55 protein-coding genes and 1 pseudogene (1 of these 56 running past the window's edge) are annotated in these 57671 nt (G+C 56.4%); 26 read left to right on the forward strand and 30 right to left on the reverse strand.

Annotated features, from left to right (window positions below; all coding sequences use genetic code 11):
* Positions 1 to 372: 372 nt before the first annotated feature.
* On the reverse strand, positions 373 to 747 hold the full coding sequence (locus V7787_RS21835) for a hypothetical protein (protein ID WP_336089536.1): 375 nt from the start codon (positions 745 to 747) through the stop codon (positions 373 to 375).
* Positions 748 to 1098: 351 nt separating this feature from the next.
* On the opposite strand from V7787_RS21835, the gene V7787_RS21840 reads away from it, so the two are divergent.
* The 3 genes from V7787_RS21840 to V7787_RS21850 all read left to right on the forward strand — a co-directional run bounded on the left by V7787_RS21840 (position 1099) and on the right by V7787_RS21850 (position 3962).
* On the forward strand, positions 1099 to 2337 hold the full coding sequence (locus V7787_RS21840) for an RES family NAD+ phosphorylase (RefSeq protein ID WP_336089537.1): 1239 nt from the start codon (positions 1099 to 1101) through the stop codon (positions 2335 to 2337).
* 113 nt (positions 2338 to 2450) lie between these two features.
* Positions 2451 to 3029, forward strand: a complete 579-nt coding sequence (locus V7787_RS21845) for a DUF6037 family protein (protein WP_336089538.1) — start codon at positions 2451 to 2453, stop codon at positions 3027 to 3029.
* 123 nt (positions 3030 to 3152) lie between these two features.
* Complete coding sequence (locus tag V7787_RS21850; protein WP_336089539.1) at positions 3153 to 3962, forward strand: hypothetical protein; 810 nt, start codon at positions 3153 to 3155, stop codon at positions 3960 to 3962.
* 105 nt (positions 3963 to 4067) lie between these two features.
* On the opposite strand, the gene V7787_RS21855 is transcribed toward V7787_RS21850, so the two are convergent.
* Entirely contained in the window at positions 4068 to 5030 is a 963-nt protein-coding gene (locus V7787_RS21855; protein WP_336089540.1) for a tyrosine-type recombinase/integrase, read from the reverse strand.
* 183 nt (positions 5031 to 5213) lie between these two features.
* Here V7787_RS21855 and V7787_RS21860 point away from each other — a divergent pair, with 183 nt between their 5' ends.
* The 6 genes from V7787_RS21860 (at position 5214) to V7787_RS21885 (ending at position 10122) form a co-directional block, all read left to right on the forward strand.
* On the forward strand, positions 5214 to 6230 hold the full coding sequence (locus tag V7787_RS21860) for a DNA-binding protein (RefSeq protein WP_336089541.1): 1017 nt from the start codon (positions 5214 to 5216) through the stop codon (positions 6228 to 6230).
* A gap of 312 nt (positions 6231 to 6542) precedes the next feature.
* Complete coding sequence (locus V7787_RS21865) at positions 6543 to 6950, forward strand: hypothetical protein (protein ID WP_336089542.1); 408 nt, start codon at positions 6543 to 6545, stop codon at positions 6948 to 6950.
* A gap of 89 nt (positions 6951 to 7039) precedes the next feature.
* Positions 7040 to 9124: a hybrid sensor histidine kinase/response regulator gene (locus tag V7787_RS21870; RefSeq protein ID WP_336089543.1), complete on the forward strand. Its 2085-nt coding sequence runs from the start codon at positions 7040 to 7042 to the stop codon at positions 9122 to 9124.
* A gap of 154 nt (positions 9125 to 9278) precedes the next feature.
* The gene (locus V7787_RS21875) at positions 9279 to 9437 is read left to right on the forward strand and encodes a hypothetical protein (RefSeq protein ID WP_336089544.1); all 159 of its coding nucleotides are present in this window, start codon (positions 9279 to 9281) and stop codon (positions 9435 to 9437) included.
* Positions 9438 to 9454: 17 nt separating this feature from the next.
* The gene (locus V7787_RS21880) at positions 9455 to 9679 is read left to right on the forward strand and encodes a DUF2188 domain-containing protein (RefSeq protein WP_336089545.1); all 225 of its coding nucleotides are present in this window, start codon (positions 9455 to 9457) and stop codon (positions 9677 to 9679) included.
* The gene (locus tag V7787_RS21885; protein WP_336089546.1) at positions 9676 to 10122 is read left to right on the forward strand and encodes a DNA methylase; all 447 of its coding nucleotides are present in this window, start codon (positions 9676 to 9678) and stop codon (positions 10120 to 10122) included. Before V7787_RS21880 ends, V7787_RS21885 begins: the two co-directional genes overlap by 4 nt.
* 40 nt (positions 10123 to 10162) lie before the next feature.
* Here V7787_RS21885 and V7787_RS21890 read toward each other — a convergent pair.
* Positions 10163 to 10407, reverse strand: a pseudogene (locus tag V7787_RS21890) (hypothetical protein).
* Between the two features lie 108 nt (positions 10408 to 10515).
* Positions 10516 to 10896, reverse strand: a complete 381-nt coding sequence (locus tag V7787_RS21895) for an NUDIX domain-containing protein (protein ID WP_336089547.1) — start codon at positions 10894 to 10896, stop codon at positions 10516 to 10518.
* Between the two features lie 197 nt (positions 10897 to 11093).
* On the opposite strand from V7787_RS21895, the gene V7787_RS21900 reads away from it, so the two are divergent.
* Positions 11094 to 11384: a hypothetical protein gene (locus V7787_RS21900; protein ID WP_336089548.1), complete on the forward strand. Its 291-nt coding sequence runs from the start codon at positions 11094 to 11096 to the stop codon at positions 11382 to 11384.
* Positions 11385 to 11667: 283 nt separating this feature from the next.
* Here the strand turns inward: V7787_RS21900 and V7787_RS21905 are convergent, their stop codons facing one another.
* Together V7787_RS21905 and V7787_RS21910 are read right to left on the reverse strand one after the other, a co-directional pair.
* Complete coding sequence (locus tag V7787_RS21905; RefSeq protein ID WP_336089549.1) at positions 11668 to 11970, reverse strand: hypothetical protein; 303 nt, start codon at positions 11968 to 11970, stop codon at positions 11668 to 11670.
* Between the two features lie 122 nt (positions 11971 to 12092).
* Positions 12093 to 12551: a GFA family protein gene (locus tag V7787_RS21910; protein ID WP_336089550.1), complete on the reverse strand. Its 459-nt coding sequence runs from the start codon at positions 12549 to 12551 to the stop codon at positions 12093 to 12095.
* 248 nt (positions 12552 to 12799) lie between these two features.
* Here V7787_RS21910 and V7787_RS21915 point away from each other — a divergent pair, with 248 nt between their 5' ends.
* Entirely contained in the window at positions 12800 to 13072 is a 273-nt protein-coding gene (locus V7787_RS21915) for a PepSY domain-containing protein (protein WP_336089551.1), read from the forward strand.
* A 56-nt stretch (positions 13073 to 13128) separates the two neighbouring features.
* On the opposite strand, the gene V7787_RS21920 is transcribed toward V7787_RS21915, so the two are convergent.
* From V7787_RS21920 to V7787_RS21935, 4 genes are all read right to left on the reverse strand, one after another.
* Positions 13129 to 14136: a zinc-binding alcohol dehydrogenase family protein gene (locus V7787_RS21920; protein WP_336089552.1), complete on the reverse strand. Its 1008-nt coding sequence runs from the start codon at positions 14134 to 14136 to the stop codon at positions 13129 to 13131.
* A 145-nt stretch (positions 14137 to 14281) separates the two neighbouring features.
* Positions 14282 to 14800 carry a carboxymuconolactone decarboxylase family protein gene (locus tag V7787_RS21925; protein WP_336089553.1) on the reverse strand — a complete coding sequence of 173 codons (519 nt, stop codon included), beginning with the start codon at positions 14798 to 14800 and terminating at the stop codon, positions 14282 to 14284.
* Positions 14801 to 14838: 38 nt separating this feature from the next.
* Positions 14839 to 15603: an SDR family oxidoreductase gene (locus V7787_RS21930; protein ID WP_336089554.1), complete on the reverse strand. Its 765-nt coding sequence runs from the start codon at positions 15601 to 15603 to the stop codon at positions 14839 to 14841.
* Positions 15604 to 15625: 22 nt separating this feature from the next.
* Complete coding sequence (locus V7787_RS21935) at positions 15626 to 16423, reverse strand: SDR family NAD(P)-dependent oxidoreductase (RefSeq protein WP_336089555.1); 798 nt, start codon at positions 16421 to 16423, stop codon at positions 15626 to 15628.
* A gap of 108 nt (positions 16424 to 16531) precedes the next feature.
* Between V7787_RS21935 and V7787_RS21940 the strand changes: the two genes are divergently transcribed.
* Positions 16532 to 17482, forward strand: a complete 951-nt coding sequence (locus V7787_RS21940; RefSeq protein ID WP_336089582.1) for a GlxA family transcriptional regulator — start codon at positions 16532 to 16534, stop codon at positions 17480 to 17482.
* A 33-nt stretch (positions 17483 to 17515) separates the two neighbouring features.
* On the opposite strand, the gene V7787_RS21945 is transcribed toward V7787_RS21940, so the two are convergent.
* The 3 genes from V7787_RS21945 to V7787_RS21955 all read right to left on the reverse strand — a co-directional run bounded on the left by V7787_RS21945 (position 17516) and on the right by V7787_RS21955 (position 23796).
* Entirely contained in the window at positions 17516 to 18151 is a 636-nt protein-coding gene (locus V7787_RS21945; RefSeq protein WP_336089556.1) for an HAD family hydrolase, read from the reverse strand.
* Positions 18152 to 18250: 99 nt separating this feature from the next.
* Entirely contained in the window at positions 18251 to 22516 is a 4266-nt protein-coding gene (locus V7787_RS21950; RefSeq protein ID WP_336089557.1) for a PIN domain-containing protein, read from the reverse strand.
* 575 nt (positions 22517 to 23091) lie between these two features.
* Positions 23092 to 23796, reverse strand: a complete 705-nt coding sequence (locus V7787_RS21955; RefSeq protein ID WP_336089558.1) for an HAD family hydrolase — start codon at positions 23794 to 23796, stop codon at positions 23092 to 23094.
* 83 nt (positions 23797 to 23879) lie between these two features.
* Here V7787_RS21955 and V7787_RS21960 point away from each other — a divergent pair, with 83 nt between their 5' ends.
* A complete protein-coding gene (locus V7787_RS21960) occupies positions 23880 to 24089 on the forward strand; it encodes a hypothetical protein (RefSeq protein WP_336089559.1) in 210 nt (69 codons plus the stop codon).
* Positions 24090 to 24200: 111 nt separating this feature from the next.
* Here V7787_RS21960 and V7787_RS21965 read toward each other — a convergent pair whose 3' ends face one another.
* Positions 24201 to 24611: a helix-turn-helix domain-containing protein gene (locus tag V7787_RS21965; RefSeq protein ID WP_336089560.1), complete on the reverse strand. Its 411-nt coding sequence runs from the start codon at positions 24609 to 24611 to the stop codon at positions 24201 to 24203.
* A 279-nt stretch (positions 24612 to 24890) separates the two neighbouring features.
* Between V7787_RS21965 and V7787_RS21970 the strand changes: the two genes are divergently transcribed.
* Entirely contained in the window at positions 24891 to 25100 is a 210-nt protein-coding gene (locus V7787_RS21970) for a hypothetical protein (RefSeq protein WP_336089561.1), read from the forward strand.
* 9 nt (positions 25101 to 25109) lie between these two features.
* Here the strand turns inward: V7787_RS21970 and V7787_RS21975 are convergent, their stop codons facing one another.
* On the reverse strand, positions 25110 to 25637 hold the full coding sequence (locus tag V7787_RS21975; protein ID WP_336089562.1) for an SH3 domain-containing protein: 528 nt from the start codon (positions 25635 to 25637) through the stop codon (positions 25110 to 25112).
* A 416-nt stretch (positions 25638 to 26053) separates the two neighbouring features.
* Here V7787_RS21975 and V7787_RS21980 point away from each other — a divergent pair, with 416 nt between their 5' ends.
* Positions 26054 to 26299, forward strand: a complete 246-nt coding sequence (locus V7787_RS21980) for a hypothetical protein (protein WP_336089563.1) — start codon at positions 26054 to 26056, stop codon at positions 26297 to 26299.
* A gap of 24 nt (positions 26300 to 26323) precedes the next feature.
* Positions 26324 to 27007: a metallophosphoesterase family protein gene (locus V7787_RS21985; protein ID WP_336089564.1), complete on the forward strand. Its 684-nt coding sequence runs from the start codon at positions 26324 to 26326 to the stop codon at positions 27005 to 27007.
* A 130-nt stretch (positions 27008 to 27137) separates the two neighbouring features.
* Here V7787_RS21985 and V7787_RS21990 read toward each other — a convergent pair whose 3' ends face one another.
* On the reverse strand, positions 27138 to 27470 hold the full coding sequence (locus tag V7787_RS21990) for a DUF7693 family protein (RefSeq protein WP_336089565.1): 333 nt from the start codon (positions 27468 to 27470) through the stop codon (positions 27138 to 27140).
* Between the two features lie 601 nt (positions 27471 to 28071).
* On the opposite strand from V7787_RS21990, the gene V7787_RS21995 reads away from it, so the two are divergent.
* The gene (locus V7787_RS21995; RefSeq protein ID WP_336089566.1) at positions 28072 to 28392 is read left to right on the forward strand and encodes a hypothetical protein; all 321 of its coding nucleotides are present in this window, start codon (positions 28072 to 28074) and stop codon (positions 28390 to 28392) included.
* A gap of 118 nt (positions 28393 to 28510) precedes the next feature.
* Here the strand turns inward: V7787_RS21995 and V7787_RS22000 are convergent, their stop codons facing one another.
* From V7787_RS22000 to V7787_RS22015, 4 genes are all read right to left on the reverse strand, one after another.
* A complete protein-coding gene (locus tag V7787_RS22000; protein ID WP_336089567.1) occupies positions 28511 to 29761 on the reverse strand; it encodes a hypothetical protein in 1251 nt (416 codons plus the stop codon).
* The gene (locus V7787_RS22005) at positions 29754 to 31001 is read right to left on the reverse strand and encodes a tyrosine-type recombinase/integrase (protein ID WP_336089568.1); all 1248 of its coding nucleotides are present in this window, start codon (positions 30999 to 31001) and stop codon (positions 29754 to 29756) included. Before V7787_RS22005 ends, V7787_RS22000 begins: the two co-directional genes overlap by 8 nt.
* Before the next feature lie 1160 nt (positions 31002 to 32161).
* Complete coding sequence (locus V7787_RS22010; RefSeq protein WP_104887651.1) at positions 32162 to 33070, reverse strand: carbohydrate kinase family protein; 909 nt, start codon at positions 33068 to 33070, stop codon at positions 32162 to 32164.
* A 161-nt stretch (positions 33071 to 33231) separates the two neighbouring features.
* Positions 33232 to 34800, reverse strand: a complete 1569-nt coding sequence (locus V7787_RS22015) for a carbohydrate porin (RefSeq protein ID WP_104887652.1) — start codon at positions 34798 to 34800, stop codon at positions 33232 to 33234.
* 168 nt (positions 34801 to 34968) lie between these two features.
* Here V7787_RS22015 and V7787_RS22020 point away from each other — a divergent pair, with 168 nt between their 5' ends.
* From V7787_RS22020 to V7787_RS22050, 7 genes are all read left to right on the forward strand, one after another.
* Positions 34969 to 36243, forward strand: coding sequence for an ABC transporter substrate-binding protein (locus V7787_RS22020; protein WP_104887653.1), 1275 nt, complete (start codon positions 34969 to 34971; stop codon positions 36241 to 36243).
* A 21-nt stretch (positions 36244 to 36264) separates the two neighbouring features.
* Positions 36265 to 37227, forward strand: coding sequence for a carbohydrate ABC transporter permease (locus V7787_RS22025; protein ID WP_104887654.1), 963 nt, complete (start codon positions 36265 to 36267; stop codon positions 37225 to 37227).
* Positions 37224 to 38066, forward strand: coding sequence for a carbohydrate ABC transporter permease (locus V7787_RS22030; protein ID WP_104887655.1), 843 nt, complete (start codon positions 37224 to 37226; stop codon positions 38064 to 38066). The genes V7787_RS22025 and V7787_RS22030 overlap by 4 nt, the downstream gene beginning before the upstream one ends.
* Before the next feature lie 27 nt (positions 38067 to 38093).
* Positions 38094 to 39239, forward strand: coding sequence for an ABC transporter ATP-binding protein (locus tag V7787_RS22035; RefSeq protein WP_336089569.1), 1146 nt, complete (start codon positions 38094 to 38096; stop codon positions 39237 to 39239).
* Complete coding sequence (locus V7787_RS22040; protein ID WP_081273227.1) at positions 39236 to 40738, forward strand: glycoside hydrolase family 32 protein; 1503 nt, start codon at positions 39236 to 39238, stop codon at positions 40736 to 40738. The genes V7787_RS22035 and V7787_RS22040 overlap by 4 nt, the downstream gene beginning before the upstream one ends.
* 76 nt (positions 40739 to 40814) lie before the next feature.
* A complete protein-coding gene (locus tag V7787_RS22045) occupies positions 40815 to 41807 on the forward strand; it encodes a LacI family DNA-binding transcriptional regulator (RefSeq protein ID WP_020191092.1) in 993 nt (330 codons plus the stop codon).
* A 214-nt stretch (positions 41808 to 42021) separates the two neighbouring features.
* A complete protein-coding gene (locus tag V7787_RS22050; RefSeq protein ID WP_020191090.1) occupies positions 42022 to 42525 on the forward strand; it encodes a CinA family protein in 504 nt (167 codons plus the stop codon).
* A 100-nt stretch (positions 42526 to 42625) separates the two neighbouring features.
* On the opposite strand, the gene V7787_RS22055 is transcribed toward V7787_RS22050, so the two are convergent.
* From V7787_RS22055 to V7787_RS22065, 3 genes are all read right to left on the reverse strand, one after another.
* Positions 42626 to 43333 carry an IclR family transcriptional regulator gene (locus tag V7787_RS22055; RefSeq protein ID WP_020191089.1) on the reverse strand — a complete coding sequence of 236 codons (708 nt, stop codon included), beginning with the start codon at positions 43331 to 43333 and terminating at the stop codon, positions 42626 to 42628.
* 163 nt (positions 43334 to 43496) lie between these two features.
* Entirely contained in the window at positions 43497 to 44723 is a 1227-nt protein-coding gene (locus tag V7787_RS22060) for an MFS transporter (RefSeq protein ID WP_231114285.1), read from the reverse strand.
* An 86-nt stretch (positions 44724 to 44809) separates the two neighbouring features.
* A complete protein-coding gene (locus tag V7787_RS22065) occupies positions 44810 to 45487 on the reverse strand; it encodes an RraA family protein (protein ID WP_020191087.1) in 678 nt (225 codons plus the stop codon).
* A gap of 233 nt (positions 45488 to 45720) precedes the next feature.
* Between V7787_RS22065 and V7787_RS22070 the strand changes: the two genes are divergently transcribed.
* Both V7787_RS22070 and V7787_RS22075 read left to right on the forward strand, forming a co-directional pair.
* Positions 45721 to 46698: a hydroxyacid dehydrogenase gene (locus tag V7787_RS22070; RefSeq protein ID WP_064492076.1), complete on the forward strand. Its 978-nt coding sequence runs from the start codon at positions 45721 to 45723 to the stop codon at positions 46696 to 46698.
* A gap of 82 nt (positions 46699 to 46780) precedes the next feature.
* On the forward strand, positions 46781 to 48109 hold the full coding sequence (locus V7787_RS22075; RefSeq protein ID WP_020191085.1) for an MFS transporter: 1329 nt from the start codon (positions 46781 to 46783) through the stop codon (positions 48107 to 48109).
* A 90-nt stretch (positions 48110 to 48199) separates the two neighbouring features.
* Here the strand turns inward: V7787_RS22075 and atzF are convergent, their stop codons facing one another.
* The 7 genes from atzF to V7787_RS22110 all read right to left on the reverse strand — a co-directional run.
* Positions 48200 to 49963 (reverse strand): allophanate hydrolase, encoded by a 1764-nt coding sequence (atzF, locus tag V7787_RS22080; RefSeq protein ID WP_104887659.1) that lies wholly within the window; start codon positions 49961 to 49963, stop codon positions 48200 to 48202.
* Positions 49960 to 53568 carry an urea carboxylase gene (gene uca, locus V7787_RS22085; RefSeq protein WP_336089574.1) on the reverse strand — a complete coding sequence of 1203 codons (3609 nt, stop codon included), beginning with the start codon at positions 53566 to 53568 and terminating at the stop codon, positions 49960 to 49962. The genes atzF and uca overlap by 4 nt, the downstream gene beginning before the upstream one ends.
* Before the next feature lie 202 nt (positions 53569 to 53770).
* Complete coding sequence (locus V7787_RS22090) at positions 53771 to 54397, reverse strand: urea amidolyase associated protein UAAP2 (protein WP_064492079.1); 627 nt, start codon at positions 54395 to 54397, stop codon at positions 53771 to 53773.
* A gap of 9 nt (positions 54398 to 54406) precedes the next feature.
* Positions 54407 to 55120, reverse strand: coding sequence for an urea amidolyase associated protein UAAP1 (locus tag V7787_RS22095; RefSeq protein WP_064492080.1), 714 nt, complete (start codon positions 55118 to 55120; stop codon positions 54407 to 54409).
* The gene (locus V7787_RS22100) at positions 55117 to 55911 is read right to left on the reverse strand and encodes an ABC transporter ATP-binding protein (RefSeq protein ID WP_020193057.1); all 795 of its coding nucleotides are present in this window, start codon (positions 55909 to 55911) and stop codon (positions 55117 to 55119) included. The genes V7787_RS22095 and V7787_RS22100 overlap by 4 nt, the downstream gene beginning before the upstream one ends.
* Positions 55908 to 56723: an ABC transporter permease gene (locus tag V7787_RS22105; protein WP_064492081.1), complete on the reverse strand. Its 816-nt coding sequence runs from the start codon at positions 56721 to 56723 to the stop codon at positions 55908 to 55910. Before V7787_RS22105 ends, V7787_RS22100 begins: the two co-directional genes overlap by 4 nt.
* A 14-nt stretch (positions 56724 to 56737) precedes the next feature.
* Positions 56738 to 57671, reverse strand: the 3' portion of a protein-coding gene (locus V7787_RS22110) for a putative urea ABC transporter substrate-binding protein (protein ID WP_064492082.1). 134 nt of this gene lie beyond the right edge of the window; the window shows 934 of its 1068 coding nt (coding positions 135-1068); its start codon lies off the right edge, out of view; its stop codon occupies positions 56738 to 56740.

A 57671-nucleotide genomic window follows, 5' to 3' on the forward strand; every position in this document is an offset into this window, starting at 1 on the left:
GACGGTACACCGTGATCTACCAATGCAACCACTGTCATCGCTCAACCTTTGAAACCTTTTGCTCTCAATCTGCCGCTACACGGTGGGCAGCGCCTGGTACATCACCTCAAAGAGGCACGGCGAGCCGTGAAGAGCGCGAAGGCCTCGGATGATGCAAGCAGCTTCAAGCTGCTCGATTGCAAGTAGGTGCAGTTGAAGTGGCTTTAGTGGAGAGGCGCCCGGTATGGTGGAGCGATGGTTACCCGGGCTACAACCGCCACAGCCAACCAATACGCCTTACGCTGACAATCCCCACTAGGTGCGCGATGAACCGATGGGGTCTGCATCAGGGCTAATCATTCTCAGAGGCTGCGCCTTTTCCGAGAGCGGCACTTAGGCTGCTGGAGAGACTAAGCCGAGCTCAGTCAGCGCCCTCAGTCCTTCAGTCTCTACAACCCTGGCGATATCCGAAGGTGCCCATGTGGATATCTCTTTCCTGAGAATTTCGCTCGAGCGAAAAGGCATTGTCGACATCGCATCGAGCATTCCAACTCTCGAGTTTTGATAGCGATCGATGTCGTCTAGCTGCAGAAAATAGCAGTCGGCGTGCTCGGAGAAGATCAGCTTAGCTGATGCACGGAGGCGCAGGTGCTCGCGCAGCAACTCTAGGGCAAAGCCCGAACCCCGTACTGCATCAACAGCGACAATCAGGCGATTCGGGCACAAGGGCAGGTCATGCGGAGCTGCTTCTTTAGGTAGTTCACTCATGACTCATGCTCGCCTCGACCATTCACATTCACCTGATTCATGATTGCCCATGTCCTTTCCATATTTCTCTGTCTACAAAATGAGCAATCTTGTGATCTTTCCCGGCTTGCAGGGTACATGGGATGCCGCTACATCGCCTATCCCCAAAGGGGGCTTAGGGGGACGATGGGAAGACGTGGCGTCTCCGCGCACGGTTGTCCACCTCAAGCCCCCCTCGGCACCATGCCCAAAAGCTGCGGCATCAGCTTCCCCAGGTTTGGTACCGAGCGCTTTTTCGGCGATCATGGCCAGCATCTGAAGAGGCTGGCATCCCGTTGTCGCGACGGGGCATATGGACAAGAGAGGAACCGCGTGGCGTCGAATACTTATGGGGAACAGGTCTGCTACAAGTGTGTTCAGGATGCCTATCTAGCCGGCAAGATCAAGCGTACCGGGAAGCCCGCCGTCTGCCACCTCTGCAGCGGCACTCGAAAATGCATACCGTTGTCCACCGTCGTTTCCCTCGTCGAGGGCATCCTTGATAGCTACGTCATAGAGGGCGAGTATCATCGTAGATGGGCTGATTGGGGCGATAGTCAGGAGGGTGACAGCCTTGACACTTGGGTTAGCGCGATCTTTGGCTGCGACAATGTTGAGCCGATCGTGGAAGCCGTATGTAATGGTCTAGACGGCTACCATATGGACACCAACTACTCCAAGCGAGCTTATAGACTGGATGACATCGGACTCCAGTGGTTCGAGTTCCAGGAGGGGATGAAGCATGGGCAACGATTCTTCAACGATCGCGCCAAGACGTTCTTAGATTGGATTTTCAAAGGTCTGGACAAGTACTCAGCCTCTTCCGACGAACATGCTGTGGTGCGGTTGCTTACACCTCAAGAGTCACCAACCATCTACCGTGCTCGCACCTGTATGACGTCTGAGGAGGTTGGTGGGATCACAGCCAATCCTGCGCGAAATCTAGGGGTTCCTCCGAAAGAGAGAGCCGGAGACGGGAGGATGAACCCAGCTGGCGTTCCGGCATTCTACGGGGCATTTGAACGTAAAACGTGCATCGCTGAATTGCGCCCCCCTGTTGGCGGAACTGTTGTCAGCGGTGAATTCAGGCTGAAGAGGATGGTGAGGGTGCTGGATTTCGGACGCTTCGAGAAGGCAGATCTTGGCCCAGTCCCGAGCTTCTTTGATCCGAAGCATCACGCCAAGACCGGACGCCGGGAGTTCCTTAAGTATCTGCACAATGAGATCACTGTGCCGGTGCTGCCTGGCGCTGAACGTGATTATCTTGTCACCCAGGTGATAGCTGAATACTTGGCAACCTGCTGCAAGCCAAGAATTGATGGAGTGATCTTCAAGTCGGTGCAACAGAGTGCGGGAAGTAACATCGTCCTGTTCTCGCATGTAGCCTGCGCCCCTACGGCTTCCTGGGGACGATTACAGGAGAGCTACGGCATCAAAGGAGTAGAGGAGCCCGGCATCGAATATGTCCGCAACACTTTGGTGTATCACGCGATTCGTGAGGTCAGATACCAGGTGGATGATGAGCCTATGCCGGAAGGGAAGCCGTCCTTCATCTTGGAGACCGATTTCTGACCGGCAACCGTCATCCAGAGGTGAGGACATGTCGAGCGAGAATGCCTGCAACTACTTGTCCATCTCGTCACGCCTCTCCATCATCATGGGCTCTTGATCAAGGAGCTCATCACATGGAAATGACATCACTTAAACTGCTTCACCGCAGCATGATCTCGATCGGCAGTGATATGCAGCAGTTTTTGGTGAAAACAGGAGCAGCGAGTTTCGATTGCCTGTTCTCGACGCGGGACACGCCCTTCGTGCTTACGCTTACCGCCAGAGGGAAGGCCCGGGGCTTCTTCCGTTTCGATGTCCTTGCAGGCTATCGGATTCGAGATTATCTAGGTGATATGTACGGCGATCTCTTAGAGGTTCTCAAGGAGGACGGTGGTAGCGGCCAGCGTCTGATTCCCAAGGAGTTTCTGGCCCAACTGAACGATGCCATTCCCACCCGAGCCACGGAAAGGGCCCATCCCACCCCTTCGGATATCGTGCGCTTGCGACCTGATATCGTCGAGGATAGAGAAAAGCCTTACTTCAATTGCTGGTCATATTGGACGCAAGGTCAGAAACCCAGCGCTGAGAATCAACACAAGACCTTGCTTCTTTTGGGCCCTGATGCCTTACGCCACAGCCTGGAGCGGAGCGCCTCATCACGCTGGAGCGCTACCGACACTGGCGGCTCATGGACTAAAGATATCTCAAAATAACCAGTCGAACTGGTATTCACTGGGCACGTACCTATTGGTGATTGAAAGAATTTCCAATAGGTACCGAGCGCTTTCGCTGGAATCGATAGCCTAGGTGCACTTTCTACAAACAGGTGAACCCGAATGTCCTACACATCCACTGAGGCTGTCGAACACTGCGAAACCCTTCTTCGCGGGATGATGGAAGACCTCCAGGCCAAAAGCATTTGGCCTAATGTCCAGACCATCATCCATAGCATGCTCAAGCGTCGTATCGAGCTGGTTGAGGTGTATGAAGAGGTGTTTACCTCGCTGGCCACAAAGCCACGAGCGCTTTATGTCTTCTGGGATGCTTTCGTCCATGCCGCTGACGGCTGGAATCCTGCGAAGAATCGTGCAGCCCGGCAGGCGCGTGAAGAACTGATAGGAGTCAATGCGCGGATCAGTGAGCTCGCCGATCAACTGGCTACGCTGCTGGAGCGGCGTGATGAGCTTCATAACTACTCAGGCTTCGGCTCCAACACTCATCACCATATCTTGGATATCGTGCACGAAGCGTCGGTGCACAATTACCTCTACGAGAGCTATGTGAAGGAAGACCTGGAGCGCATTCATTACCAGTACGATTTCAAATACTGGCCACCTTTGTGCGATGTGATCAGTGCTATTGGTAGCGATGCAGATGTGGCAGAGGTGACTGCCAACGATCCGGCTACCGAAGCCGCCACAGCGAGCAGGAAGTCGGGCCGCTCAGATTTTGTGAGAGCTTTTCTGGCTCGTATCGATGACAACCGGGTGCGGGAGTGTGGGTTTATACCTAACAGCTTCGCGCTCTCTGACAGCAGCCTGGCGTCGCTTGTGAACTGTGGACTTGATTTGGCTGTGGACGAGCTGGTGGATGCTGATTTCATCAAGCGGTTTCGGCAGCGTCAGCGGCAAGCGAAACAGGCCTGATGGAAGTCCAACCTCATCCGTACAGCATGGGATTTATGAGAAGCGGAGCAGCGCTGGAACGGTCAAGGTATGGGCAGCACTTCACGGTATGGCGAGCTTTACTGCTCATCCCTCCAGCTTCCTGATGAGTCCACCAAACTGCTGAGCCGGCTCCACATAGCGAAGTGCTGATTTCATGTCGCTCCATCCCACGTACTCCATGAGCGTCTTGATGTCCCATCCTGAGCTTGCTGCCCACGTAGCAAACCCGCGTCGGATCGAGTGAGCACTGTAGATCTGGGAGGGTAGGCCACAGCGCTCAAGTGTGTCGCGAAGCAGAGGTATCAGGCTATGGGCTGCAAGCGGTCTCTCGCTGATGTTGCCCCAGCGATCAATACCTCTGAACACACTTCCGCGGGTAAGGCCAGCAGCCTCGATCCAGTTCAGATAAGCCTCGACCGGGCAAAGCTTGCTCAGCGATGGGGTTTTGTACTCGCGCCCGATGTTCTGCCGATCTCCCTTGCTAGACCCCAGGTAAAATCTAATCCCGACGTAGCGCTCAACATGCGTGTTTTCGATCGTTAGCCTGGCAAGTTCATCCCCGCGGAAACCTCTCCAGAACCCGACGGTAAGCAGGGCTGTGTCGCGGCTCGCCCTGAGGAGAGCGGCCATGTTGCCGGTGGCTCTTGCCTGAGCAGCCTCATCCTCAAGATGCGCGACTGCCTTCTCAAGATGTAGCAACGCTAGCGGGGCGGCTTGCTTTTGCTGAACGGGGTGAAGCGCCCTGATGCCTTTGAGCAACTGCCTGACCTTCGGTGCCTTGGTCGGATCTGGGAACCCGTTGCTCTGATGCCAGCTGGCGAGAGCAGCCAGACGCTGCTTAAGGGTACTGAGCGCCAGCTGGTCAGCGTATTCAGCGATGTACCTCACAACTGACTCGGTGGTGGTGGGCAGATAGCCGCCCCATGTCACCTCAAAGTGGGAGAGAGCAGCTGCATAGCTCTTCGAGGTGTTCTCTCGAACGCTCGCCTCCAAGTACTTATCTGCCTTGCTGGCCCGCTCAACCACGTAATCCTCCAATTCCAGCACTCGGTGGCTCTGTTTTGCCGTTTGTATCGGCTTTCGGCTCATTTTACCCACGACCATGGCCTTGACAAGCGATAATCCTCAATTATGTCTTGCGAATAATGAAGGGGTTCAGACCTATAAATTGTGATAATGTGGCACGCAATTACATGAAACGTAAAACAGTACGAAATCGTAGGAGCTGACATGGCTAGAGGCGGCATTAACCTGGCATTGGTGCGCAAGGCGCGAGATGCACTGCTGTCCAGAGGGCAAAACCCTAGCATTGACGCTATACGCATCGAGCTCGGAAATACCGGCTCAAAGACAACAATTCAGCGCTATTTGAAGGAAATTGAGTCGTACGACCCCCGACCATCGGCTTCGCCTTCACGACTAAGTGATGAGCTCACGGAGATGGTGGGCAAGATGCTTGAACGCTTGATGGAGGAGGGGAACGAAGCGTTGGCGCATGAACGAGCCGCATTTGAGCTTGATCGCAAAGCGATGAAAGCTGAGAGCAGTACACTTCAAAACAAGCTTGAGCAATCGCAGTTGGAGATCGCCAAGCTGCAGTCAGCCCTGCAGGCTCAGAACGAAGAATTCAAAATCGTTCAGTCCAGCCTTCAAACTGAGATCACTCGAAACGCTCGGATTAGTCAGAACTGCAGCGACCTTGAGATTCGCGTGCAAGAGAAGGACGCTCAGATCGAATCTCTGGAGGAGAAGCACACGCATGCCAGAGAAGCACTCGAGCACTACCGGATGGCAGTGAAAGAACAGCGCGACCAGGATCTAAACCGTCACGAGACTCAGATCTACCAGATGCAGCAAGAGGTGACCCTTCTCCAGCAGACGCTGATGGTTAAGCAGGAGGAGGCCACCCGAATGATCCGGGACAACGAGCGCTTAATCGCTGAGAACCGCCAGCACGCCAAGGAGACCAACCAACACCGTGATGCGATTGAGCATCTGAGGGGTGACCTGGGCATTGCCAACGCGGCGACTGCGCGAGCAGAAGGTGCCAAAGAGTTGCTCGCACAACAGCTCGAGACCAAGAGCAAAGAGGCTACTGAGGCCCAGCAGGCTGAGACAGCAGCACAGCAAAGGGCAGAGGAACTGAAGGCCCAACTCGCACAGTCTGACGCAGAGCTAGAAGCACTCCGCGCCGCAATTGAAACCAATGATCAGGCAAAAGCCGGTAAGCCCGAAGTCGAGATGTAGCAAAAGAGTACAAATGTACTCCTGCCGTATTTTCAAGCAAACGACTTTATCTGCGCTGCTCCGAAGGGATGATCAACTACGATTTTCTTCCATAGATGAACCGGGCCAGGCAACCGGATGTACCAACCCCGGAGAGACGCGTGTCGAGGAAGAAGCCGGCGCCCTCTGCAATGATGCAGTCATTCCCTTGCATCCCTGCCTGCAGCACCATCGGTTCAGTTTCCGATCTGCGCTGGCGAAGAGGCTTTGCTTACCATGTGAAACTGCTGGCGCTATCATCGATGTACTGATTGCACTCGGATGACTCACCAAATGTTTTACCTGTACGTAGATGGCAGCGATAACGATGCCGTGGAGGCCGAGCTCGTAACTGCGTTCCTTGGTCTCGCCAGCGAGTGGTCTGAACAGGGCGCGTTCCTTGTCAACCAAAAACACGGACGTGACGAGGGCCAATCGGAGAGTGATCTGCCCGGTTGGGACATAGGGCTGAACCTACCCTTGGAAGGCTATGGCATCGGGCAGGCTAACCGCCTGATACGCTTTGCGCAGGAGCTTGCTGTAAGCACAGGCTGTGAGTTCGTATTTGGGGTTTCCAGTGATCACGGGAGTTGCCAGGATCTGGTTTTTCTTGATTCGCACTCTGGGCCGCGCGAGCAAGACATCCTCAACAGTCTGCTCAAGGATCTGAGCAGTTCCCCAGACTGCATAAGCGGTCACTAAGCAAGCTGACACCTAAGCTGGCGACGTGGAATTTGTTCCCCTCGCAGTTTCGCCGCAGCGCTCAATCAGCCGGATGCAAGAGGCAATTTATGGATCGCGAAGGCCCTGGCAACCCAGGCACCTTTGATGCTCTGGCATCACCCAATCAGGAGCAGGTGTTTCCGACGACCGCTTCTGAGCGACTGCAATTGGCGCTCGACGCTGGCGCTATCATCGGCACGTGGGTGTGGGATATTCCAGATAACCGTGTGACCGCTGATGAGCGATTCTCGAGATCTTTCGGTTTGCCGGCGGATAAATGCATGACTGGCATTCCTATCGAAGAAGCGTTCTCCTCCATACACCCTGATGACCGTGATCGAGTCTCTGCTGACATCCAGGAGGCCATGCGTCGTGGTGGCGCTTATCGGTGTGAGTACCGGGTGCGGCAACACAACGGCGACTACAGGTGGGTCGAGGCCAATGGCCGTGCCGAGCTCAATTCGGAAGGCCTTGCTGTGCGCTTTCCTGGAGTGCTCATGGACATCGAGTCACGGCGCACTGCCGAGGCCGAGCGTGACAGAATGTCAGCCTTACTCCGCACTTTTGCCGCGGCAGTACCTGGCGTTGTCTATGCCAAAGACCTGGAAGGAAGACTGCTGGTCGCGAACCATGGAGCCACGCAGCTAATTGGTAAGCCACCTGAGTTTTACCTTGGCAAGACCGACCTGGAAGTTCTGGAAGACAAGGCCCAGGCCCGTCAGATCATGGAAACCGATCAGCGCATCATGCAGAGCGGAAAGGCTGTTCAGATTGAAGAACGCGTCGACATGCCGGATGGCAGCGCCACTTACTGGCTTTCGCTCAAAGCGCCTCTTTGCGACGACTCCGGCCAAGTAATGGGGTTGATCGGCTCGTCTATTGATGTGACCGCGCGAAAAAATGCTGAGTCAGAGCTTTTGGAGCTCAATCGTACGTTGGAAGCACGAATTGAGGAAGCCGTTGCCGAACGGGAAGCTGTGCAAGCAGCGCTCCGCCAATCGCAGAAGATGGAGGCGGTTGGGCAACTGACTGGAGGCATCGCCCACGACTTCAACAACCTGCTGGCTGGGATCACAGGAAGCTTGGATTTGATCAAGCTTCGTATGAAGCAGGGGCGCATTGCTGACGTAGAACGCTACCTGACGGTAGCTCACGGGGCCGCCCAACGAGCGGCATCCCTCACTCACCGACTCTTGGCCTTCTCTCGTCGCCAAACGCTGATGCCTGTTCATACCAATGTGAACAATCTCATCAGCGATATGGAGGAGCTGATTAGTCGAACAGTAGGGCCGACAATCCAGCTCAGAGTAGAGCTGAATGCGACATTGAGTACCTGCCTGGTTGACCCAGCCCAGGTGGAGAATTCACTGCTCAACCTTTGTATCAACGCTCGCGACGCATTGGAACGCGAGGGGTCGATCTCCATTAAGACGTACAACCAAATTCTGGAGCAGGGCTCGGAACTGGATCCTGAGCTGGCGCCTGGAACGTACTTCACAATCTGTGTCGCCGATGACGGAGTCGGCATGAGCACTGAGACGCTTGCACGAGCATTTGAACCTTTCTTCACGACAAAACCTGTCGGAGCGGGCACTGGGCTCGGTCTTTCCATGATCTATGGCTTCGCCAAACAATCGGGAGGCCAGGCTAGGATCGAGTCAGAAGAGGGGTGTGGCGCCCGGGTGTTCCTTCAACTGCCCACCCAGTCGAATGAGGTCGAAGCTGGAGCTCGAGCCGAGCCACTCCCTGAATTGGCAGTGATCTCGTCAGGCGAGACCGTGCTGGTCGTCGATGACGAACCTACAGTCCGTATGTTCGTGAGCGAGGCGCTAGGTAATTGCGGGTACATCGTCATTGAGGCAGCCGATAGCCTTGCTGGCCTTCAATTACTCCGGTCGGATACTCCCATTGATCTACTTGTGACAGATATCGGTCTTCCAGGAGGGATCGACGGGAGGCAAATGGCCGATGCCGGCCGGGGCACCAGGCCTGGTCTTCCGGTCTTGTTCATGACTGGGTACGCGCAGCCGAATGTTTTGGATAACGCCCAGCTGGAGCCCAACACGGCAGTCCTGACTAAACCTTTCGCACTTGAGGCATTGACGATGAGCGTCAATGAGTTGCTCCGCAGGCGCTTGGGTGAGGCTGATTGATACAGTTCATGGTCAAAATGACTCCGGGTGGCAAAGGAGCGTCTCGAAGGCAAGTCTTGCCGCACCAGATTCTGTTTCAGCGTAACGAGCACTCCAAAAGGGAACATGGTCACCGAGATGAACTCTAACCTACATGTCGTTAGGAGGATCCATCATGCAGCCAAAATCCGAAGGACTTGAAGAGCAGGGCCCTAGCGGCGTGCCCTACATCAACGACCCTGAAAAACCTACCTCGCCGCCTTTGAATGACGCCGATGCCACGGACTCAGCGGAGGCCGAGGAAGACATCGAGGACGACGGTGAAGCCATTTAGGCAAGAGGAGAAAGGCAATGGATAGCTACCACCTGAGCCAAACCGCTGATGGCTGGAAACTCAAAAAAGCCGGCGCGGAGAGCGCCTCGAAACTGGACGCGACGAAGCATGAATTGGTGAGCTCGCTGGCCGACTTATTTGATGGCAAAACCGCATCTGTGAAGATTCACAAGGCCGATGGCACCATTGAAGAAGAACGTACCTACCCGCGTTCTGCTGCCCCAAGGCGTTCCAAAGGGTGACACCTATCACCGCTGTTGACCTTGGAATTGAGGTCGGGGATGCGAGCGGTCACGGGTTGTACAAGTGGTTGCTCGCGAGCTTTTTGATCGGGAAGAGGATTCGATCCTCAGTCGCAGTGGAGGCGTATCGGAACCTGGTTGATCGGTACGGCCTGGATACGCCAGAAAAGCTGGCTAGCTGCTCCCATCATGACCTGGTCAGGTATCTGGGTCAGGCGGGCTATGCGCGGTACGACGAATCTACCGCCAGGCGCCTGCACGTTCTTGGGATGAGGCTCTCCGAAGAGCTGCCTCGACAACTTACGATCTTGAGGGCGGGTATTGTGGACGCATCCGCAGTCGAGCAGTGGCTTCTGGGGTTCGAAGGCATAGGCCCAAAGACTGTAGAGATTTTTATGCGGGAGGCCGCTTTCTTGTTCCCCCAGCGGCTACCGAAGCTCTGAAAGCCAGTTCCTGCTAGGTCGGCTCTAAACGACCACGGGGTCAGGAGTTGACCTCAAGCGCTGTGTTCTTTTTCCAGCCCCTCAGGTTCATAAGACAGAGGATTACCTGCAGTACGATCAGGCCCCAGGCCCCTGCGTGCCACCCCACACCGACCACAGGTTGCTGGCTATGAAGCAGCAGAAGCCAAGCTTTCTTCTTCCTGGCCGGCGCGAGCCTATGCACCACGCCGCCAGTACCGTGACAGCCATGGCTCGCCATTCCAAAAGATTGATCCACATCTCCACCGATTGCCCTCCCGCACTACTTTTTGAACAAGCCCGATCCGGTTTCACGGAGCTCGCCAACCAGGTCGCGTTTCGCGCCGAAGGCAAAGATGCTCCCCGGCTATGGGTTCAATCCTCCGAGATCAGTCCAACATTCTTTAGCAACGCAATGTTGGTGGGTTTGACATCGACCTTGAGCATTTCCTGTGGCCAGAACCATTGGCATTCCAAAATTTCACTGGCTGCATGCGGCACCACTGAATCTGGAACTGGCATCTGATACAGGTAGTGCTCTTCCGTCTCGAAAACGTAGTGCTGGACGAATTCCGCGTTCGTGAAGGGCAGGGTGGTTTCCTCCCTGAGCTCTCGCTGGGCTGCCTCAAGGTGATCTTCGCCTGGGTCTATTTTTCCGCCTGGCAGAGACCATTGCGGTGCTTCCTTGCGCACCATCAAGACCTTTCCATCCTGTAGACAAATGACGGTGGAATGGCGTTCTCGGATCTGATTCATCATTTTTCCTCCCATATGAATGGAGGGCCGTTTAAGCCTGCGGAAGTTCATTCGGAGGCCGCTTGTGCTCGTCCTCCCGAGCCACACATCTCGTCATAATCAATAGCCATAATCCGCCCGCCGGGGATTGCGTTACCGCTTCGCTGCGCTATGGTGAGAGCACCCCACAAATAAGACTAAAGTCGTAGGAGGTCGGCATGCGGATTCGCGGTGATGTGTTTTGGAAATGGGCAGATCCAACGCTCCACCACAGGTCTCACGACGAGACACTGGACGACGGCACGACCATGGACATCCAGGTGCGGCTGTCGCGCACTGGCGCTACCCAATTGTTCATCGGTGTGTATGCCGGGACGGGGATGGCACTTCATGAAGAGGCATTTGACTCGCGGCCTGGCGAGTCGATGACCAGGGCATTGGCTTGGGGTGTAGGGCGCGCCAGGTGCCTCGCCACCAATCAAATGCCTGTTGAACGGCGAGTAGCGTAAGAGGCCTACGCAAGCAGTATGGTGGCGGCAACCTACTGGCCGCCTTCTAGATGAGCCCACTCACTGTATGCCCATTTCAATATCTGGGGCAGGCGAGGCAGTTCACGCCTGATTTCGCCCAGAGCATCAGGACTTCGAATCCACTCCGTCAGCCACGCGATCATCATGGGTCGAGTAGTGGGGCAAGTCCCAACCTGCTTTTCAAGCTCGTCGGCTATGTGGTCGAGTAGTTCGAGGTACGCATCCAGCTCGGCAATTTGATTTGCCATGGTGTTCAGCCTCTTCAAGTGCGGACAAGCACTTGCTTCTCCGCTTTTCCCGCTCCCATTTCAGCAAGTGCGCGTCCTCTGCCGACTCCCCATGCCATTGCCCGCGTAGTCGTTTCACCGGGCCGCTTCGCGTAAGCCTCCTCAATTCGGGCCAAACCTGACTGTTCATAGACCCCTAAGAACAGCTGCGTGTCGCCGGTGCGGGAAAGTCTGACCTGGACATCAAGCCGTGCTCCATCTGCCAGTTGCTCTTGGTGAGAATGGTGCTTCAGGGTCGGGTCTGCCCAAGCCCAAAAAACTGCTCCGCGATGTCGCATCCTTGCCTCCTGATTACATCTCCATCAGGACAGCCTAGACCGTTTCGCTTGCGGCACGGGAGCTAATCATTTCAGGACATTCCAAGCCGAAGACCGTCACTACAGTGTGCGGGGTCATCTACTTACTCGAGGTCAGCCGTATCATCCGAGCTGTCGTATCGCAGCCATCCCGCAACCTCTAAGCCTCCGCCTACGCGGTCTTTAGGGTGAGTCCGGCCTTCATAAACAGGCAGCTCGGGGAAGTCAAAGGGGCTCATGCCTTCGACGCAGGCCACGTTGACTCCGTACTGGTCTGGCTTAGAGCGGCGCTGGTGAAAGGTGTAGATGCCACATTTGGAGCAGAAGTAGTGTTTAGCTTCGCGTGTGTTGAACTGATAGAGGGTGAGCGCCTCTTCCCCCTGAGTGACAGTGATGTCACTCAGGTTGGCCGATACCGCCACGGCACCACGCATGCGGCAGAGCGAGCAATTGCACCTACGCGCGGTACGCAAGCCATCGGTCAATCGCAAGGTGAAGCGCACCGCCCCGCAGTGGCAGGCTGCTTGGTGAACAGGGCGATCATCGTTCTTTTCATCAGTCATAGCATTCTCTGATCCAGTCTGAGGAGGCAAAGTGGATTTGGCGAAGAGCCCGGTCTCGGCTAGGTAATTCTAACGAGATAACTGGTTCCTGTCGGTGGCCCAGCAATCAATATCATCCCTCGCTACCTCCTGCGAACTGGGAACTGGGAACGGGTATATGCGGACACAGTGTTGGCCACGACACAAACTGAACGGTGAGATCAGGGTGCTGGTCAGACCGTTAACTGTCACGGAAAAGGACGTTAGCGATGAAAGCGATGACTCGAGTGTTCACTGGCCTCGCCATGGTTGGCGCACTGGCAAGCTCTGCAGCATTGGCTGACCAGCCTGGCGCTGATTGGAAGGTTACCAAAGATCAGGCTGAAGCCACTTTGAAGGGCGCCGGATACACCCAAATCACCAAGATCGAGGCCGATGACGGACATTGGGAAGGGGAAGGCATGAAATCTGACGGCAAGCTGTATGAATTCCAGGTCGACCCACACGATGGCAAGATCATCAAAGACGAATTGGATAACTGATCATCCCTCATGGGGAAAAGCCCGCGCTATCGCGCGGGCTTTTGTTTGAGCCGTGATCAGAAACCTTCCAGGACAATCTTGCCTCGGGCCTTGCCGCTTTCGATCAAGGCGTGGGCACGCTTGAGATTGCCGGCACAAATGCTCCCGAAGTGCTCCCCAACAGTTGTTTTCACAATCCCCTCATCGACCAGCTGCGAAACACGTTCGAGGAGCTGGTGCTGCTTGATCATGTCCTCGGTTTTGTACAACGAGCGGGTGAACATTAGCTCCCAGTGCAGTGACAGCGATTTGCGCTTGAGCGGCATGACATCCAGTTGCGCCGGATCATCGATCAGTGCGAGCTTACCTTGCGGGCGAAGCACCTCCACCAATTGAGGAAGGTAGGTGTCGGTGTGGGTCAGGCTGACCACGTAATCAATCGGGTTCAACTTGAGCTCTTGCAGCTGAAGCGGAATCGACTCAGAGTGATCGATTACATGATGAGCTCCCAGCTCTTTCACCCAAGCTTGAGTCTCAGGCCTTGAGGCCGTGCCTATGACTGTAAGCTGCGTCAGCTTCCTTGCCAGCTGTACCAGGATCGAGCCCACTCCGCCCGCAGCCCCGACCACCAGCAGGCTCTGACCTTTGCCGCCATCTTCTTCTATGGCTAAACGGTCGAACAGCAACTCCCAGGCAGTGATGGACGTGAGGGGCAGGGCGGAGGCACTGGCGTTGTCCACGCTCTTAGGCTTGTGGCCGACGATTCGCTCATCCACCACGTGGAGCTCGCTATAGCTGCCTGGTCGATCAATGGCACCGGCGTAGAACACTTCATCCCCTGGCCTGAACAGGGTTACCTCTGGGCCAGTTTCACGGACGACACCGACAGCATCCCAGCCGAGAACTTGTGGGTGCTCACCACCACGGCTAGCCCGAACTTTGGTATCGACCGGGTTGACGGCAATTGCCCGGACTTCGACAAGCAGGTCACGAGCGCCGATTTTTGGCTCGGGGAGCTCCGCGTCATATAGAGACTGAGCGTCCTGAATAGGTAATCCGGGTTGTGCGTAAACGACAGCCTTCATGGCGCTACCTCTATGAGATTCAAAAGTGGGGATAGGCTATTCGCTTCGATTGACTCTAAAAACAGCCTAAAAGCAGTAAGACTTTCTCGCTTGCAATGAAAATAGCGAGAGGCGCTGATGACTAGACCAAGCGCCCCACAGTCCATCACTTACCGGCAGGTGGGAAGTCGATATCCGTCATCGCCACGTTGTTGAGGTAGTTGGTTAGCGTCAGCAGGGAAACCTGAGCAATCACATCGACGATTTTCGCGTCATCCAGCCCTGCTTCCCGTGCAGCTGCTAGCTGGGCATCGCTGACCTGTCCTCGACTAATTGTCACCGCCCTGGCGAATGCAGCAACGCCATCGAGCGTGCCTGCCCGTGCCGCCAGCAGCGCATCGGCATCCAGCCCTACTTTGCCCCCAAAAAAGCTGTGCGCAGCGATGCAGTAGTCACATCCATTTACTTCAGATGCAGCCAGCGCCGCCACTTCACGCTCGGCGGGGCTGAGGCTGTTCTTGTTCAGCGCTTGGGACAACGCGAGGTATCCGCCCAATGCTGCAGGCGAGTGGGCGAGGGTGGCGAACGCACTCGGGATAAAGCCCAAACCTTTCTCTACACCTCGCAGGGCCGCCTGGGCTGCCGCGGGCGCCTGTTCCAAAGGCAAAGCATTGATACGCGTCATGACTGGACTCCTTCAAAAAAATTTGTACCGGTGTCAGGTCAAGCAACCGGGATCGGGTTCTCGACCACGGACTGATTGAACTGGTTGATCAGCTCATGCTCGTTAGCCCCTTGATTCGCACGCAGCGGCAGCACGCGGTCTACCAAGACTTCGGTCGTAGCAGTTTCGAGCTTGGCCAGCGTTTCTTGGATGAAGTCATCCAACGGCATTGCACGGTCGTCACCGCTTTTGTGGATCAAATCGGTATCGACCCATGGCGGTGCGATTTCCAGTACTTTGACGCTCGTGTCACGTAGGGTGAAGCGCTGCGACAGGGAGTAGGAGTGAATAGCTGCCTTGGTCGCCGAATAAAGTGCGGTGGCTGCCAGTGGTAGATAGGCCAGTACCGAGCTGTTATTGATGATGTAGGCGTCCGGCTGGCGCTTGAGATGCTCAACGAAGGCAGCACTGACTCGTACTGGGCCGAGTAGGTTAGTCTCCAGCAGGCTTATCGCCTGGGCATCGTCATAATCACCGGATGCTGGATTGTCGAACGGCATGATGCCGGCGTTGTTGATGATCACATTCAGCGAGGGGTGGCGCTGGATAACCTCCTGGGCCACCCGTGCAATTTGCTGAGGATCGTTGATATCCAGTCTTACCGTGTCGATGCCAGGGTTCGCATGAGCGATCTCGTCCAGCAGTGCCTGCCGGCGGCCTGCTACGATCACCTTATTGCCACGCTGATGAAAGGCTTCGGCAAGGGCACGGCCAATGCCTGAGGTACCACCCGTGATAAAGATGGTGTTGGCGGTCAGTTTCATGATTGGTGTCCTTCGAGGGTAGTCAGTTGGCGCTGTAACGCGGGGCGAGTTGGCTCGTGGAAAGCTGGCCGAACAGGGCTTGTCGGCTGGCTTCGTAACGCTGAAACGCTTGCAGGTCATGTAACGACGGTAGGGAGATCAATACGTCCCGGTCGAAGTCCTGCAAGGCGCCAGTCACCAGATCCTGGGCCGACATCACGATGCCGGGGTCAAGGTGCTCGAGGGGTAAGCCGCCAATCTTCCAGAGGTCGGTTGCAGTGGCGCCCGGCAGTACCGCCTGGATTTTGATGCCCTTGTCCGCAAGTTCTTTATGCAGAGAGTGGGTAAAGGCGGTGACATACGCCTTGCTGGCGCCGTAAACGCCATTGAGCATCTCTGGCGCGAGGCTCACGACGGACGAAATGTTGATGACCGCGCCATGCTGGCGAGCAACGAACCCTGGGATGGCAGCGTAGGTAAGGCGGGTGAGGGCGGTGACGTTGAGATTGATCATCTCAGCCATGCGCTCCACATCGCTATCCAGCAAGCTGGTATGTGTACCAACACCTGCGTTGTTGACCAGCATTGAGATGCTGGCGTCTTCCTGCAGCTTACGCTCCATCTGGCGCAGGCCCTCGGCATCAGCCAAGTCTGCTGCGAATACCTCCACAGCCTGCTGGGTCTCGGTAGTGAGCCGACCGGCTAAGGCGTTGAGTCGCTCACGGTTGCGTGCAACCAGCACCAGGTCGTAGCCGCGACGTGCAAGCTGCTCTGCATAGATCGAACCGATCCCGGTGGAAGCGCCCGTGATGAGCGCGGTGCCTTTGAATTCCTGCGTCATGGTCATGCTCCAGCGGTTAGGTGTGGAGTCATGATGTGGGAACGTTCTCTTGTCTTAAACGACGCTTATGCTACTTTTTTAGGACATCGCATACTGGAGCTTCAAACCATGCACCGGGTCGGCTACCTCATCACTGAAGGTTTCCAGGTCATGTCACTGGCGACACAAGCTGTATTCGAGTTCGCGAATATCGTTGCCGGTGAAACGGCTTACAAGATCCAGAACTTTTCCATTGAGGGCGGTACCGTGCGGTCGTCTCTCGGGATGTATATGGATACGCTTCCCCTGGGGGCTCCAGGCCTGGCCGACACTTGGATGATTACGGGGACATTGACCCCTCTGACACCGCCAAGTGAAGACGTGTTGGCGAGCGTGCGTGGCTTTGTGGATGGAGCGAGACGCACGGCAGGCCTATGCACGGGCTGCTTCGTGCTGGCGCAGGCAGGCGTACTCGATAACCGGAGGGCAACGACGCATTGGGCCTATGCGAATAAGCTTCGTGAGATGCACCCGAGGATTGAAGTCGAGGAAGACCGTATCTTCATCGTGGATGGGCCAATATGGACGTCTGCAGGTATGACTGCCGCTCTGGACATGGCGCTGGCCATGGTCGAGAAGGATCTGGGCACCGAGATGGCTCGGTCGGTGGCGCGTAAGCTGGTCATGCATCAGCGCCGCTCCGGTGGTCAATCACAGCACTCCGAGCTGCTGTCGCTTTCACCAAAGTCTGACCGTATTCAGATGGCTCTGGATTACGCCCGTAAGCACCTTACCCGTCCAATCAGCGTGGACGAACTTGCTGAGGTCGTTCATCTGAGCCCCAGGCAATTCACGCGCGTATTCACCGCCGAGACGGGGCAATCACCGGCGAAGGCCGTGGAAAGCCTGCGCCTCGAAGCTGCCAGATTGATGATTGAGCAGAGTCGGCACAGCCTGGATGTAGTAGCCCGGGAGACAGGCTTCAGAGATCGCCGGCACCTGCGAGAAGTGTTTATCCGCGGATTTGGTGTACCGCCTCAAGCCGTGCGAAGGGATGCACGGCGGGTCGTATCCGCCTGACTGTGAAATTCCAGCCGCTTTCTATGCAATCACTCAGCCTAACAACTGAGTCAGCGCACGGTAGTCGGGGCAAAGGTGGAAATTCGCATCACCGACAAACCTGGAAAAGTCAGTATCTCCATAGCCCGCTACATGGCAGCCCGCGAGCAGTCCTGCCTTAACACCAGATAGGCTGTCCTCTACAACCAGGCACTTTTCGGCTGGAAGAGCCAAACGCTCCGCCGCATGAAGCATGATTTTAGGGTCAGGCTTCCAGGCTTGCACCTCATATGCGCTGATGATGGCCTTCTCGAAGGCAGGATAAAGGCCAACAGCTTTGAGGCAGGTTTCGATCTTGATGCGAGGCCCATTGGAAGCCACACATGCAGGAATTTTGAGCGCCTTTACAAACTCGATTGCGCCCGGCATGGGCTCCAAGCTCCTTTCAAAGAGAGGGATGCTCCGCGTGCGAAATCCAACCGTGAGAGCCTCGGAAGAAAGCGTAGGGTAGAGGTCACGCAGACCATCTACGAAGAACTGGAATTGGGCACCCCGAAATCGGATGAGTACCTCAGCAGGTGACATCGCAACATCCTGCTCTCCCAGCAACTCACTCAACAGCTGCGCTGCAAGGCGTTCGCTGTCTACCAGGGTGCCGTCGCAGTCGAAAATAATGCCGTGAATCGTCATAGGTATTTCGCTAGCTCCTCTTTGACCAGCTTACCGAGCACCTTTTCTCAAGCGATAAAGAGCTCATCCCAGGCATCGTGCTTCAATAAATGAGATTTTTCATACCTCTGTATCGCCAGTCCTGACCCGCGCTTCCGCTTGCCCGAGCGTATCAACCGAGGCCTGCTCCCGGATGGCATTCTTAGCCTGCAGTTCTAACTCGTCAGGTGCCCGCTCAGAAGCCTCCGTTTCACTCTGTGGGTCGTCAGGGGGTAACACTTGAGCCAGAAGCGCGCTGTGGTCATCCAAGGTGTAAAGAGGAGCGATGCGCAGGAAAACAATCTGAGCGTTCAGTTTCCTAGGTTGTTCCGGTCGCTGAGCGGCCTGCTTGGTACTAATCAGCATACGCCTGATGAGCGCGAAGTAGGTGGGTGTAAACCCATAATCCTCGAGATAGGCGAACCCTTTCAGGCTACGTTCTAGAAATTCTGTGGGGCAATGTGGATGCCGGAATAGAGGCTCCAGAAGATGCGAAATCAGCTCAAGCATCATTGGAAAATTACACCTGCCGGTTACGAACAACTGGCTGATAAATCCGATTACCATGAATGCTGCAGAGTCAAAATCTACAGCAGGTGCCGCGAGGTAAAGCCGCAAGCTTCTGATGCCCATATTCGCGAAGGCTAGACCTTGATCCATCATCGCGATCAGACTCGGAATGTCTACTGAGACGAAGCTGCGGCCTGCTGCAATCAGCTTGATCAGTGCGCAGGAGTATTCAACGCGCCTAAGCACACCAATATCCTGCATCCCTTTGAGCAGCATTTGAGTCGATGCCGAGTGCACACCAAGTGCCAAGGCCAGTTGAAGCATCCGCGCATCCAGAGAGAGCAGACCAGCGTCGTACTCTTTGCACAACATCAGGGACGCATGCTCCTCCACATCAAGTACGTCCCGTAGCCGATCTAGCTCAGGCGTCGGATGGAGTGGGCCATAGCAAGGCACCACGGTGCAAAAACTGGAAATCGCAATATCGATACTGCTTAGGAAAGCTTGCTCGCGAGCGTGATCATCTTCGGTTTCCTCATGGAATCCCAGCTGCCCCTCATGGGTGAACATCGTGCCGCGCTTGCGGAAGGCCGACGACATTTCGATCTTCATGTCGAGCGATCGTCTAGTTGCGGTGCTGACATAGACTGTCGCCAGGTGACCGAGCACATCCAAAAGCCCCAGCATCGCCAGCTGGGTCAGCATCGACAGATCAACTACCCAGGTGGAGCCATTGAGAGAGCAGGGCAGGACGTCGTGACCTGTCCCCACGACAGTAGAGACTTGCAAGGACGGGCCATCCAGAGGCCAACCCCGCACGAGATCAATGATGTCTCGCCCCAAGCGATTCGCAACCAGACCTAGGGTAAGCGGATTTTGCTCATAGAGCTTGAGTATGCTCTCACCTTGGGATTGATGCTGATCGAGATGCTGTAGGAAGACATTGAAATCCATCTCACCATTGGCATCGGTCGGGATTCTCATCGAAACCAAGGTCTTGCTCGGAACGACGGAGTCCCGAACCCGATTATGAGAAAGCTCCATTAGCCGCTGGTGAATCGTCATGATGCGCCTCACCTCTAAAACCTGCGTGCCCATTAGGTAACTGAACGTCACCTTCTCCGATACGCCTAGGCCGATCAGGCCTAACGCAAACTCCGAATCCGGTGCGATAAACTCACCTACGGATGGATAGTGCGTGTCTCTACCATCGATACTGACATGCCGGATTTCCCCATGCTCGTCAGCCAGCTCTACAGATGCTCCGGGCTCAACTACAGCTAGCGTCTGCTTAACCATGCCCATGATCGAGTCCGCTTCTTCAGTCAGCGTCAGCATCACCTTGACGTGGGTCGCTGCCAACTCAACGTCTTCAAGGTTATTTCGCATGGTGTGGGCAATACGAGCGAGTCCTTTTTCTGCTTGGCCATGGCGCATCTCGATGTTGGCCAACAACAGCAGGTCTGTCGGTGAACCTGCAAGTTCCGACGGAATCTCTGAAATGAGTGCGTTCAGGTCGACAACCCCTTCGCATGCGGCAACCCGGATCAACGTGAGCCAGGGGTTAACATCTTGGCGGTGCTCAGAAACGGTTAACTCCGCAATCTCGCGCATGCGAGCCCAGTCACCGGCACTGTTGAACAGAAACAAAGCCTGTTCCCGGGCTTCAGGCGACTGCCGCCAGGCCGTTGGCATAGAGTCGAGTAGATTTCTCGCCTGCGCATGGCGACCCACCAGGATGTAGCAGTGCAGCAAATCAACGTGCAGCGGCGTAAATGACTCGGCTGGGAGCAGCTTTTCGAACAGAAAAATTGCATCTTCATATCGGTGAGCACGAAGCATTGCTCGAGCTGCCATTGCTAGCTCTTGAGGCTCTGTGCACGCTGGCGCTAGCTCTGCGATTCGATCTACATACTGATTCCGAAGTGCGTCATCGTCTTCGTATGCTCGACTGGCGAAGCACAGGTCAATGACGGAGGTACTGGCCGGAGAGAAATCACGCTCGACAAGCTCCTTGCGGACGGTTGCCGCATCTGCTGACTGCAACAGCATCTCCCAACTGAGCCGCCGAAGCATGGCCGATACACGAGTCACAATGTCAGACGGAGTCCGCCTTGCCGCCTCATTACGCGCTACCTGTAGAAGTTCATGACGGGACTGGGCCATGCAGGCATGACCAAAGCGGAGCAAGGACTCATCAGGCAAAGTATCGATCACAGCAGAGAATTGATCGGTTACATCCCTCCAGCGTTGGAGGTCGCACATAGCCTCGACTTCAACCCGAGTCACAGCGGTCGTTATGCTGGCTCCCTTTATTTTGGCTTGCTGAACAAGCTCGAGCGCTTCCGCGGGACGCTGCAGTAACACCATCGCGTAGGCTAGATTAGCGATAACCTCGCTCACTGTCTTAGCGCTTTGCGAAGCCCAGATCGTATTGTCTCGATCATCAAAGCAAGCCATAGCGTCCGACAAGACTGCTACTTGGTGAGCAGATAACGACCTCAGGTTAACTCGCGCCTCATCTTGCGTTGCGAGGCGGATGGCGAAGCGCAGGTAGGACTCAAAGATGAAAAACGTGCAGTCTTGCTTTTCCATCGCTATACGAATGAAGCGAACGGCGCCTTCATCGTCATCCATACCACTGAGAGACGATGCCAGAAGCTGCCATGCGGATGCCTTGTCAGCAAAGATGCTTGGAATTTCGTCCTCGCTCGTCAACCGCTCTCCGGCAAGTAACCGAGCGTTGGTCGTCACAGCCCAGATATGAAAGGACTCAGGGAACCGATCTAGCAATACGCGACCGATATCTACCGCTGCTTGGTACTCCTCTCGCAACATTCGTGCGCGAACCATAGCAGCGGCTATTCGATCATCTGAGTCACAAAGGCTAGCGGCGGTATCGAAGTCCGTCGCTGCGGCTTCGTCAGTGCCTAGGTGCCAGAGGGAGAGTCCACGCAGTAAATACCATCTGGCCTTCTGGTGATCGTCGAAGTCCTTCAAGTCGCTCTCTAAAAGCTCTAATTGCTTCAAGCTGTCTTGGTATAGGTGCTCTCTCTGCCCTTCAGTAATCCGATCCAATTGTCGCGATATGAATGTGTCCGCTGATGATGCAAGGGCCGAAGGCAGATCGTCTGACATGATCAAGCCTTGAGCAGTTGCAGAAACGGAACGCAGTTCACCTAGGTGGCCATCAGTATCTGGAGTCAAGGTGAGGGCAGCTGCCAGCTTGCCGCCGCCACCAGTGAGCCTCAGGCCATTCTCTGCGTGGAAACCCTTCCAAATTGAGCGAGTGTGTTGGAACTCCAGGGCCAGGGCGCCCAGATGACGCTGTGTTGTTGCCTCCGAGATTTCGCCTGCAGAGCTATTGAGTTCTGCGCATGCAGCCTGAAGCGAGGCCCACACATCACCGCTCTGGCGCGAGAAAATCCGCTGGCTAATGAGCTGCTTTTGGTTATCGACTTCTATTGAGCTGTCGGAGTCCAAGTCATGCGGCATGAACTTGAGATGAAGAACGAATGGGTACAGGTCGGCCTTGTCCACCTCGGAGCCAGTCTGGAGCTCCACTGCCCGCTTGATCGCAGCGTACGCTTTACGGTTGCTTTCGTTACTAAATCTCTGAGCATGGACACGCACATACCAGTCATCAGCTGAGGCAGACACCATCGCGTAGCGCACAACCTCTACAGCACCTTGCATTGAGGAGCTGCTTGAAGCGTGATACACGATGAGCAGCTCATCTAGGTTGCGCTGAAACCCTGGCTTTCTGAAGTCTGCCCAGGCGAGTCCAACCGCCTCGTTGAAGATCTTGTTGTCGGTGGGTTTCAGCGAACGCTTCATTTGCAGACGCTGTTTTGCGGTCTGGCCAGTGAGGGGATGCAACAAATCGATTATCAGATCATCTGTGTCATGATCGAAAAGTCGCCCTTGGAAAAGTAGCCGGGTGATGACATAGCCATCCCGTGCACCTGGGCATTGCGAACCAAGACACAGAGCAAGCAGGCGGACTGCTTGGACACGGCGCTCGAATGACCCACCACGATCGCCAGTGGAAACCGGACTCGCTACATTTTTTCGGCCGCCTTTTGCAGCCGCATCACGCGGGGCTAGAGCTACCCTTGCGGGCTTTTTCCTTGGAGCCTTGGCCATACCTGGTTCGCAATCCTGAGGTTCGGGAGTATTTTAACGGGCAGCGCGTGCGGTGCGTAGCCGTTTTGCACCGAGACCGCATGATGATCCCTAGTGACTCAGTCCTTGTTTGCTAATGGGTATGCAAAGATAGTGCTGGCGCTGATCGGAAGCTGGTAAGCATCTGGATGCCAGGCGCCCATGACTGTAGGCATTGTGTTTATGCCGACATTAGGTTTGATCTCACCAGCCGCGGCTGTTCGAGTCCGGCACTGAAGGGTTATTCATCAATCCAAAGCTTTAGGGTGGCGGCTTTCAAATCTGATGTCGTTCGAGCCTACCAACCGCGCTGGCTGCTGCTCGGATTGCTCGACAACCAGTTTCGCGAATTGCATCAGGTCTCGGATTGCTTCAGTTCCGGATCGATTTAGATAGAAGCCTTTGATGCCAATAGCTCGAGGCCCATCTCGATCACAGCGCGGCGAATCACCAATCATCGCTACTTGAGCCGCACCGCCGAACAGGTGGCCAGGCACAACCCCAAGATCATGGCACACGGCGCGGTAGATCGCTGGGTCAGGCTTGGTGACCCCGAGCTCGTAGCTGAACGAATAGGCGTTGAGATCTGGCAGTAGCTTTTTCACTGCCGGCCCGTAGGGTGCAGCGAGGTTGCTGCAGATGGCGGTAGCTACGCCGTGCTCATGGAGGAGGGCAATCGCATCACGTGCATCCTGGGAGACCTCAATCGAGTCGATCTCGCGCTCTAGATCTGACTCAATTGCAGCCATGCGGGACGGTGCAACCTGGATGCCGAGCAGGTCAGCAGCATCTCGAATCCCAGCGTTGAGGGTCATCAGTCTGTGGACATCCACTGAGCAGGGGCGACGGCCATGCTTGGCACCTTCACGTAGCAACTGGCGAAATGGATTTGTGTGCGTACCGATTCGCAGGGTTGTGCCAAATGCGTCGAAGATTACTGCTGTGATTGCCATCCGTTTCTCCGTGGTCGATCTGGCGGAAGCGAGAGTACACTCAGCCCTCAGATGCAGGATGCCACACCGTTGAGAGTGAACAAGTGAAGAGAACGCTGCTGGGAATGGCTGAAGCCGGCGAGCCGCTGCTCAGGCAAGCGCTTGAGGCTATCCAAGCTCATAACGACGCTTTGGCTCATGGGCTACCAGCAGAAGAAATCGAACGCCTTCGACTGGAGTCTGATCATCTTTACCAGACAGTTATCGACTACCAATTGCACAGCGCCGGCACACTGGGTGAGCCAGTTCATTGATGGAAGCGGGGATGTGACGATTCGCCAAATCCGTAACGACATCCAGGTGGTTCCCCGCTTTCTCACCAAGCAACCGTGACGGTATGCAAGGAGTTGAGCGGGGCCGATTTGTTAATCCGCGAATGCTAGCTCCGCCTGCCTAGACTCCCTCATGCCTGCGTGAGTCGTCTTAGGAGCGTCCATGCGGGGGCGGCGAGCAGCGTCGAGACCTTCCACCTTGATACGAAGGCCTGGAAGCCCACCATCGCGCTGCAGCTCTGCAAGCTCTTCCGTTAGCTTTGACATCAGGTCTACTGGCGTTCGACCTGTGTCTTCACTGAGAGTGAGGGTAAGGAGCGTCAACGGACTGAGTTCGAGCCGGCTACTGATCTGTTCGAGCTTATCCAGGGTGATGCTGGATTTGCCTAGCTCGAGTTTCGAAAGGTACGTACGGCTTGTTGTGTCGGCGAAGTCACGCTGACTGATGTTGCGCTTGCTGCGGAGCGCGCGGAGTACGCTGGCGAAAGAGGTCTTTAGAGTCATGACGCAGACTCATCGGCTCGGGCGTGGATGTGCATTTCCTTTTGCTCCGTTCAAGAAGGGGCGGCCACCTGGAAGGCGCTTTCGATAGCAGGCTATCTATGGTTCCAGAGCCTACCATGATTGGAATTTAGGACAACCGACGCATAAACCTAGATCTGGAAAGCCACAATAGTGTCTCGGCTTTCTCCACTCAACGAGCGTGTTTTGAACGTTGGTGCGCTCCGCTGCCATACGACCCGGGACTACCAGTGCTGATCCTAGGTCACCAGAGTGATCACGATGAAGAATGATCTCAGTAAGGTTCTGCTTCCCGACCATCCGATGTACACCGGTGCAGTGGATGCTTTGAAACAGTTCCATCAAGCTCAAGCTAACGGCGTGACGGGGGCGGAGCTAGAACGCCTACGTCTTATGGCGGAGCAACAATTTCAAGCGGTCACCGACTATCAATTGCACGCGCTCGGTGGGCCAGCAAAGCCCATTCACTAGAAGCTCCTACTACACGCCGTATCGCTTGTTTCCACCAGAGGTGATGCAGTAGCGACCGCCTCTGGGGCCTATACAAATTCGTCCTGAAGAGCAAGGGCACGAAGAGCCATATTCGGGCGTGTTGATGCGCGCTGGCTGGGGAGTCGGGCGGTTTCTTTTCGGCTGCGGGGTGGCAAAGCAGTTGGAGCCGCTGCAGAGGTTTCTGTAAGAGATCCATCGCTGCGGTTGGCCGTCGAGGCTGATGCGTGCCCATTCCTGCTTCTGCTCATAGACCTGAACCTTCTCACCGCGGTTGAGGCTGGAGATAACTTTCCCTCCCGGTTGAGCGCGCAGATTCAGCTTATCCGCGTTGACGAAATGCTCAGGTGCTGAGGCTTGTGTCGGTTGTGGTGCTGGTGATGAGGTTGATGCCAAAGTGCTTACCGGTGCCTGGCTGACTGACGGCTCAGTTTTAGGCGTGTCCTTCTTGCCGACAGCCCAGCCCACTACGAAGAGAACCAGCAGCATCAGAAACCATGACTGACCATTTTTGCGCATATCCTTTGCACCCTCGAAGTGAGATCTGTCCTTTTCAAGCAGTAGCCGGCGGGATCGCCGCACCACCGAACGGCTCAGTTCGGCAATGTACGCCTGTAGAGCGATTTTCCATCCGCCATCGCTGAAGATATTCAGCTTAGCCGAGCGGCACGGATGGGAAGGGCAAGCCGTCTAGGCGGACTCGATCCATCTCGTAGATATCACCAAATGAGAGACAACAAGCGGAGCGCACCGGCGTGACGGATGGACGCCCGAAGCGACGAGATGTCGCGTACGACGATCGCTCGGTTCACGACAGCCGGCTCCGAAAGGACACGCCCACGCCCTCGCGGCTACCTGTCGTAGTAGAATCCTCCGAGCTGACGTTCTGATCGTCTTTGTCGCCGGCACATGACGCATTTTAAGGAGCAACACCTGTGTTCAGGACGTTCATGGATTTAATCTTTGTGGTCAGCGTTGCCCTCACTGTGCTCGCGTTCGTTTTCAAACCCTGCATGATCCTGAGTCTCGGAGTGTTGCTCGTGCTCGGCATCGACGACAGATTTGTGAGCCCCGTTGTGGCTTACATTGCATTTCCAGAGGCCGTCGTCATCAGCGGGTATCTGCTGCTTCACTACTGGAGGCAAGTCACCGAAATCATCAAGTCGATTACACCATGGTGATATAAGAATGCGTGGGGAAAACGAGTGATTTGGTTTCTGGGTGACGTACATGGGCGCTTTGATCATGTCATCAGGTTGGTGAAGCGTGATCGTCCTGAGGCAGTGGTATTCCTGGGTGACCTCGAATGCAGTTTGCCCTTGGACATGATCCTGCGCCCGATCTTGGAGCTGACAGAAATCTGGTTCATTCACGGCAACCATGACACGGATCGTCCGGCCTACTGGCATAACCTCCATGGCTGCGGCCTCTCTGAGCGCAGTCTGCATGGCCGTGTAGTGGAGATTGCTGGCCATCGTATAGCAGGGCTCGGTGGCACCTTCGAATCGCAAGTCTGGCTACCAGGTAGCCCTGATAATGGCATCCAGAATTACGGTGACTTTCTCGAGCATCTAGCGCTCCGGCCACAGCAGGCAGACATAATCGCGACGAAAAAGCAGCACGCGCTGTCAGCGATTTACCCTGATGATTACTTCTCGCTCGCAATGGAGAAGGCGGATATTCTGGTCTGTCATGAGGCCCCTAGCTGTCATCCCTACGGGTACTCAGAGATCAATGAGCTTGCCCAGGCCATGGGGGTTAAAATGGTCGTTCATGGCCATCATCATGACTGTCTGGATTACAGGTTGAATTGGCCGAATCTGGGTTTTGAGGCTTACGGCGTTGCGTTCAGGTCGGTCATGGCTGTAAACGGCCAGGTCATCCTCTGACCGATATCAATAAGCTGTGGGCGCAAGCGGAGCGCGCCGGCGTGACGGATGGAAGCCCGAAGGGACGAGACGTCGTCGACGACGGCTTGATTCACGACAGCCGGGCCTGGCAGGGCACGCCCTCATCGCTCTACAGGGCTTTCAACGTCCGCTCCAGGGTCTGATGCTCCCACATCGATAGCAAAGCAATCGGATCTGTTCGATCACCTGGGTCGAATTCCCAGCTCTGCCCATCGGGACTCACACATCTCTCGCAGTAGTCCAGCTCATCACAGTCGTTGTAGATCGTGATTCGCCATCCCTCTACATCGACCTCGATATGGCAGGCGTATAGCTGTTCCCAGGACTGGTTACCAACCTTGGTCATAGTCCGGCGTCCGAGCACCACCTCTCGTAACACCTGGCAGACCTCTCGGGCCGTCAGCGCGCCGAATGGCGTGTCGTTGTGGTTTTCTGTATTCATGCGCAGCTCAGTCCCTCCCATATCCAGTCGGGCGCACCACAGTGAAGGCGCGTACTCTCGAGATCAACCTCGGATAGCCACCCACACAAATAGACGATTGAGTGTGCGGGTTAGATCAAGCCCTGTGTTAACAGGGCGTTGCAGGGCTTACTTCCTCAAAAACTTTTCAGCTCGCATGCTTGGTATCCAATAGCGCTTACCGTCCTTAGCCATCGACCAAGGATCAAAGAATTCACGGAGGTGAGGTAACTCTTTTTCTGGGGCTTGGGCGAGCCGCTGGCGTACAGCGTGTCGATAGCTCCTATGCCAGACCTGCTTGTCAAATCGCTCACTAGTGGCGGTGGTGATACCGCATATGGTGTTTTTGCGTCGGCTTCTGCTCATATGGGGTCAGCGTTGATGAAGCACGCAGGTTCGCGTGCTTGCTCTGAACTGCAGAACAGATCAGGTTAACACGAGAAGCCTCAGATCCCCCCATCGATCGGTTTCCCGGGTGGATCTGACTGCTCGGTCGTAAGGAGTACAAATGTACTCGGCATCGAGCTGCAGTCTTCGAAACGTTTTGAATGTCCGTCATGTACCCACACACGAGATCTGCCCTATGCATCCAACAACGCCGGACGGTCGCTACCTTGTAGTCAAAGGTCAGCTCTGGCGCTGCAGCAACCCCGCGTTACCTGATGAGGAGCGTCAGCACCTGGTGCACGACTTGATGGAAGCCCGGCGAGCCGTGAAGGAAGCCAAAGCACTGGGTGATGACGACAAGCTACATGCCGCTCGAGCAGCGGTGGACTTGGCGAAAGTGGCACTAGGGGAGAGGGGCCCGGTGTGGTGGGATGACGGTAGCCCGGACTGCAACCGCCACAAGGCGATCAACACGCCCTACGCTGACTGGTACCACTTAATCGATGAGCAGCAGTGAACATCCTTGCGGGTCTGGCAGGCCTGAAAATACAAGCCTGCGCAGCCAACTACCAATCGTAGGTGCTGATCCTGTAGATGGTTTCCTAGCAAGGTAGACGCACTTAGCTTGTCGATCCTTAATCAGAATCAGACTGAAATTGCCAAGCGTAAAAACGCGCGTGCGCAGTGTCATAGGTAGTATCACGAATTGAGGGATACAGCTCAACCAACGACATTGATTGTGCAGCTTGCACCAAGCCTGTTTCCCTAATCCATGAAAGAGTTGCACGACAAAAGGATGAGTCATCAGACACTACTCCGCCACCCAGCTTAATTTTCACCATGACCTCGGAGCACACCTGCTTAAAAAGCAAGTTGGCATGGCGACTACTTACCCCAGGCCTACCGCTCTGCGTGGAAATTAGAGGGGTAGGGTCACGATCCAGAGGTATCAAATCAGTTCCAACATGGGCCCTGTATCGGGCAACCCATCGGGTTACATAGTCCCTTGAAATGCAGACCCGCTCCAATTCGGGGTATCCTTCAACCCTTAAGCCATAAGTTCCGTTTTTACGTTCAAACAATGACTTTACAGCCAAATTCGCACCAAATCGCTCAATGTCAGCGGGGCGCAAGAAAAGATGATAAATACTCATCAACAAAAATAGCTTGCGCTCAAATTCATCATCGTTGATCGCCAGACTTTCAGCTGCCTCGACAAATAAATTCCAATCGCTGATAGAAAAGCTCTTGGCACCATTATGAATGGCCTCACGACCGGAATAGTGCTTCGAACGATGCAATGAGCCAGCGGGATTTATATCAATTAAATCCTCCGCATAAAGAAATAGGTAAAATGAATTAATAACAGCCAGCTCAACGGCTAAAGAAGCATAGCCTGATATCCTTGTCCCACTAATTTCCTCGCGAACCGGGCCTGTTCTGAATGGCCTCCAGAATGCATTAACCACAAATACTTTTGAAGTACGCTTGTTTGAGGCACGCCTCAAACGCTTTTCCGGCTGCTTGGCTACCCAGTCATCAGGTGGGCACAAGCAAAAATCCATAAACGCTCTAATATCTTGCTCGTCGAGCTGTATGATTGGCTTTTCTACGACTAACAAACACCACAGCAAAAGCTTTTCAATTGCAGAGCGGTAGATGCCGAATCGACTACCCAGTGCATGCTCAAGCAAAAACGCTTTGACTAGCGAGTAACTAGACAAGGCGGCGCAACGGATATCAATCCCATTTAATTTCTGCCTGACCTCAGAGTTCTCCTTATCTAGGTCGTGAGTGTTCAAGCCTTGAAAATCTTTCAAGCCAAAAAAGCAAGGAAACGGCTGCACATCCATTTTCCAATCTCCAAGCAACATGAGTTCAGCCACGATCCTTCATTGAGAGTTTCTGAATCGAATAGGCTCTCTGATTATCATGACTGCTATAATAAATGTTCTGAGTAGTGGCAAGACTGCTATGACGAAGATCTGCTTGCAAATCTTTCGGATCTCGGAATGGTGCATCGAAGGTCGCTGCTGTATGCCGCAACCAGTGGGTGGTGGCAACGCCTAAATTTTGGATTTCTTCCTCATGGCGGCCTTCACTAACCATCCGGTCGATTGCAAAATCGAAAACCTCTCGCATGATAAATCGCACCATACGTGTTGAAAGCCCAGCTTTGCCATTAAATGTCATCAGGAGTGGCGTAGATTCGTTGTGCGAGGGCAGGGGGCTTAACCCTAAGTGCAGGCGATATCGTTTGAGGTAAAGCTCCACGTAGTCCTCTCTGACAGCGATTTTCCCCGCTTTGTTTCCCTTGCCAATCACATGGAACCACCAGTTACCCTCATGATCCGGACGAAAATCCCCCATTGAAGGCTGCCAATTGTCGCGACCGCAAAGATCTGAAACCCTGAGATACATCGAGAACATTGTCGCAGCTATATATAGTGAGCGCTCATGCCGTTCCGGCTCAGAATTCGCCATCGACTCTGCTGCTTCGAGCACGTACTCCCATTGCAGAGGTGTAAGTGACCTGGTCGTTAACTCCTGTACTGAACGATTTTTAAATTTCGATTTTTGTTTTATGGCCCGAAATGGATTCACTACTGTGCAAACCCCTTCGTCAATGGCGTATTCATAAAGGCTACTGCACACCGAAAAAATCTGCGCGATGCTTCCGGCAGTCAGTTTGTAGCAGTTGGCCTCACTTGATGTTGCAAAGGGCCTCCAATCGGGATTGGCAGCTATGCTGTCATTCTTGGTCAGATAGCGATTTCTTACAATCTTCCCGATCCAACCCGAAGGCGGACTCATACAAAAATTAAGAAATTCTTCTGCATCAGAACGACGCAGATCAAGCAAAGGTCGCTCACGAATCAGCAGCGACCAGAGTAGTAATCGTTCGGCATGGGTGCGGTAAGAGTTGAACGTTGCCTCATTGCTAGCATAGGACTCCAGGAAGCCGCGTACTGCCTCGTACCCATCGAGGGCGCTCAGCCGGGAGTCGAAGCCAGCCAGGTATTTCTGGACAGCAACTACAGTTGAATCATCCAGATCATCTGATACTGAAACAAACCAGCGATAGGTACCGAACAAAGGGACAGGCGTGCATTGGCTATTTTTCATAAGTCCCCAATCACTTCCGGTTCTGACACTTATCGGAAATAGGGGAGGCATCTCCCCCAAAGCATAGGGCACACACACTGAGATGCTTCATCAAAATCACCTTGAATCGAATGCACGATATGAAGCTTCTACGAAGCTTCACTCCAGGAACACTGTATTGTCAAGCCTCTACATGGCCTGCCCGGTACGGCTAATCACTAACCTAGAGACCGAGTTGATCACTTTTAAAGTAAAAATGATCACTCCTCTCTTTCCCATTAACGATATAGCTAGGCTAAGCATCTGTCGGCAATGTCATTTGAAAATGATCAGCACGTCAGAAGGGCTAGCCTTCCATCTCTAGAGCAAACCACCCATATAACTCGACTAAATGACTATTTAGTCGAGTTAAGTAAAGACTCACCCAGCAACCACAGGGTGGGGCATGGATGCACCGTTAAATCGTCAAGCGCTAAGCGCGCTGTGATCAATACGCAAAGACGATTGCATTCAACAAAATACGACCGCAACGCTATGCCAACCTGATGATCATTTTTGACTGAAATTGCGGTGTACCGCTTTCCCGCCCTCAATCTTGTAATCCTCTAATTTCGTTAACTGATCACTAAAAACTGAGGTTCGCGCTGCATGCCTACTATGGTGATCATTTTTAAGATTTGATCATTTTTCCCGACACTGAGCCTATTAATGATCATTTCTGACTGTGCACGAATTCACCAATCGAATTTGGTGATCCACCTGCAAATCTATCCAATTTTCAGCCCCCCATGAGCACAATGATCAAAATTGCTCCTGCAATGATGATCAGTGTTGTCATGCACGCCAGTGGCTAACTCCCTGAACATTAAGAGAAATCCGCAGGCTTGAGCCGAATCGGATGATTTTTGTGCATGGTCAGAATTTCGTGAGCGTCACAGGCTCGCAGGATCCGTTCGTGCCGAGTTACATCGCTGAGGTCCAAGCTTGATCTGCGGCCCAGTAATCGAGGCCCGTGGCCTGGCTTTAAATCTGCCCACCCACGGCCCCGGTAGCTCCATACAAAGGTGCTCATAATGCATATTATGTTAAACCAGATGCTACGTCAGAAATGCTCATGAGCTCCCTTGGATTCGGCGCCGCGTCTTTTTACTTAGACGACTCCTCGGCGCCAGCAACCCTGATCAAGTATGTTTTAGCAGTTGCAGCAAACCTTCCACATCAGCTAACGCTGGAGCATGGGCTCCGGCATGGCGGCAAGATATGGATGCGCAAGCCGCTGAAAATTGCAGGCGCTCTCTCAAGTCCGCGATCCCCAGCAGCTCCGCCGCCAGCCAACCAGCCATACAAGCGTCTCCAGCTCCAACCGTGTCCTCCACCTTCACGGCAATCGCCGGCTGTTCGAGCTGGCTGTCCGGGGTATGGAGAATTATCCCGTGTTCCCCTCGAGTAAAAAGAATCTGCGCCTGAGGATTAAGAGCGCGAAGCTCATCTATTGCCTGGTGTTCTGTCAGCCCTGGATAAATTTGCCGAAGGTCTTCGTCGGAAAGCTTAACCATGTCAGCAAGAGTGGTCATCTTAGGGAAGGTCTGCTCCCGATAATGGCTATCCATTAAATTGCGCCAGTTCGGATCATAGCTAATCCGTTTACCGACTTCTTTGGCCTGCTGAGCAATTTTAACCAGCCTGTCTGCAAGTGGCTGTCGAGCCAAACTGATGCAACTGAAATGACACAGCTCTGCCTGGTTGATCCATCCTTCTGGCATCAGATCCGGATCAAAAAACAGATCGGCATCTCCGGCAAAAAAGTACCTTGGAGGACGGCTAGATGGAATGATGGCGACCAAAGGATCTCGGTCTACCCGTTGGATAAACCTCATATCCAATGCTGCCGCTTCCGACTGCGAAACGATCTGGTCACCCAGTGAATCCATGCTCACCGATCCAGCAAAAGCGCTGCTGACACCCAAGCGACTTAGCGCTCGTGCAACGTTCCAGGGAGCACCACCCGGGTAGCCCATCCACTGCCCAGGAGTGCCTTGGACAAGATCGGTCAGGGCTTCACCAAACACTACTGCGCGAGGCAATACCATCGTCATTTCCTCAATTTTTTTGTCGTAGGGAACTGCTGGCTGATCAGATTCGACCGGTAATCACTTACTCAGTGCGCTTTGATGAAAGGCAGGGTTTGTTGAGGTTAGTGAAGCTCTCATAACCAACCTCAAAGCAGATGTTGGCCGCACGCGTTCAAACATTAAAACCAGGTTTCCATTTGTATACCGTACTGCCATACACCTCCGCCTTCGAAGTCCGTCATGCCAAAGGAGTCTGTGGTACTGAACCTGTCCAGATCCGAAGACCAGTTCATGAAGCTTGCGAACACTCGCAATTCAGGACGCGTAAGAAGATCTCCAACCTCAGGTTTGAATGTCGGGGCGACAGTGAATTTCCAAAAGTTACCGTCGACCGCACTACGTTGTAGATAATCCTTCGGGTCCAGGTTCATGGTTTGCCAGCTTATTTCGTAGGCCATCTCGAAATTTCTGTTGATTTTATTGGCCAAGCGCACATTCAGGGTCAGCCAGCGGTAGTCGTCACCCTCGACGTATCTATCCTTGCTCTGTTCGGCCAGCACGCTGGGGCCGATACGCCAGTCGGGCGCAAGTGATGTCTCACCGTAAAGTGCCAGACGCAGAGCGCGGGCATCGTCTATGAGTTCGCCATCTGAGCCGATGTTCTTGACCTCTGCCCCCAGACCTTGCCCATAGAGCAGCGCCGTTTTGAAGAAGCCTTCCCTGCCGAAAAAGTTTTTCTGGTGGTTGGCCAGCATGCTGTGCAAGCCGGAGTCCGCAGGCTTCAGGCCCGCTTCATTGGTGCGAGTGCCAAAGTCGTTTTTCTTTGAGCCAATGCCATTGAACATCCACTGCCACTGACCATTATCGAAGAACTGGTTGGAGGTGAGGATGTAGCTTTCCACATCGGCATTGAGACCGCCCTCACTGAAATCCCCGTAGTTACGCCCGATCAACGAGTAATTCGAGCGCCAGTTCTTGTTCATCTGTACGTCGTAGATACCACCCCCGGTGCCGGCCAGAAAGACGACGTCCGAGTCCAGCCAATGGATATCGAAGTTGTCCCTGTCGAATCGCTTGCCTGCCCACAGGGTGGCGTTCTCGAACATCGAATTGCCCTTGAATGCGGCGAGATGATCGAGTTCCGCAAATACCTGGCGTACGTTCAGGTTACTTTCAGCGGCCGTCCAGTCATTGGAGCTTTCCACGCCATCGGCAATGGAAACCGTGAATTTGGAATGGGTGCCGTTCTGCGCATAGGCTTCTTTCGACAGGTCTATACGCATGTAAGTATCGTCTTCATTACCCAGTCGCCCGACTGCGCCACCGACTGAACCGGCAGGCGTTGTATAAGGACCGCCCCGCCCGCCCCCCAGGCCATCGTTGATCAGCAATCCGGAGCGGGCGTACCCCTTGAAGCTGAACCCGTCGGTGAGGTGTCCAGTACTGCTGCCCTCCTTCTCCATGCTTTGCTGACGGGCTTCGAGTTTTGCCAACCGCGTATCCAGACTGGGCATCACAGTGGTGGCCGCAGTGGACGCAGCAGGCTGCAAGGCGGCAGTGGACTGTTTGAGCTGCTGCAGTTCCCTGGCGAGCGCCTGGGTTTGTTGTTCGGCGGCGGCTGCACGTTTTTCCGCAGCGGCGGCACGGGCTTCAAACGCGGCCATGCGCTCTTCCAGAGTCGCGGCCTGAGCGTTGGCCGCCGAGGTGCCGAGTACGCCTGCGAGTACCCAGCTTGATGCTTTCTGCATGGGGGATTTCCTGTTTTGTTTTTATTTTTTGTCCTGCGACCGGCCTCTTTTTCCGTGAAATGTTGATTGTCGAAATCCACAAAAAAAAGGATGCCTCATCGCTAATACGCTGCTACATTTGGCGATGTTAACGTTAACTTTTCTAAAAACAAAAATAAAGAGGGCTACATGAAACAGCTCAAAACACTCTTTCCAGCAGCACTGCTTGCCCTTTGCGCCGGGCTTCCATCCCTCTCCAGCGCAGGCAATCTGACGATTTCCTGCGGTGCGGTGGGCGCGGAATTACAACTGTGCAAAGAGGCCGTCGAGGCGTGGTCTCAACAGACCGGCAATCACGTCGAGGTGGTGTCCACGCCTAACTCGGCAACCGAGCGGTTGTCGTTCTATCAACAGATCCTCAGTGCGCAGTCCAGCGACATCGACATCATTCAGATCGACATGGTGTGGCCGGGGATGCTGGCCAAACATCTGCTGGATTTGCGCGAGGTGCTACCCGCCGATGCAACCCAAGGCTACTTCCAGGCGCAGGTGGACAACGCCACGGTGAACGGACGGCTGGTGACGATGCCGTGGTTCACCGACTCGGGCCTGCTGTATTACCGCAAGGACTTGCTCGAGAAATACAACAAGCAAGTCCCCCAGACTTGGGAGGAAATGACCGCAACCGCCAAGGATGTACAACAGGCCGAGCGCAATGCCGGCAACGCCAACGCCTGGGGGTACATCTTTCAAGGGCGTGCCTACGAAGGCCTGACGTGTAACGCGCTGGAATGGATCAGCAGCCAACCGGACGGCGGCCTGGTCAATCCACGAGGCGACATCGTGGTCAACAGCCAGGCCTCAAGAGCGGTGTTGACCCTGGCCAAAAGCTGGGTAGGCGACATCTCCCCGCGTGGCGTGCTCAATTACACCGAGGAAGAAGGACGCGGCGTATTCCAGTCGGGCAATGCGCTGTTTATGCGCAACTGGCCTTATGTCTGGGCCTTGGTGCAAAGCCAGGACAGCGCCGTAAAGGACAAGGTCGGGGTCGCTCCCCTGCCCCGCGGCGGCGAGGCCGGCAGCCATGCATCCACCCTCGGAGGCTGGGGCCTGGCAATATCGCGCTACAGCGCCCATCCCAAACTTGCCGCCGAGCTGGTGAGCTACCTGACCAGTGCCCAGCAGCAAAAACATCGTGCCCTGATAGGCGCCTATAACCCGGTTATCGAGTCGCTGTATCGAGATCCCGAGCTGCTCGCGGCCATGCCTTATTACGCTCAGCTGCACAGCATTCTCAACGACGGGGTCATGCGCCCCGCTTCAATCACTGCCGCTCGCTATCCACGGGTCTCCAATGCGTTCTTCGATCGAGTGCACGGCGTTCTGGCAGGCGAGTTGCCCGTCGAACAGGCGCTGGCCGAACTGGAAAGCGAACTCACACGCATCAAACGCCGGAACTGGTAGGCCACAAGGAAGAAAATCACCATGCCTGTCTCTACTACCCATGCCTCCTGTGACGAGCGCCTGCTCACCAGGGAAACGCCCATACAGAGTCGCCGAGTACGCGCCGCCTGGCTATTTCTGACACCGATGTTGCTGTGTCTGACCCTGGTGGCGGCATGGCCGCTGCTGCGCACATTCTGGTTCAGCCTGACCGATGCCAGTCTGGCGGACAGCAGTGGCGGTTCCTTCGTAGGCTTGAGCAATTACCTGTTCTACGACGGTTCCAACTGGTCGGGCATCCTGGTCGATCCACAATGGTGGAACGCTGTGCGCAACACGTTGTATTTCACTGTGGTTTCGGTGGGACTGGAAGTCATCCTTGGGCTGTTGGTGGCGTTGCTGTTGAACATCCAGTTCACCGGCCGTTCCCTGGTGCGTGCGTTGATTCTGATTCCCTGGGCGATTCCGACCATTGTCTCGGCGAAGATATGGTCATGGATGCTGAACGACCAATTCGGCATCATCAATCACCTGATGCTGAGTCTCGGCCTGATTGACGCGCCTCTGGCCTGGACGGCAGATGCGGATCTGTCGATGTGGGCAGTGATCATCGTCGACGTGTGGAAGACCGTCCCTTTTGTCACGCTGCTGATGCTGGCGGCCTTGCAGATGTTGCCGAGTGATTGCTACGAAGCCGCCAGGGTTGATGGCATACATCCGCTGAAAGTGTTCTGGCGTGTCACGCTTCCCCTGTTGATGCCTGCATTGTTGGTGGCCGCGATCTTCCGCATCCTCGATTCCCTGCGGGTATTCGACGTCATCTATGTGCTGACCTCAAATTCTTCTAGCACCATCAGCATGTCGGTCTATGCCCGCCAACACCTGGTGGAGTTCCAGGATGTTGGCTACGGCAGCGCGGCCTCTACTCTGCTGTTTCTGGTGGTTGCGGTAATCGCCATGCTTTATCTCTACCTCGGACGCCGTCAAATGGAGGTTCGATCATGAGCCAGCGCCTACTGGAAAAATCGCTGTTGCGCCTCGGATTCTGGTGTCTGATCGGAGTTTTGCTGCTGTATGCGGTCTTCCCTTTCTACTACGCCATCGTGACTTCGCTGAAGCCGTCCAGCACCTTGTTCGAGGTGAGCTACTGGATCGAAAACCCCGACTTCTCCAATTATGCGGCGGTACTTCACCAAGCCTCATTCCTGCGGGCAATTGGTAATTCGCTGGTGGTTGCGCTGTGCGTGGTGACGCTGGCGCTGTTCCTCAGCCTGACCGCTGCCTATGCCTTGGGCCGGGTGAAATTCCGTGGGCGTGGGACGGTATTGATGATGGTCCTTGGCGTCTCCATGTTTCCCCAGGTCGCGGTGCTGTCGGGGCTGTTTGAAGTGGTCCGCGCCCTGGGCCTGTACAACACGTCCTGGGCGTTGATCCTGAGCTACACGATTTTCACCCTGCCCTTCACCGTCTGGGTGCTGACCACGTTCATGGGGCAATTGCCCCATGAACTGGAAGAAGCGGCAATCATGGATGGTGCTTCGCCCTGGGTCACGCTGACCCGCGTGCTGTTGCCGCTGCTCTGGCCCGCCCTGGCCACCACCGGTTTATTGGCCTTCATCGCAGCGTGGAACGAGTTCCTGTTTGCCCTGACCTTCACCCTCACCGACACCCAACGCACGGTGCCAGTCGCCATCGCCTTGATTTCCGGCGGCAGCCCCCATGAGCTGCCTTGGGGGCTGTTGATGGCCGCATCGGTGCTGGTCACCGTCCCGCTGGTGATTCTGGTGCTGATCTTCCAGCGCCGAATCGTTTCCGGTCTCACTGCCGGCGCGTTAAAGGGTTGATGCCCAACAAATACAAGGAACAGCATCGTGATCAAATTGAAACTGGACAACGTGAACAAACAACTGGGTGGCGTGCGGATTCTTCGCGACATCAACCTGGAGATCGCTGCGGGTGAATTCGTGGTGTTCGTCGGCCCATCGGGCTGCGGAAAGTCGACCCTGCTGCGACTGATCGCCGGACTGGATTCGATCTGCGCCGGCGACCTGCTGATCGACGGGCGACGGGTCAACGACCTGGAGCCGCGCGAACGTGGTGTCGGCATGGTGTTTCAGTCTTATGCGCTGTACCCGCACATGAGCGTTTACGACAACATCAGCTTTGGTCTCAAACTGGCCAAGACCGATAAGACCAGCCTGCGCGAGCGCGTGCTGAAAACTGCGCAGATCCTGCAATTGGACAACCTGCTGCAACGCAAGCCAAAGGAACTGTCTGGCGGCCAGCGTCAGCGTGTGGCGATGGGCAGAGCCATGGCGCGGGAACCGGACATCTTGTTGTTCGATGAGCCGCTCTCCAACCTGGATGCTTCCTTGCGGGTGCAGATGCGCAACGAAATCGCCCGGCTGCATGACCGACTGGGCTCGACCATGATCTACGTCACCCACGATCAGGTGGAAGCAATGACCCTGGCCGACAAAATTATCGTGCTCAATGGCGGGCGCGTAGAGCAGGTCGGTTCACCGCGCGAGCTCTATGAACGCCCAGCGAGCCGCTTTGTCGCCGGTTTTCTCGGTTCGCCGAAAATGAATTTTCTACCGGCACGCCTGCATGCCCCGGGCGAAACCAGCCTGGTCGATACTCCCGTTCTGGGTATGACCGCCCTGCCCTTCGACAGCTCGGATCTGGCGGCGGGCACGCTGCTGAGCTTGGGGATTCGCCCGGAGCACGTATCGCTCAAAACGGCGGAAGAAACCGCCGGCATCGTCGTGATTGGGGTCGAGTACCTGGGTAGCGAAACGTATGTGCACCTCGAAACAGGTCAGGACGAGCTTCTGATTTGTCGTTGCGAGGTCAACGCCGGATGGCAGGCAGGCGATCGGGTCGAACTGCAACTGGACACAGACCACCTGCACCTGTTCGACGCCGACGGCACGGCCTTGAAGCGCCACCCACAAGCCATTGAAAACCTGCCGAATGACCTTTCTCTGCGTTCAGTCCGAGCACACGCCCTATGACCTTGTCTTTGAATACCATGAGCGACCCGATGTCTTCTTCCCTTGACCTTGCGCAGCGTGCACTGAGTGAGGGGATATCGCGCGTCATCCACGATTATCGCCCGGGCTATCATATTGCGCCGCCGGCAGGCTGGATGAACGACCCTAACGGGGTCGTGTACTTCCGTGGCGAATATCACGTGTTCTATCAGCATTATCCCTTCGACGCGAAATGGGGCCCAATATATTGGGGCCACGCCAAGAGTGCCGATCTGGTTCATTGGCAGCACCTGCCCATTGCACTGGCACCCGGCGATGACTTCGACTGTGACGGTTGTTTTTCCGGTAGCGCCGTGGTGTGTGGCGATACCCTGGCCCTGATCTACACCGGGCACACCTGGCTGGGGGAAGTGGGTGACGAGCGCTTCATCCGTCAAGTCCAGTGTCTGGCAACCAGTAGCGATGGCATCCATTTCGTCAAACATGGCGCCGTCATCGACACCGCGCCGCACAACACCATCATGCACTTTCGCGATCCCAAGGTATGGCAGGAGGATGACTATTGGTACCTGATTGCCGGCGCACGTCTGGGCGATGTGCCGTTGCTGCCGTTGTACCGCTCCACGGATCTGCACGTCTGGGAGTTCCTTGACTATGTGTCCGGCGGCGGCGAGGGTGATGGCTATATGTGGGAATGCCCGGATCTGTTTCGACTGAGTGGGCGCGATGTACTGCTGTACTCGCCCCAAGGCATGCAAGCCGAAGGTTACGACCGCCTCAACAAGTACCAGACGGGTTATCGAGTGGGCCGACTCGATAGCGAATGGCACTTCACGGGAGGGCCTTTTATCGAGCTGGATAACGGCCATGATTTCTATGCTGCGCAAACGCTACTGGCCGCTGATGGTCGGCGCCTTGTGTGGGCGTGGCTCGACATGTGGGAAAGCCCGATGCCGAGCCAGGACCATCACTGGTGCGGCATGCTCGGCTTACCGCGCGAACTTGAACTGTGCGCCGATCGCCTTTGCGTGTATCCGGCACGGGAGCTTACCGCCCTACGCAAGACGCCATTACCGAGTACGCCCTGGTGGGATGAGGCGGGGTCCCGATGGGTGCCGGACGTGAAAGGCGATATGCTCGAAATCCACGTGCATCTGGACTTGCTCGGCTGCACCGACGGCCACCTGGGAATTGCCTTGCGCTGCAGCGACGATGGCCGTGAAGAAACCCTGCTCTACTACGATGCATCACTGCATCGCCTGGTGCTTGACCGTAGCCGCTCGGGTGCGCAAGTCACAGGCCAGCGCAGCGTATCGATAGACCCGACACAAGAGCGACTTGAACTGCGCGTGTTCCTCGATCGCTCCTCCATCGAGGTATTCGACGAAAACGGGCGCTTCAGCCTCAGCAGTCGCCTCTATCCGCGGCCCGACAGTCTGGGCGTGAAGCTTCTGGCTAGGGGGAGTGGCGGGCGTGTCTCGATCCCCAAGGCGTGGTCTCTCGGTTCTGGATGGCTGTGAGACAGCGTCATTCGAGTCGCGAGAAGTCCGGGCAATGTGTCATGATTCGGCGTCAACCTGACCGATTTCGCCTCACATGACTTCAGTGAAAGACGTTGCACAGCTGGCCGGCGTGTCCCTGATGACGGTTTCTCGAGCGCTCAACACTCCGGAAAAACTGAGCGCCGAAACCCTTCTGCGGGTGCGTCGTGCCATTGATGAACTGCAATTCGTACCGAGCCTGTCGGCGCGCAGGATGCGCGGCGACAACCTCCAGTCGCGAACCATCGGTGTGTTCGCGCTGGACACTGCGACCACACCATTTGCGGTCGAGCTGCTGCTGTCCATTGAGCAGACCGCGCAGCAAGCCGGCTGGAATGTCTTTATCCTAAACCTGTTAAGCAACCCGCCCACTGACCAGAACATCGACCTAATGCTGTCGCACCGTCCGGACGGCTTGATCTTCAGCGCCATGGGGTTTCGCCAGGTGTGCATTCCCGAGCGGTTGAAGAGCAAACCACTGGTACTCGCCAATTGCCTGACCGATGACAGTCGCCTGGTGAGTTATGTGCCAGACGACGAAAAGGGGCAGTATCGAGCCGTACATCACGCGTTAAGCCAAGGCTATCGGCGCCCGCTGTGTATCAATCTGCCAAAACAGAGTCTGGCCTGGGGCTTGCGACAAAAAGGCCTGCAACGTGCCTGTCAGGAATTCGGCCTAGCGCCTGACACACTCCTGCAATACGACCTTTCCGATCATGACGCCTACGGTGAAACCGCAGCCATCCTCGACCGACATATCATCGAAGGTCGCCCCCAATTCGACATTCTGATCTGTGGCAATGACCGTATTGCCTTTTGTGCCTATCAGTTGTTGTTGGGCCGTGGCCTGAAGATTCCCGCCGATGTCGCTGTGCTCGGCTATGACAACATGATCGGCATCGCCGAACTGTTCATCCCACCGCTGACCACCGTGCAATTGCCATATTACGAGATCGGTCGCAATGCTGCCCGGCACCTGATCCAGGCCCTCGAGGTATCGGGAGCCCAGCCAGTTGATTGTCCGTTGGTGGTCAGGGCATCACTATAAGAATCAGTAAAGCGGACAGGCGCTCATGAAGCAATGCGCCGGCCCACTCATGAACGAATGACAACGCCTCGGAGCCCAGCTCCGTGCTCCCTACAGTGATGTCAACGAGGGAAATAAAGTTCAGCTCAAAAAACAAGGCGAAGCTGCGCTAAACCGGTGAACCATTTACATGGCCGACACGTCCACCACAAAAGAACAATGAGTCGACATAAAAATGGCAACGGATCCCGTATTGGCCGTGCTCGGCTACCTCAAAGACCACCATCTGGTACTTACCACTGCCGAATCCTGCACAGCAGGCTGCATGGTCGCTCTGCTAGCGGCATTCCCAGGCACAGGCGAGGTACTGGAAAGCGGCTACGTCGTGTATTCGCCCTCCGCCAAGAAGCGTCTGCTAGGTGTAAGCGCGCAAACCATCGAACGGTACGGGCTGACTAGCGAACCAGTCGCATGGGAGATGGCCCTGGGGGCGTTGAAGGACAGCGATGCCAATGTCGTTATCGCAACTACGGGTGTAGCCGGGCCTGACCCAGCATCCGGGGTTCTACCCGGCACCCTTTGCTTTGCGTGGGCTTTTGCCGGCGAACCGATAGCCGTGTTTACCCGTACCCAGCGTTTTTTTGGTGAGCGAGCGCAAGTCATGCACGACGGCGCCGTCTATGGACTGACGCGCCTGATCCATTATCACGAGCGCTGGCTTCGTGGGGAGCGCGCCTGAAGGGGGCAGGTAATGACAGGCATGGAGGCGACTTTTGACATCGAATACTGCAGGTGAATCCCTCGACGACCCTCCTCCACCTTTTGCCTGAGCAGTTGGATCATGCGGATTCCAAAGATGCAGACTTAAAGCCCAAGCTTCGCATCAGATCACGTGCCGCTTCGAAGAACATCGGCTTGAGGCTTTCGGCATACTCTTCAGTCAAACGACTCGCAGGCCCTGAAATCACAAGGGCGCCCATCAATTCCTGTTGGGCACCGTAGATGGGCAGCGCCATCGAAGCAGCATGAGGGTCTGTTGCGCCTTTGGAGTAATAAGGTTTTTGCAAGGCAATGCCGATTTGATAGGGAGCGCGCAACGCCTGAGCACCCGCGGCTTCATCCATCGGCCGCATGTCACCAGGTTGCAGGTTCAGACGCAGTCGATGCGATGAATTGACCCGATATTGACACATCCGATACGCACCGTGACGCACATAGAAGGAAGCAGTTTCACCCGACTGTTCAGCCAGATAATGCAAACGTGGCATCACGTGCTTTTCCAGGTCTAGCGCCTCCTGATACACAGCGTTCAAACGCATGACTTCGCTTGCCAACTGATAGCGACCATCAGCCATGCGGGTAATGAACCCGTGGTTCTCCAGAGAAACCATCAAGCGCATGATCGTGCTCTTGATGAGCCCGGTACGCTCAACCAGCTCGACCAGGCTCAGCGCAGCGTCGCCTACCTGAAAAGCGGTTAACACGGTCAAAACACGGTCTGCCGATGCCACACCATTTACCGCGGGACGCGGCCGCGCTTTTGCCATTTGCAAACCTCACACGATTGAAGCCCTCCATTCAATGCGAGGGCAGAAAAACCTCATTATCCGACAACGGTCGGTCCCCGCCAACGTAGCATGCGCAGTGGGCCAGATAAAAAAACAGTAGGGCAAGGCTCGCATGGCTGTCGCTGATCAGGTCGCGTACCCATCAATGGTGGCGGTAACTGATGTACTGCCCCAGCAACCCCAGCACCAATACCGCGCCGGCGATCCCCAGCGTCGCCGGCGCGCCCAAGCGAGCGGCGATCAAACCTGCGGCCATACCGCCCAAAGCCTCGAAACCAAAGCGCATGGCAATGTAGAAGGCGATGACCCGGCCGCGCAAGTGGCTCGGCGCGCCGCTCTGCAACTGCATATTGGTGCTGACGTTGCTCAAGGTGATACCAAAACCCAACACCGCCAACGCCAGCAGTGCCAGCGGCAGCTCCGCCGCCAGCCATAAGCCTATCAACGCGACCGCGCAGGAAAGCGCCCCGGCACCGGTGAACTGGCGCAGCCGCGGCATGGCGCCGCCCACCGCCAACACCAGCGTCGCCCCGAACGCCCCGGCACCTGCCGCCCCCCATAGCCAACCCAACACACGCGCATCACCGGCGAACACTGCCCTGGCCAGGATAGGCAGCAGTGCCGCGTAGCAGGAAGCCAGCAAGTTGACCATGATCACGTTGATCAACAGCTGGCGCACGTTCAAGTTCTGCCACATATAGTCCAGGCCCTCGCGGAACACCTGCGAGGTTGAGCCGCTAGCCTTGAGGCTGGCAGTGCCGCGGACCTTCAGCAAGCCACCCCACAGCGCGAGAAAAGCCAGTGCAGTGAGCAGGAAACAGGCTGCTTCCCCGGCAAAGGCAATCAGCGCGCCAGCCAGTGGGGGGCCGACGAAACGCGCAGCATTGATCAGCATGGCATTGAGCACGAGCGCATTCGGCAGGTCGCCCGGGTTGTCGACAAAGCTGCCGATCAGCGCCTGGCGCAGTGGTGTTTCAAGGGCGTTGAGCAGGCCCAGCAGCAGGGCCATGCCGGCGATGAACGGCCCGTCCACCCAGCCCAGCCAAGTTGCGATGCCCAACACAAGCGACTGCATGATCAAGATCAGTTGCACAATGATGAGCAGGCGACGTTTGTCGTGGCGGTCGATCCACGCCCCCGCCAGCGGGCCGATGAGCAGTTGCGGCGCCAGCGAAAGAAAGGTGATCAGCCCCAGCAGCACGGCCGAACCGGTCAGGTGATAGGCCAGCCAAGCCAATGCTACCTGCTGCACCCACTTGCCCAACGTGGAAACACCCTGGCCGACGAAATAGATCTGGAAATTGCGATGAGAGAGCGCCCGCACAGCGGCGGGCCAGCGTGTGCTGTGCGGTGGTGATGAATCGGACAAGTCTTCGAATCCTCAATAATCCCGCGACCGACACCGATCCATCAGCCACTGCGCACCCCATCGCAAGGTGCGCAACTGATGCTGGATCAGCCTGGCAGCAGGCAGCCTTTTTTCTTCAAGGACTCCAGGACCCAGGAGCGGTCGTTGGTGCCTTGGGCAATTTTTTCCATCTGTGCGGTTTCGGCAGCGTGTTTGGCGGTAGCATGCGCATAGACCTCGGCAACATGGTCGTAAGGCACACACAGCATGCCATCGTCATCACCGATCACCAGGTCGCCCGGCTCGATCACCATACCATCAATGGCGATCGGCACGTTGATCTCGCCCGGGCCATCCTTGTAAGGACCGCGGTGCGAAACACCTGCAGCGAACAACGGGAATTCACCCGCGCCAATGTTGGCAGCGTCGCGGATGGCGCCGTTGATGACGATACCGGCCACGCCACGCTTGACCGCGTAGGCCACCATCATTTCACCGATCAGAGCGTTGGTCAGGTCGCCGCCGGCATCGACGACGATCACGTCGCCCGGCTGAGCGATGTCGATCGCGTAGTGCAGCATGAGGTTGTCACCCGGACGGGCTTTGACGGTCAATGCCGGACCGCACAGCCCGCCTTCGCGATGCATGGGGCGCAAGCGGGCACCACCTGCAGTCATGCGGTTCATCGAGTCGCTGACGTTAGCCACCGGAACTTCACGGTAGCGTGCAACCCACTCATCGCCGACTTTACGTGTGCGCTCAAGCACTTGGAAGCCAATGCTCATGTGACATACCTCTCTTGGTGTTATTCGACATCATTGGTATTTTCGAAACCTATTTCTAGAATGGCATTTCATTAAAATCATGACAACGGAATTTTTGCTCGCTTTTTTCGCAAAATCGAGTCTGCAATCAATTTTCTTGCAATGGCGTTTCATTATGGTAGGGTCTAGGTCAATGCTGCACATGCGCGGCAGACCGCCCCTGAACTGCCCCTGACAAGAACAAGGTATCCACGATGTCCCGTACCATTCTGCTGACCGGCCCCGAGCTCGCCGCCGAGGCCATGCACCTTGCCGCCGAACAGGGCGTCAGAATCGTCCCCACCACGCCCTACCTGCCGAGCGAGGAACTGGAAGCGATCATTCGCGCTGAACAGCCCGATGCCATCGTGGTACGCCAGGGCAATCTGACCCGCGCCATGATCGAGGCTTCGGACAAACTGAAAGTGATCGCAAAGCACGGCGTGGGCTATAACACCATCGATATCCAGGCCGCCGCAGACCGCTGCATCCCGGTATCGATCGCCGTTGGCGCCAATGCCCAGTCGGTGGCCGAGCTAGCCTTCGCCCTGATGTTCAGCGTGGCCCGCCAAACCGCGCTGCTGGATGCGCGCATGCGTGACGGGCATTGGGACAAGGCCTCGGCCAACGGCATCGAGCTGTCGGGCAAGACCTTGGGCCTGATTGGCCTGGGCTCGATCGGGGGCATCCTCATGGACCTGGTGGCGCCGCTGCGCATGAAGGTCAAGGTGTTCGACCCATACCTCAAGCAACTGCCAGAACGCCCGCATCTCGAACGTGAAGAGGACTTCGATCGCCTGCTGGCTGAAAGCGATATCATTAGCCTGCATTGCCCGCTGACCGAGACCAACCACAACCTGATCGGCGCTGCCCAACTCGAGCGCATGCGCCCAGGCGCCATCCTGATCAACACTGCCCGTGGCGAGCTGATCGATACCAACGCCTTGGTGAAAGCGCTCAGCGAACGCCGCATCGCCGGTGCCGGGCTGGACACATTCAATCCCGAGCCGCCGCCTGCCGACAGCCCGCTGTGGGGCCTGCCGTCCTTGGTCGCCACACCGCATGTCGGCGCCAACACCACCGAGGCCCGTGACCGTGTAGGCCTGGTAGCGTTGAAACAGATTCTCGATGTCTGGGCGGGCATTGCTCTGGACCCGCGTTGCGTGGTCAATCGCCACCTGTTCGCCAGCTGACCGCACTCCCTCGCGCGCCGCTTCGCGAGAAGGGGCACGCTCCCGACGCTTCACTCCAGAAAAAAAACAATTGGAGAGCACCATGACTTCAGCAAGCCCCCAGCCGGACGATCTCGAACGCAGTACCATGCGCCGTGTCGCATGGCGCCTTCTGCCATTCCTGATCATCTGCTACCTCATTGCGATCATCGATCGGGGCAACATCGGCATGGCATCCCTGCAGATGAACGAGGACCTGCAGCTCACGGCCAAGGTCTTCGGCTTTGCCAGCAGCCTGTTCTTCTTTGCCTACTTCCTGGTGGAAGTGCCCAGCAACCTGGCCATGCAACGGTACGGCGCGCGTATCTGGATCGCTCGCATCATGATCACCTGGGGCCTGATTTCCGCAGGCACGGCGTTCGTCCAGGGCGCCAACTCCCTCTACGTGATGCGTTTTTTGCTAGGCGCTGCCGAGGCCGGCTTCTTCCCAGGTGTACTGCTGTACCTTACCTACTGGCTGCCGTCGGCCTACCGTGCACGCATGGTGGCACTGTTCATGGTGGCGATCCCTGCTGCCAACTTCATCGGTTCGCCACTCTCGGGCCTGCTACTGAGCCTGGATGGCTGGTTGGGTATGCGTGGCTGGCACTGGCTGTTCATTCTCGAAGGGATACCTGCAGTACTGCTTGGCATCGCCTGCCTGTTCGTGCTCACCGACCGCCCAGAGCAAGCCAGGTGGCTGAGCGACGAGCAGCGCGGCTGGCTCACTCGGCGCCTGGCTGATGAAGCCTCGAAAAAGACCGCCATCGGCCATATCTCGCTGTGGAAGCTGCTGCGCCACAAGGATATCTGGGTGTTGGCACTGATCTACTCGGGCGCTTCCGCCGCTGGCAGCACCATGAGCGTATGGGCCCCGCAGTTGCTGAAAACCTTTGGCCTCAGCGCCCTGGAAATCGGCCTGGTCAACGCCATCCCTTACGGCATTGCCTCGGTGCTGATGATCTTCTGGGGCCGCAGTTCCGACCGTACCGGCGAGCGTCGCTGGCACACCGCGATGACCATGCTGCTGATCGCGGCGGGCCTGCTGATGACCTTGTTCACCGCTTCTCTGCCGGCAACGGTGGCGATGCTGACCATGGTACTGGTGGGCGCGTATTCGATGAAAGGGCCGTTCTGGGCACTGGTGTCCGGCTGGCTGTCTTCCTCGACCGCTGCCGCGGGCCTTGCCGCCGTAGGCGCCATGGCCAACCTGATCGGCGGAGGCCTTATGGTCAATGCCTACGGCGCCATTCACGATGCCACCGGCAGCTACTCCCTGGCGCTGATGCCCTTGGCCGCGCTGTGCACCGTGGCCGGTATCGCAGTACTGGTAATCGGCCGCAAACGCCAGCACGAGCAAGCTGAATCAGCCAGCGCCGTTAGCGCAAAATAAGCCACGCGAGTCGCACCTCGATGCCCACTTTCTTACTTCAGGAATGTGGGCATAGTCATTTCACAACGGCAAGAAGTGTCCGCCTCAACCTCAGCTCATCGAAGCCAACCAGGCCCTCCACCCTCCCCATTCGGTGATGTCTGCGGCACCATCGAGTCCCGCGCCTTCGCATATGAAACCTGTCTCCCAGCGACCATCGCTCAGTTCCACCTTGCCCAGCCCCAAAGGCGCAGGGATACCGGTCAGGAATGAGCCCAGCTCCGTGCTCGGCATCTCCCAAACCTCCACTGCGATGGCGACGCCCCCTTCCTGCACCCGCACCATCCCGGGTCGTTTCACAGGCCCGCCGGCAAGCGCGTAGAGCTTGTAATGGGGGGAGCTGCTTGTGGACTCCAGCAACCGAGCCCCACGATGCTGGAGCTGCCAATTGAGCGCGAGCCCATCCAGATGGGCACCACAAACGACCAGGCGGGCCATGTCGTTGCGAGCATCGATCGCCGGTGCTTCGAACCCTTGGTAGGCGTTTGCGAGGCTCAGCAGGTAGTGGTCAGTGAATGCCCGACCGAATAGCGTGATCCCCCAAGGCAGGTCGTTCTTCATGACACCGCTGGGCACAGCAACGGCTGCGTAATCGAGCAGGTTCATGAAGTTGGTGTAATAGCCCAGCTCAGAGTTGCGCTTCACGGGTTCATCAGCGAGCTCGGCCAAGGTCACGGGGCGACCAATTGTGGGCGTAAGCACACAATGCAGGTCTTTCAGGACTTCATCACATTTGGCCTTGAGCATCTGCAACCGATACTGAGCACGGAACGTATCGACGCCGCTTACCTTCGGGCCTTTCTCAAGCACCGCATGAATGACTGGCAGCACGGCTTCTGGGTGTACCTGCGCGAGCTCTCCCACCACACTGTAACGCTCGGCAACCCACGGGCCTTCGTACAACAAGCGGGCAGCTTCAAGGAATGGCGAAAGGTCGATGGTGACCGGCTCTCCCCCCAGCGACTTCAGTCGCTGGATGGACGCTTCAAACAGGCCAGGCCCCTCGCTGCATCCAAAAAACTCCAGGTCGCACTCGCGTGGGATGCCAAACCGGAAGGAAGTGATGCGCCCGAACGCACTGCCATCATTCCAAGCAGGGTTGGCTCTGCTGTATTCGTCCGCAGGATCTTGCACAGCAAGCAAGGCCAACAATTGGCTGGCCTCCCGTGCTGTAGCCGTAAATGTAGTGACGCAATCCAGCGTTCGGCATGCAGGTACGACTCCAGCAGTCGAAATCAGCCCCCTTGTTGCCTTCAACCCTACAAGCCCATTGAGGGCTGCAGGTACGCGACCTGAACCTGCAGTATCGGTACCCAGGGCGAAACTGGTGATACCCAGCGCCACGGCCAAAGGTGATCCGGCGCTTGATCCACCTGAGGGGTAATCACGATTCACACTGTTCACGCATGCACCGTATGGTGATCTCGTGCCATTCAGCCCTGTCGCAAACTGATCGAGGTTGGTCTTGCCTAATGGAACGGCCCCGAGGTCGATCAGCCGCTGGACGACGCTGGCCGAGCGAACCGGGATGTAAGCATACGCAGGGCAAGCCGCCGTGGTCGGCACGCCTGCCAAATCGATGTTGTCCTTGATGGCGAAAGGCACCCCATACAAGGGCAAACGCTCAATAGGCGTCGACTCCAGCACCGCAAGGTACGGCTCAAGCTCCTCAGCGCTCAGAAGATGGATGAACGCGTTGAACTGGGGGTTGATGGCCTGGGCCTCGTCACGCAATGCCAGAATCAGTTGGCGAGGGCTCACGTCACCACGCACATAGCGTTCACGCAATACATCGATTCGCAGATCATTCTTCATGCTGCCGCCCCTTTTGCGATAGGCTCAATGACAACTACGCGCTGACCGGCACGAATGGCTGCCCCTGGCTCCACGTGAATCTCCCTGACGACACCTGCACAAGGCGCGCAGACCGGTATTTCCATCTTCATGGATTCAAGTACCACCAAGGTCGTGCCCGCCTCGACCTCATCACCAGCGGCAACCTGGACTTGCCACAAATTGCCGGCAATCGGGCTCTCTACGCCCAGCAAATGGCTGGGGATAGGGCTTTCCTCGCTCGTTGGGGCGGCCGCCTCGCTACTTTCGAAGTGCGCTTGTCCCGTATCAATCCAACGCTGCCGCTCGGCTGCAAACGCGCTCTGTTGCTGGCTACGGAAGGTTGCGATGCTGTCCGCCTCACCCGCCAGAAACTCTTGGTAATCCGCCAGTCGTAGTTGACTCTCCTCGATACGCAGGTCGTATCGGCCGAGCGGAAAGTCCCTACGGATGCGTTGCAACTCTTCAGCGGTCACGTGGTAGAAGCGAATTTGGTCAAAGAAGCGGAGCAGCCAAGGTTTGCCACCGAAAGCCTCTACTTCTCGATAGCGGTTCCACATCTGCAGGGTTCGCCCGACAAATTGATAACCTCCCGGCCCCTCCATGCCGTAAACGCACATGTAAGCACCACCGATGCCGACCGCGTTTTCTGCAGTCCACGTACGTGCGGGGTTGTACTTGGTGGTCACCAGGCGGTGCCGAGGATCGAGCGGAGTTGCCACGGGAGCTCCGAGGTATACGTCCCCAAGGCCCATGACCAGGTAACTGGCCTCAAACACCGTGCGCTGCACCTCCTCCAGGTTCGCAAGATCGTTGATGCGACGTATGAACTCCAGGTTGCTTGGGCACCAGGGGGCATCCTTGCGCACAGTGGTCATGTATTTTTCGATGGCCAGCTGGCACGCAGGATCGTCCCAAGACAGAGGTAGGTGAACGATTCGAGAAGGCACCGCAAGATCCTTAGCTGCGCAGACCGCATCCCACTCGCCGGCGATAGCTTCCAACAGGTGGCCTAAGGAAAGTCGCTCCGGCTGGTAGTGCACCTGAAGCGAGCGGATCCCGGGTGTCAGATCGATGACCCCTGGGAGTGCTTGAGCTTCGAGAGCTTGCATCAAAGCATGGCCACGGAACCGCAGCACCAGATCAAGCTCTGGTTCGCCAATCTCGAGCAATAAATGGGTATCACCAGCCAATCGGGCTACCAGTCGCATCTCGCCCTCCCCCAAGTCCATTACGATTGGGGACACAAGCTCGGACATTTTCACATCGGATGTGCTGCGCACCGGCACCTCCCCCAGCAACGGCGAAGTCGCCAGTGCTCGGGCACGCGCGATGTCTGTAGGTACAAACCTGACCTTATCGCCGGCTTTAAGCTGCCCCAGCTTCCACAGGTCGGCCTCGATCACTGTGACCGGACAGACGAAACCACCCAGGCTTGGGCCGTCCGGGCCCAGAATCACCGGCATGTCGCCCGTAAAATCCACGGCCCCGATCGCATAAGGATTGTCATGGATGTTGGAGGGATGCAGCCCAGCCTCCCCTCCGTCGGCGCGCACCCACTCGGGTTTTGGCCCGATCAACCGAACACCGGTGCGGCTCGAATTGAAATGCACTTCCCACTCTGTGGCGAAGAATGTCTCGATATACGCCGGTGTGAAATACTCGGGCGCCCCATGGGGGCCGTAAATCACACGGATCTCTCGGCGCGCCCCCAGCGGTTCCTGCTCTGGCAGTTGCCTGCCTGCACTTGAGTCAGTCAAGCGGCTGATGTGCAGCACATCCCCCGCGCGCAAGGCTCGACCTGCGTGACCGCCAAACTGCCCCAGGGTGAAAGTGCTCTTGCTGCCCAGATACTCCGGTACCTGGATGCCTCCACGTACACACAGGTAGGCCCTGGTGCCAGCACCAACGATCGTGCCGATGCTGAGTACCGAACCAGCCTTGATCATCAGTGCAGTGTTCATCGGCACGACGTTGCCATCGATCAGTACCGGAATCTCCGCCCCCGTGACGGCTACCACGGCGTCAGCATTGAATCGCATGCTTGGCCCGGTCATGGTGATTTCGAGTCCAGCCTCACCTTCCGGGTTGCCGATCAGTTGATTGCCAAGGCGCAATGCTCGACTGTCCATTGGCCCAGACGGCGGCACTCCGACGGCCCAGTACCCCTGGCGTCCAGGGTAGTCCTGGACGCTAGTCTGAGTGCCGCCGCTGAGTATCTCGATGGTTGACGCTTTATACACCAACCCCTCAAGGCAGCGTGTCCAGGGCTTGCCGGTCGCGAATGGGGCATCCAGCAGGATCTGCTTGAGGTACTCCCGGTTGGTTTCCACGCCGTAGATGACGCTGTTGTCGAGCGCAGCGTGCAAACGAGAACAAGCTTGGTCGCGATCCTCTGCCCAAGTGATGACCTTGGCGATCATGGGGTCGAAAAACGGAGGAATCTCACACCCCGCCTCTACCCATGTATCGATACGTAGGGTTTGGCCTTCTGCGTGCGGAAATTGAACGGCCGTGAGCAAACCAGGGCTGGGCTGGAATTCCTTACCTGGATCTTCTGCATAGAGGCGCGCCTGCACGGCATGGCCCCGAGGCGTCAGGGTGCGCGCCAACTCCTTGAGCGGTGCCAGGGTTCCAGCCGCGAGCTCAACCATCCAGCGAACAAGATCAATACCCCACACCTGCTCGGTAACGCCATGCTCGACCTGCAGGCGGGTGTTGACCTCCAGGAAGTAGAATTGCTGCGCATCGCTGTCGAACACGAACTCAACAGTACCTGCGCTCCGATAGCTCACTGCCTTGGCCAGACGAATGGCAGCTTCACAAAGTGACTGGGAAATCCGGTCAGTGAGATCAGGAGCCGGGGTCTCTTCCAGCACCTTCTGGTTGCGGCGCTGGACTGAGCAATCACGCACACCCAGTGCGATGACATCCCCACACCCATCCCCGAAAATCTGGACTTCAAGATGACGCGCACGCTGGATGTACTTCTCGATGAAGACGCCTGCATCACTGAAGTTGTTCTGACCTAACCGCCTGACAGTCTCGAAGGCATCTGCGAGCTCTGTCGGTGACCAACATACCCGCATGCCGATTCCGCCGCCGCCGGCCGTGCTTTTGAGCATGACCGGATAGCCCACCGCCTGCGCAGCTGCAACAGCCTCCTCCACGCTGTCGAGCAGTTCGGTACCCTCAAGCATTGGGACGCCGTACTTGCGCGCCAAAGCGCGCGCAGTATGTTTGAGGCCAAACAGCTTCAACTGATCTGCAGTGGGGCCGACAAAGGCTATCCCAGCCGCCTCACAAGCCGCCGCGAAAGCCGCATTCTCTGAGAGGAAGCCGTAACCTGGGTGAATGGCGCCCGCGCCCGTTTCCTTGGCAGCAGCAAGGATCTTGTCGACGCAGAGATATGTGTTGGCAGCAGCTCCTTCTCCCAGGCTCACAGCTTGGGCTGCATCACGAACGTGAAGGCTGGCTACGTCAGCTTCTGCGTAGACAGCGACACCTTTTACATCCATTTGGCGAAGCGTACGCAGGATCCTGCAGGCGATAGCGCCACGGTTGGCAATCAACAATGAATCGAACATAAGAAGCCCCTTACGACGGTACATGTCCGTGCGGTTGGGTTGTGGGTCGTCCCACAGTGCTTATGAGGTCTTGGGGTCGTCCCCAGCCTGGATCAGGAGTGCTTGTCAGGACAGTCTGGCGGGTCGCTGCGGTATTGGATGCGCCCAGCACGGTAGTGGCAGTACACGAAGAACATGTACCTCAAACGCTTTACCCAGGTTTTCATGCCCATATGGTCAGCTCTGCGGGTGTTGGGTCGTAGCCGTTGCAGGGGTTGTTCAACTGCGGGCAGTTGGAGATGAGCACGATTACATCCATCTCTGCGCGCAGCAGCACATATTTACCTGCCGCCGAAATGCCGTCCTCAAAGGTCAGGCCGCCTTCCGGAGTGACCGGGACATTCATGAAGAAATTGATGTTCGGGCTGATGTCGCGCTTGCTCAACCGGCCATCATGGCTGCAGGCCCGAAGGTAATTGTCACGGCAGCTGTGCATGTGACGCTTGTCCAGGGCATAACGGACGGTATTGCTCTCCTGTGCACACGCACCGCCGAGTGTGTCGTGGCGCCCGCAGTTATCTTCGATGAGGGTGAGTAATGGTCGGCCCAGGTTTGAGTACAGAACGCTGCCTTTGCCCAGGTAAACATTGTTCTGCCGCCGCAACGTGCGCTGGACGTCGTAGCGCTCACGAGGATTCGCGGCACTGTAGAACAGGGTATCGATCGCCTGGTTACCTTCGAGATCCCGGATGCGTAGAATCTGGCCAGCCTTCACTTCGGTCAGCCATGGTTCTCCGGCTGGAATGGTGGCTTGGTATAAGGCATTTTCAAGGTGCAATGGTGCAGTCATGAGGCGTCCTCAGGCATGAATCCGTTGGGTGTTGATGAAACCGCGCTCGTTCTCTGGCCGCGAAGTTCGACAGTGTTCGGCGACCGCGTCCGCAGCCTTCATGAAGGTGAGCTCGACAGGCTTTGGCGAATAGGTCTTCGAAGGGTCCATCGGATGCTGAAGGGCTGTAATCACGAACAAGGTGTCCATCGGTGCGTAAAGCTCGATGCAGTCTCCGGCTTTGGAATTACCCTCGACAAACCGCAGCCCGCCATGGGCATCGACGTCGACGCGACTGAACAGATTGAGCACCATCGTCAGATCGCTCAAGCCCAGCCCCCACTTGCCCATTTCGACGAGCAGGTTGTCCGCGCCGTTGCGGAAGAAACCATTGCGCAACTCCTGGTAACGGCCGTTACCGTATTTCTCTACGACCTCCTGAGCGCAAAGCACGCCACCGATGCTGTCACTCCAACCACAGGTATCACGAGTGATTGCAGCGAGCACCCGCCCCATATCCGAGTAAAGGCAATGGCCTGCAGTGAGCTTTGCGGTGTGCTGACACTTCAAGCTGTCGGGCAGATTCAGGCGCTCGGTCTTCTCGTGGGCGTTGAACAGCATGGCGCTGACGTTCGCCCCGCCCTCCACGTCGGTCAGGCGCAACAACTCACCACGCTTGAGCACGAATGAGAGGTGTCCTCCTCCCGGTAGCAACTCATTGGAAAACACAGTTGTTTCGATCATGGGTAGCAGTCCTTGGTTGGTTGAATCGCACACGACAGCGATGCAGCAGCAGCCAGCCGCGAATCTGTGCGTTTACTGTTGAGTGGCAAGTCGTAGGTCACGCGCGCGCCGTATGAGAGGGGTGCATGGGGGTCGACGCGAATCTTGTCGAACACCATCAGCCGAGTACCCAGGCTGAATCCTTCGCTAAGGTCGTGGGTCACCATGAAGACTGTCAGGCCCGTCTCCTTCCACAGCTCCAGCAGCAGCGCATGCATGTCCTTGCGAATACCAGGGTCGAGCGCGCCAAACGGCTCATCAAGTAGCAGAACGCGAGGTTTCATGATCAACGCCTGCGCGATAGCCAGGCGTTGCTGCATCCCGCCAGAGAGCTGTGAAGGGTATTTCCCAAGTGCTGCCTGCAGACCCACTTTGCGCAAAAGCTCTGCCGCCTGATCCCGAGCAGCGCGTTTTCTCGCTCCGAATAGTCGACCAAGCAGAAACGCGTTCGGCAACTCAAGTCCCAGTGCGACATTGTCCAGCACCGTGAGATGTGGAAAGACGGAGTAGCGTTGGAACACGACGCCACGTGCAGGATCGGGCTCGGCGCAAAGCGGTTGGCCACCCAGAAGGATCTGACCTTTACTCGGGGTTTCCTGGCCCAGGAGCAGGCGCAAGAACGTGGATTTTCCGCATCCGGAAGTCCCGACCAGGGTGCAGAACTCGCCCTCCTCGATCGTGAGGTTCAAGCCCTCCAGCACCACATGCTCTGCGTACTGCTGCCATACATTCTTGACTTCGATGAAGCTCATGCTCGCGCGCCCTCATACCAGGGGAAGGCTCTACGTGTGAGCGTCCTCAGCCCCCAATCCATCAACCAGGCCAGAAGCGTGATCCAAACGACGTATGGAAGAATCACGTCCATCGCCAGGTAACGGCGCACCAGGAAAATCCGATAGCCCAAGCCGTTTTCAGAGGCGATGGCTTCGGCAGCGATCAGGAATAGCCATGCGGAGCCGAGCACCAGACGCAGTGAAATCAGCAGGCGCGGCAGTAACTGCGGCAGGACGACCCGCAGGATCAGCGTCCAGGTACTGGCCCCCAACGTCTGGGCCTTGATCAGCAGCTCCACCGGGATCTCTCGGGCCCGTTGTTCGAGGTCACGGGCCAGGATGGGGGTGATCCCGATGGCGATGAGCATCACCTTGGACAATTCGCCCAGCCCGAAGACAATGAACAGGATCGGCAGAATGGCCAGTGGCGGAATCATCGACAGCACGACGAGCATGGGTGACAGCGATGCGCCAACCAGCGGCAAGGTACCGGCAGCGATACCCAGGCACAGGCCGGCCCCTGCAGCGATGGCCAGGCCAGTACCCAGCCGTTGCAGGCTGGCGCCTGTGTCCTGCCACAGCAGGTAGGCACCACTGCGCTTGTCCTCGGTGAACGCCATGCGCTTCACAGCGTCGGACATTTGCATGGCGCTGGGCAGTAGCTTGTCGTTGGGGTTGTCAGCCAGGCGCTGCGCCGAACTCACGAAGTACGCGCACAGCACCAGGACCAGCGGGAGTATCACCAGCAACAGCCGTGAACTCCGATCGGGATGTCGGTTGATCAAGCGCATTGAGCACTCTCCGCTTACAGGGCGCCGTCGACGGCCATTTGCACGTAGGTCGGGTCAAAGCGCAGCTTCAAGTTGGCCTGGTCGCCCAGGGTGACATCGTTGGCGAAACTCATCCCCACCACATTGCTGTCGGGTGCTCCATCACCCAACAAACCGTGCTCGAACGAAAAGTTCGCGACCTTCGCCATGGTCTCCGGCAGATCCGGGCTCTTGGCGAATACCAGTGCATCGTGAGCGGTGAAGAACAGGTGGGTGGTTGCCAGTTGAGACCTGAAACCGGCAAGGTCAGTACCCGAAGCCTTGGCCATGTGCTCCTCGGCGGCTTCGGAGCTGGCGTCCTTGGCGTTCATCATGCTCATGACCTCAAACCACGCCCCTGTGAGCACCTTGCCAAGTGCGGGGTTGTCTTTGAGGGTTTCGGTGTTGACCACCATCATGTCCAGGATCTCGCCAGGTATCTGGCTGGAACTGAAGACTTCGGTTACACCGGGAGTGGCCTTGATGTCGGCGAGCATCGGATTCCAGGTGGTGACGGCCTGGACGCTCTCGGTGTTGAAAGCGGCGGAGATGTCCGCATCAGACGTATTGATCACCTTCAGATCTTTCTCTCGAAGGTTGGCCGTATCGAGTGCGCGGGCTAGCAGGTAATGCGACACCGATAGCTCGACCAGATTCACATCCATGCCTTTAAGGTCGGAAACGGTCTTGCCTGCCCCCTTGATGACAACACCGTCGTTGCCGTTGGAGTAGTCGCTGACGATCAATGCCGTGCTGTCGACACCGCCAGCAGCTGGGATCGTGAGCGCGTCCATATTGGTCATGGTGCAGCCGTCGAACTGGCCAGCGGTGTACTGGTTGATCGACTCCGCGTAGTCGTTGAGCTGAGTCAGAGCGACATGGATACCGTACTTCTTCGCCCATTTGTCGACGATGCCTTGTGCCTGAGCA

Source organism: Pseudomonas sp. CGJS7, assembly GCF_036961695.1.

Bases quoted from the DNA above. Each gene is read 5' to 3' on its own strand.
- V7787_RS21835 (WP_336089536.1), bottom strand. From the start codon at position 747: ATGAGTGAACTACCTAAAGAAGCAGCTCCGCATGACCTGCCCTTGTGC.
- V7787_RS21845 (WP_336089538.1), top strand. From the start codon at position 2,451: ATGGAAATGACATCACTTAAACTGCTTCACCGCAGCATGATCTCGATC.
- V7787_RS21850 (WP_336089539.1), top strand. From the start codon at position 3,153: ATGTCCTACACATCCACTGAGGCTGTCGAACACTGCGAAACCCTTCTT.
- V7787_RS21860 (WP_336089541.1), top strand. From the start codon at position 5,214: ATGGCTAGAGGCGGCATTAACCTGGCATTGGTGCGCAAGGCGCGAGAT.
- V7787_RS21865 (WP_336089542.1), top strand. From the start codon at position 6,543: ATGTTTTACCTGTACGTAGATGGCAGCGATAACGATGCCGTGGAGGCC.
- V7787_RS21870 (WP_336089543.1), top strand. From the start codon at position 7,040: ATGGATCGCGAAGGCCCTGGCAACCCAGGCACCTTTGATGCTCTGGCA.
- V7787_RS21875 (WP_336089544.1), top strand. From the start codon at position 9,279: ATGCAGCCAAAATCCGAAGGACTTGAAGAGCAGGGCCCTAGCGGCGTG.
- V7787_RS21880 (WP_336089545.1), top strand. From the start codon at position 9,455: ATGGATAGCTACCACCTGAGCCAAACCGCTGATGGCTGGAAACTCAAA.
- V7787_RS21895 (WP_336089547.1), bottom strand. From the start codon at position 10,896: ATGAATCAGATCCGAGAACGCCATTCCACCGTCATTTGTCTACAGGAT.
- V7787_RS21900 (WP_336089548.1), top strand. From the start codon at position 11,094: ATGCGGATTCGCGGTGATGTGTTTTGGAAATGGGCAGATCCAACGCTC.
- V7787_RS21905 (WP_336089549.1), bottom strand. From the start codon at position 11,970: ATGCGACATCGCGGAGCAGTTTTTTGGGCTTGGGCAGACCCGACCCTG.
- V7787_RS21910 (WP_336089550.1), bottom strand. From the start codon at position 12,551: ATGACTGATGAAAAGAACGATGATCGCCCTGTTCACCAAGCAGCCTGC.
- V7787_RS21915 (WP_336089551.1), top strand. From the start codon at position 12,800: ATGAAAGCGATGACTCGAGTGTTCACTGGCCTCGCCATGGTTGGCGCA.
- V7787_RS21920 (WP_336089552.1), bottom strand. From the start codon at position 14,136: ATGAAGGCTGTCGTTTACGCACAACCCGGATTACCTATTCAGGACGCT.
- V7787_RS21925 (WP_336089553.1), bottom strand. From the start codon at position 14,800: ATGACGCGTATCAATGCTTTGCCTTTGGAACAGGCGCCCGCGGCAGCC.
- V7787_RS21930 (WP_336089554.1), bottom strand. From the start codon at position 15,603: ATGAAACTGACCGCCAACACCATCTTTATCACGGGTGGTACCTCAGGC.
- V7787_RS21935 (WP_336089555.1), bottom strand. From the start codon at position 16,423: ATGACGCAGGAATTCAAAGGCACCGCGCTCATCACGGGCGCTTCCACC.
- V7787_RS21940 (WP_336089582.1), top strand. From the start codon at position 16,532: ATGCACCGGGTCGGCTACCTCATCACTGAAGGTTTCCAGGTCATGTCA.
- V7787_RS21945 (WP_336089556.1), bottom strand. From the start codon at position 18,151: ATGACGATTCACGGCATTATTTTCGACTGCGACGGCACCCTGGTAGAC.
- V7787_RS21950 (WP_336089557.1), bottom strand. From the start codon at position 22,516: ATGAAGCGTTCGCTGAAACCCACCGACAACAAGATCTTCAACGAGGCG.
- V7787_RS21955 (WP_336089558.1), bottom strand. From the start codon at position 23,796: ATGGCAATCACAGCAGTAATCTTCGACGCATTTGGCACAACCCTGCGA.
- V7787_RS21965 (WP_336089560.1), bottom strand. From the start codon at position 24,611: ATGACTCTAAAGACCTCTTTCGCCAGCGTACTCCGCGCGCTCCGCAGC.
- V7787_RS21970 (WP_336089561.1), top strand. From the start codon at position 24,891: ATGAAGAATGATCTCAGTAAGGTTCTGCTTCCCGACCATCCGATGTAC.
- V7787_RS21975 (WP_336089562.1), bottom strand. From the start codon at position 25,637: ATGCGCAAAAATGGTCAGTCATGGTTTCTGATGCTGCTGGTTCTCTTC.
- V7787_RS21990 (WP_336089565.1), bottom strand. From the start codon at position 27,470: ATGAATACAGAAAACCACAACGACACGCCATTCGGCGCGCTGACGGCC.
- V7787_RS21995 (WP_336089566.1), top strand. From the start codon at position 28,072: ATGCATCCAACAACGCCGGACGGTCGCTACCTTGTAGTCAAAGGTCAG.
- V7787_RS22005 (WP_336089568.1), bottom strand. From the start codon at position 31,001: ATGAAAAATAGCCAATGCACGCCTGTCCCTTTGTTCGGTACCTATCGC.
- V7787_RS22010 (WP_104887651.1), bottom strand. From the start codon at position 33,070: ATGGTATTGCCTCGCGCAGTAGTGTTTGGTGAAGCCCTGACCGATCTT.
- V7787_RS22015 (WP_104887652.1), bottom strand. From the start codon at position 34,800: ATGCAGAAAGCATCAAGCTGGGTACTCGCAGGCGTACTCGGCACCTCG.
- V7787_RS22020 (WP_104887653.1), top strand. From the start codon at position 34,969: ATGAAACAGCTCAAAACACTCTTTCCAGCAGCACTGCTTGCCCTTTGC.
- V7787_RS22025 (WP_104887654.1), top strand. From the start codon at position 36,265: ATGCCTGTCTCTACTACCCATGCCTCCTGTGACGAGCGCCTGCTCACC.
- V7787_RS22030 (WP_104887655.1), top strand. From the start codon at position 37,224: ATGAGCCAGCGCCTACTGGAAAAATCGCTGTTGCGCCTCGGATTCTGG.
- V7787_RS22040 (WP_081273227.1), top strand. From the start codon at position 39,236: ATGACCTTGTCTTTGAATACCATGAGCGACCCGATGTCTTCTTCCCTT.
- V7787_RS22045 (WP_020191092.1), top strand. From the start codon at position 40,815: ATGACTTCAGTGAAAGACGTTGCACAGCTGGCCGGCGTGTCCCTGATG.
- V7787_RS22050 (WP_020191090.1), top strand. From the start codon at position 42,022: ATGGCAACGGATCCCGTATTGGCCGTGCTCGGCTACCTCAAAGACCAC.
- V7787_RS22055 (WP_020191089.1), bottom strand. From the start codon at position 43,333: ATGGCAAAAGCGCGGCCGCGTCCCGCGGTAAATGGTGTGGCATCGGCA.
- V7787_RS22065 (WP_020191087.1), bottom strand. From the start codon at position 45,487: ATGAGCATTGGCTTCCAAGTGCTTGAGCGCACACGTAAAGTCGGCGAT.
- V7787_RS22070 (WP_064492076.1), top strand. From the start codon at position 45,721: ATGTCCCGTACCATTCTGCTGACCGGCCCCGAGCTCGCCGCCGAGGCC.
- V7787_RS22075 (WP_020191085.1), top strand. From the start codon at position 46,781: ATGACTTCAGCAAGCCCCCAGCCGGACGATCTCGAACGCAGTACCATG.
- atzF (WP_104887659.1), bottom strand. From the start codon at position 49,963: ATGAAGAATGATCTGCGAATCGATGTATTGCGTGAACGCTATGTGCGT.
- uca (WP_336089574.1), bottom strand. From the start codon at position 53,568: ATGTTCGATTCATTGTTGATTGCCAACCGTGGCGCTATCGCCTGCAGG.
- V7787_RS22090 (WP_064492079.1), bottom strand. From the start codon at position 54,397: ATGACTGCACCATTGCACCTTGAAAATGCCTTATACCAAGCCACCATT.
- V7787_RS22095 (WP_064492080.1), bottom strand. From the start codon at position 55,120: ATGATCGAAACAACTGTGTTTTCCAATGAGTTGCTACCGGGAGGAGGA.
- V7787_RS22100 (WP_020193057.1), bottom strand. From the start codon at position 55,911: ATGAGCTTCATCGAAGTCAAGAATGTATGGCAGCAGTACGCAGAGCAT.
- V7787_RS22105 (WP_064492081.1), bottom strand. From the start codon at position 56,723: ATGCGCTTGATCAACCGACATCCCGATCGGAGTTCACGGCTGTTGCTG.